Below are 56,331 nucleotides of genomic sequence, written 5' to 3' on the forward strand. Positions count from 1 at the left end.
GTAGGTCGTCACCGTCTCCTCACCGCCGCCCAGCTTCTTCTCCGTCTCCGACTTGGATTCCTCCTTCCACTGGTACATCTCGGCGGTGCGCGACAGGCGCAGCCCTTGCGCCGCAATGCCGAAATCCGGATCGGAAAGGCCGTCGCTCGCCGTCACCGGGCCGCTGACGTGGACAAGCTTGCCGTCATTGGCGGCATCGACTCTATCGGCGCCAACCGAGACGACCGCACCCGATCCTTCGGCCAGCGAGCGCGCGGTCTGCACCGCGCGGCCCTCGTTCCAGAACAGCCCGATCACCATCAGCACGACCAGCAGCAGGCCGAAGACGACCCCGCCAACCGCGCGCTTGATCCGCCCGAACCACGAGACCGATGTTACTTCCCGAAATGAATCGCTCATTGTTTCCCCCCGAAACCGCTATTGTCGAAACTTGCGCGCGAGCGGACTGCCGCGCGCTTCAAACCATTAATCAGCGTGAATGCGGGCGCCGCAATCCTTGCCGTTCTCGCAGGAATGCACCGCCCGTGTCGTCCCGCCATCGCCGATTCGCCATGGCGAGGCGGTCAGCGGTGCCTGTTGATTGCCGCTGAGCAGATCGAGGGCGCGCATGGCGGTTTGCTCGTCTCCCCGCTGCACGATCTCGACGTCCTTGAGGCCGATCGCTGCAAGCTGCGGCATCACCACATCCGGGTCGCCCGCCACGACGATCAGCGAAGGATCGAGCGATGACAATGCCAGCGCCTGTTTCTGCACGGCGTCGAGCGTAAGCTTGGTGCGCGCTGTCATGCGGCCCTGCTGGTCTTCCAGCGTCGAGCCGCTGCCGACGGCGCCGATCAGTGAACTGAACAGTCCGGCCGAAGTTTCCGCCGATCCGGCCAGTGCCCTGCGGTAGACAGTGACCGTGCGGTCGACCTCATCCTGCGCCACCGGCAAGGTCTTCAGCCCGGCAAATCCTTTCAGGATTTCGGTGATCGCCGGACCGGTGTTGGCCCGCTCGACGGTGGTCGCCACCACCAGTCCGGATCCGGCCTTCATCGGGCTGAGCAGATAGCTGGATACGCCGTAGGAATAGCCCTTCTCCTCGCGGATCACAGAATTCAGCCGGCTCGAAAAATCGTCCCCGAGCAGATTGGCGACCGCGGTCGATTCGGCACGCTCGCTTTCGTCGCTGCCGGGTGCAGGCCGAGCCACGAACAGTGCCGACTGGCTGGCGCCGGGTTCCGGCACCAGCAGCACTTTTTGGCCGCCATTGAAATGCGCCGCCGGCGAGGCCTCGGGCGCATAGCCGGCAGCATCGCTTGACCATGCGCCGAACGCCTTTTCAAGGCTGACGGCAACGGTCTCCACCGGCACCGGGCCGACGCTGTAGAAGGTCACGGATTTGGGCGTGAACACGGCCTTGCAGGCAGCCTTGGCGTCGTCCAGCGAGATCGACGCCAGCGCCTTTGCCGACCAGTCGATCGCCGCCTTGCCTGGCACCTGCGGAATGAGTGCCGCCTTCGCCGCGCGGCCTGCCACACCCGGCAGGTCCGCCTCCCGGCCATTGAGCCAGTCGGCAGTCTGCGCCGTCAGGATGGTCCAGTCGGCCTTGTCGAAACGCGGCTTCAGCACCGCGTCGGCAAGCAGCCCGATGCCTTGATCCAGCTTCTCGGGCTGCACCCCGAGCGTCATGGCGGTGGTCAGGGTGCCGGCCTGGGAACCGATGCTGGCACCGATATCGCTGGTGGCCTTGGCAAAGTCGGCGGAACCGCGCTCGCCGGCGCCGCGCATCGCCATGCTGGCGGCAAGTTCGAGCAGCCCTTCCTTGCCTTCCGGCACGCTGGTCCAGCCGCCTTCGGCGCTCGCAGCGAGATAGACCATCGGCGCTTCCGGCATGGTGTAGTGGACAAGCTTGATGCCGTTCGAGAGCGTCGCCGTCTCTTTTCCCGGCAGCACCGCCGAAGGTGCGGTGCCGGCGGGGTGCTTGGGAATGTCGATCGCCAGGCGCTCCGGCGCCGTGAACGGCTGCGGCGTGCCGGACGATCCGATCAACGCGTCCGGATAGCCCCCGCGCGGACCGGGCTTCAGCACCAGAACGCTTGCGTCTTCCGGCTTCAACAGCCGTTTGATCGTCGCTTCGATATCGGCGGCACTGGTATTCTTGATCCTTGGATCGTCCTCCAGCGCGCTCTGCGCATCGCCGAGAATATCGGCGTTGTAGGAGACCGCGCCGGCGCGATCCTTCAGCGACTCGGTGCCGAGGCGGGCACCGAGCAACAAATTGCTGCGCGCGCGTTCCACATCCGCCGCATCGAGCGGCGTCTTCACAAAGTCGGCGAAGGCCGCCTTCATTTCGGCTTCGAGCGCCTCGGGAGCGACACCTTGCGCAGCACCCGCCTCAAGGGTGAAGCGGCCACCGAGCAGCCCGCCCGTCCAGCCCGCGCTGGCATAGGTGGCGATGCCCTTCTGCGCCACCAGCCGGTTGCGCAGGAAGCCGTAATCGCCATTGCCGAGCAGCTCCGCGGCGATGCTGAGCGCGCCATTGTCTGGCGACTGCGCTGCCGGACCGCTGAAGCCGACCACCACGACCGGGCTCGGCACGCGATCCTCGAGCACCAGTTTGAGCCTGGCTTGCGTCGGTTCGGGCACTGCCGGCCGCGCCACGTCGGCGCCACGCGGTACCCGGCCGAACGTGTCTTCGATCAGCGCCTTGGTCTCATCGAGTTTGAGATCGCCGACCAGAACCAGCACGGCATTGTTGGGCAGATAATAGCTGTTGAAGAAGCCTCTGACATCGTCGAGCGTCGCGGCATCGAGGTCGGCCACCGAACCGATGACCATGCGGCTGTAGGGATGCGGCTTCGGAAACAGCCCCGACCAGAAGGCTTCCCAGCCGGAGGCGCCAGCCTTGTCGAGCACGTTCTGGCGCATCTCGTTCTTGACGACGGAGCGCTGCAGGTCGAGCTTGGCCTGCGTCACCGACCGGCCGAGATTGGCCATGCGGTCGGCTTCCAGCGACAGGATCATCGGCAGCGACGACGACAGGCCGTCCACATAGAAGACGGTGCCGTCCTCGGTGGTCCAGGCGTTGATCTCGTTGCCGAGTGCTGCATGGGCGCCAAACACGTTCGGCCATGCCGGCGTGCCGGAAAACATCAAATGCTCGAACAGATGCGCAAAGCCCGAGCGTCCCGCCGGTTCGTTCATCGAACCGACGCGGTAGCGCAGGTTCATCACCACTTTCGGCGCGCGATGATCCGGCACCAGCACCACCTGCAGCCCGTTGCCAAGCGCATAGGTGACGACAGGCTCGGCCTTCGCTGGCTCTGCCGCCCAGGCGCCGCTCCACAGCGCAAGCGCCACCGTGAATGCGAGAAAAATCCGCACCATGATCAAACCCCATCTCGACGGCCGCGAAACACGCGCCGCCAACATCGCCCAGAATCGATCGAAAAGGACGCCCATCCGTTCCGGTCGCCGCAACCTATCGGAATCGATCGGTCGCCGATACGGCACGCTTGCAACAAGGTCTGGCTTTTTCGTGTCGGGACCTGTGGTCGAAGCTCCCGAAAGCCGGCATCTGAGTCGCGCCTGAGTCCATAGGATTCGATTTTGTCAAATCGCGTTTGATGTCGGATTCGAGTGCGGGTAGATTAGACCCGAATCAGCCGGTCCTGGGGGGCGCGGCGACCACCCAAAGTCTCACGTTCCGGAGTTTCTCCGGCGCCAGACGCGGACGGCTTCGCGTTCCCTGAAAGGATTCGGTTTGATCCGCGCGACCCCGCGCCATGCGTGTGCTTCGTAAACGTAATGCGTATCCAAGTTCGGCTGCTGGTCACTCCAGCCTCCGGGCTCAAGAATAGATTCCGGCCATGACATACAACCAAAGCAGCAAATGAGCAGTCCCGCCGCGCTTCTGCAATCCGACACAGTAGGCTCACGCCTCGCGTCTCGCGGCGATCTCACCTCCTTTTTCATGCAGCTTGCCGCCGAGATCGGCGCCGACAGCTACATGCTCGTCGCCATCGTCCACGACCAGGACCGCAACGACGCGCGCATCGTTTCTTCCAACTGGATCTTCGACGCCATCGAACTGATCGGCAAGCGGCTGATCGCCGGCCTTGCCCAAGGGGCATTGACGGCCGCGCCCGGCATCCGCCCGAAACCATTGGTGGCCGCCCAGGCGCCGGACGACGGCGGATTGCTCACCGGCGAGGAGGCCCGCCTTCTCGACGTGCTCGGCCATGCCGAAATCTATTCGCTGCGGCTGAATGTCGGTCGCCAGCGCCTGTTCGCGCTGTTTTCTGCGGCGGCCGCCGGCAAGATCGACCAGCCGGCGCTGATGAAGGCGCAGCTGAAGTGCTGCTATGCACTCTCCAGCATCCCGCAATTGATCGCCGCCGCCGCCATGCAGGATCCGCTGTCCGACCGCGAGCGCGAATGCCTGTTCTGGGTGTCCGAAGGCAAGACCACCGACGAGGTCGCGGTCATCCTTGGCGTCTCCTCGAACACCGTCAACAGCTACATCACCCACGCCATACAGAAATTCGCGGCCTCGAACCGCGCGATGGCCATCGCCACGGCGATCAGGAGCGGCATCATTTGAAACACGCGCACATCAAGGAGGCAGCGGAGGCCCTTTTCAGCGAGCAGCGCAATCCGTTCGGAGCCTTCTCGCTCGGTTCCGAAACGCATCACGCCGTCACCATTCCGGATGCCGTGCGCCGCTGCCGCTGGATCGCCGTCGACGTCAATGCCTCGGCCTTCGGCCTGTTCTTCGTCAGTCCGTCACCGGAACGCGCCCGTCTCGTGGCCAGCTTCGATTCCGACTATCCCGGCACCGCCGTCGCGACGAAATTCATCTCCGGCGCCAATGGCGAGGAGATCGTGCGCCACACCCGCACCTCGACGGCGCCGCGCTGGTGGGCGGATGACGGCATGGCCGGTTCGGAAGACACATTCCAGAACCTCGCCTGGTCGGAGCGCATGGCGCCGCTGGCGCCGGGCACCAACGGCATCGCCTTTCCCGTTCATGCTGATCGCGGCCATTGCGGGTTGGTGGTTTTCCTGGGCTCGCAAATGGCCTTGCCGGAAGACGCGCTTTACGAGATCCACGCCCGCTGTTTCTCGCTGTTTGCAGCGGTCGCCCGTATCCGTCCGAGCGATGCCGGCAGGATGCGCTCGATCTCCAAGCGCGAACTCGAATGCCTGAAGCTGACCGCCAACGGCAACACCAGCGAGGAGATCGCACGGCTGCTGAAACTGTCGGTCCACACCGCCAACCAGTATCTGACCCAGTCGACCCAGAAGCTCAACGCGGTCAACCGCAACCAGGCGGTCGCCAAGGCGCTGCGGCTCGGGTTGATAGAATAGGGCAATCAGCCAAAGGCGAGCGGTTCGGTCTTGCGGATCCGCGCCTGCTCGATCACCGCCTCGAGCAGGGCCGTGTTGTGCTCGGGGTCCTCGCCAGGCTTCTCGAACGACACGTAGTTGACCACCACCGATGCCTTGTGCTCGCTCAGGGTCAGTTGGAAATAGACGGTGACGCCGGGTGGCCTGAGTTCCAGATCGAGCACGATGCGCGGACTGCCGCTCCAGTCGACATGGGCCTCGCCGCCATGGCCGAGCCGCAACGTCCCCGGCAAGAAGAACAGCTCCACAGCCGAATCCACCAGATCCGACAGGCAGGCGAAATGCTCCAGCCGGATGAAGGCGATGTAGTCGGCGACATCGATCAGCCGCAACTCGTCCACCACCTGCTCGATGGCGTTGGCGACGATGATCTCGCGGGATTTTGCGTGCGGTTGGCGGTTCATGAAATCTGTCTGCGCTCAGCCTTTTTCGAGTAGACGATCCGCACCAGTTCGGCGACGGCCTGGTAGAATTGCGACGGGATCACGCTATCAACCGAAACTTGCTTGTACATGGAGCGGGCGAGCGCCACGTCCTCGAAGATCGGGATGTTGTGCTCCCTGGCGATCTCGCGGATCTTGAGCGCCACCAGATCCTGGCCCTTGGCCAGCACAACGGGGGCCGCATCCTCGTCGCGGACATATTTCAGGGCGATCGAAAAGTGCGTCGGATTGGCGATGATCAGCGTCGCGCGCGGTACCGCCGTCATCATCCGCCGCCGTGCCCGATCGCGCGCCAGCGACCGCAGCCGCGACTTGATGATCGGATCGCCTTCGGCCTGCTTCATCTCGTCCTTGACCTCCTGCTTGCTCATGCGCAGATCCTGCCGCCAGTGGAAGCGGGACCAGACGAGGTCGACGGCAGCAATCAACGCCATGACGAAGACGATCGCCACCAGGATATCGACGGCGATCCCCCTGATGACGAGACTGAAAGCGACCGGGTTGGTGATCATGCCGGTCAACAGCTTGCGGTGGTCTTCCGACAGCGTGAAGACAAGCACGGCGATGGCAAAGCCAAGCTTGCCCAGCGATTTCAGGAACTCGACCCAGCCCTGAACGCCGAACATCCTGTTCCAGCCCTTGGCTATCGAAATTCGCGACAATTGCGGCCTGATCCGCTCGCCGACGAATTGCGGCATGTTCTGGAACACGGAGGCGCCGACACCGGCCACGACCAGCAGCACCAGCAGGCTGACCACGGCTCGACCGACCTCCATGATGACGGTCTTGTAGAGCGCAATGACGTCGGTCTCGGTCTCCATCGGCCACGCCTCCGGCTTCTCCAGGAACATCGACAGGAACGTGCCGAGATCGACGATGGCATCCTTGGCGTAGAAGACGGTGAACACCAGGATGGCGACGAAGGAGGCAAGGATCGCGGTTTCCCGGGAATGGGGCAGCTTGCCCTGTTCGACGGTGTCGCGGATCTTCTTTTCAGTCGCGTCTTCGGTTTTCGAGTCTTTGTCGACTGCGTCAGCCATTTGGTGTCAGCCGCTTTGAGCAATTCCAGGAAAAGTGTGAGCGGTTTTCCGTCCGGAATTGCGAAAAAAGAGATGGAATGTCAGGCCGCTTCGCTCTGCTGCGATGAGGGAAGCTCGAAGGCCCCCTCGCGCGAAAGCCGGATCGTCGTCACCGAGACTGTCTTGCGGGCCGCCATGATGTCGGCAAGCGCGATCCCTTCCGAGCCCTGTCCGAGTTCGGCTTCGATCATGCGCCGCGACCGCGCGCCGATCGCCGAAAGCACCGCTTCGGTCAATCCGGGCGGCGCGCCGCGCAAGGCCAGCGTGACCAGTTCGGTCGACAGCCCGTCGAACAGCAGCACGCGCGCCTTCTGGGTGAGCAGCGGCAGGTCGTCGAAGGAAAACAGCCGCGACCTGACGCCGCCGAGATCGGGCGTGCCGGCTTCTTCCAGATCCTGCATGACCTCTTCGAGTTGTGGCTTGTCCATCTCGTTGAGCAGGCTGGCGACACGCGCCTGTCCGGCCGATGTATCCTTGGTCGAGGTTTGCGCCAGTACGCTGTTGCGCAGCTGATTTTCGACGATCTTGGTGGCCGCGTCCGGAACGCTGGCCAATGTCACCATGCGCTTGATGATCTCGCTGCGCATCGGCTTGGTCATGGTCAAAAGCACATTCGCCGCCGCTTGCGGCGAAAGCTTCGCCAGCACCATGGCCGCGGTCTGCGCATGTTCGCCGGCAAGGAAGGTACCGAGGCGCTCCGGTTCGAGCTTTTCCAGCTCGGGCCAGATCGGCGGCGGACCTTCCGGCGCGACCTCGAACCGTTTGTCGCCCATGATGGCGCTCATTTCTTCCGGCGACAGCGATTCATTGAGGATGGTGTCCATCCTGTCGGCGGAATCGAGCAGCCCCGCGCCTTCGGTAAATTCGGCTTCGAATTCGGCGACGATGCGTTCGAGATCGCTTTGCGGAATGGTGCGCAGCAGACGCGCACCCTCGATCAGCGCCTTCAATTCTTCCTGCTTGAAGAATTTCAGCAGCCGACTGGCCGAGGGCTTGCCCATCGCCACCAGGATGGCGGCGGCCTTTTGCGGGCGCGTCAGCGTCATCAGCGTCGTCATGCCATCCGCTCCCACCGCCGGTGACCCCACGCGTCGTTCATGCCTTAAGAGCCCTTTGCCGCTGCGATGATTTCGGTCAGCCTGATGCCGAAGCGCGATGGATCGCTTTCCAGCACGGTGATCTCGCCGCGCGCTATCTTGCGGCCATTGACCACCACGTCGACGGGTTCGCCAATGCGGCGGTTCAGCGCCACCGTCGAGCCCTTCTGCAGCGCCATCAGCTCCGACACCGGCATCTCTGTGCTGCCAAGGATGATCTGCACGTCGACGGGTATCGTCATGATGACGTTCGAATTGGTGCCGGAAGCTGCCCGGAAGGCGGCGTCGGGCCGCTTTTCCTCTTCCTGGAGAACGCCGCGCAATTCCTCGATGGCCCGGTCGAGCTGTTCGTCCGGTTGATCGGGTTCGGCTTCCACCTTGGTCTTGGCCATGCGTCGTCTCCAAAAAGCTCAAGCTCGCCCGGCGTCAGCCTGGCATAAGCCCATCGATGAAGTCCTGTCCGGCGTCGTAAGGGTGCCGGATGCGGACGGTGTAGTTTTGTCCCAGCTTGCCGAATTCGCACACGAACAACGTCTTGTCGCGCGCGCTCAGCTGCGCTTGCGACTGCGCGGTCTCCTCGAATTCGATGACCTGGCCGGCCTCGAAATCGGCGATATCGCCAAGTGTCAGCCGGGCCAGCGGCATGGTCGCTTCGAGCGTCACCGTCGAGCGCATGACCTCTTCCGAAAACCGTGCCCGCCAGTCGGAATTCACGCTGTCGGCCTCATTGCCGTTGGCCGCAATGCCGCGGGTCGCCAGCAGAATGCGCTGCGGGATCATCACCGTGACCGTTCCGGTATCGGTCGGCGTCGAGATACCGAAGACGATGCGAACCGCGGCACCGTCGCGCAGCACGCGGCGCTTGGCCTCCATGCCGGACATCGCCCGCGGCACCGGCAGCCGCAATTCCAGCGACCGGCGGCCCGATCCGTTGAGCGCCTGCGCAACCTCCTGGAACACCATCGTCGCCACATCCGTCTCGATCTGCGACAGATCGCGCTCGATGGGTGATACGGCCAGATCCGGATCGCCTCCGAACAGCGCGCAGACCATGACCGCGATCGCCGGTGAATCGATGACCAGCGTCATCGCATCGGAGGATGTCGGCGAGGCAATGATGGTCAGGGCAAACGTCTCGCCGGCATGCGCGCGCGCATCGGGGACGCGGCTGACTTCGACCGCCCGCAGGTCGACGGTGACCGGAGCGCCAAGCTCGTTGGCCAGGCTTTTTTGCAGCAACGGCAGCGCGCGTTCGCCCATCGACCGGCCGGTTCCGATGACGTGGGCGGCCTCGCCGCTGTCGCCGACCAGACGCTCGATGATCAGGGAACGGGTTTGCGACGGGCTGCCCGGGCTGGTCATGACGGCGCGCGGCCCCGTCTTTTGTCACCCATGTGTCTGTTGTCGCGCATGGCTCAGGCCGCTTTCTTCTCGGCGGACGCGGTGTTCATCGTGCTCTGCTCAACGGCGTCGATCGTCGGCCGTTCATAGGAAGAGATGGTCTTGCGGCCGAACTCGATCGCCACCTGCGGCAGCGCGCCGTTCATGTAGGCCAGCAGCGTCTGCTTGACGATGATGTAGAGCCGGTTCTTCTTCTCGCGCACAGTCTTGATCTTGGTGGCGACCGGCCCGACCACCGCATAGGACAGGAAGATGCCAAGGAAGGTGCCGACAAGGGCGGCGCCAATCAGGCCGCCGAGGATTTCCGGCGACTGGTCGAGCGCGCCCATCGCCTTGACCACGCCGAGCACGGCGGCGACGATGCCAAGCGCCGGCAGGCCGTCGCCCACCGCCACCAGCGCATGATAGGCCTTCATCTTGTCGGATTTGATGGTCTGGATTTCCTCGTCCATCAGCGCCTCGATCTCATGCGAGCGCGCGTTGCCGATGATGATGATGCGGCAGTAGTCGCAGATGAAATGCGTCAGATCGTGGTTCTTGAGCACGGTCGGAAAGGCCTGGAAGATCGCCGATTCCTCCGGATTGTCGATATGCGCCTCGACCTCGCTGCGCGACTTGGAGCGCAGTTCGCGCATCAGGCTGTGCAGCACGCCAAGCGTTTCGAGATAGTCCCGCTCCTTCGGCACCGCCTGCTTGAAGGCTTCCAGAATGCCTTTGCCGGTATCCTTGACGGTCTTCATCGGATTGGCGACGAGGAAGGTGCCAAGTGCCGCACCGCAGATGACCACCGCTTCCCATGGCTGCATCAGCACGTGAAGATGGCCGCCCATGGCCATGAAGCCGCCGAGAACGCAGCCGAGCGTCACCACAAGTCCGATCAGAATGCCCACGAACGGTCCTTCCGCATTTCAACGAGATCAACGGATAGTCCTCGTGCCTTGTGTGAGGCTTGAATCGTGCATCGCGAACCGATTCAGCCTCGCGCAAGCAAGTCGGCATACTCTGCTTCTAAAGCTGCGACCGGAGGCATGTCGTGTTGAGCACTTTTACCAGCTACCAGCTCATCGCCAGGGACATCCCCAAGGCGATCGACGGCGTCGAAGCGCAGCCGATCACCAAGCGCGACACGGACTACTATCTGGCCAACATCGGCAGCGTGAAAACGATCGACGATTTCGTCAAGAACACCCGCCTGTTCACCTATGCCATGAAGGCCTTCGGCCTCGGCGACATGGCTTACGCCAAGGCCTTCATGGTCAAGGCCCTGAAGGAAGGCGTGTCCGACTCCGACAGCTTCGCTAACAAACTGTCCGACAAGCGCTATGCCGAGTTCGTGAAGGCGTTCAATTTCGCGGCCTTGGGGGAGAATGCCACGAGCTACAATCCGGCGCAGCAGGGTGTGACCAACAATTATAGCGTTCAGGTCTCGGCCGGCGTCTCGCAGAGCGGCTTCAGCTACTACAAGGGCGAGACCTCGTACTATCTGAGCAATATCTCCAACGTAAAATCGATCGACGACCTGCTGGGCAATGACCGCTTGCTCACCTATGCGATGGCCGCATTCGGGCTCGACGCCGACAGCGAACCGGCTGCGACCGTGCGTGCGATGCTGGAAGGTGGCGTCACCGATCCGAACAGCCCGGCAAACACGTCGACCAACAAGGGCTATGCAGCCTTCGTCGCTGCCTTCGACTTCGCCCAATATGGCGACCAGGCAACGGCGCGCGACGCCGTCCAGCTGGCGGTTCCAAAGGCTGTCATAGGCGGGACCGGATTGGTGCTGGTCAAGCCAACCGCGCAATACATCAAGGGCGAGGCTGACTATTACGCGGCAAACATCTCCAAGGTGAAGTCCATCGACGATCTCCTGAAGGACAAGCGCCTGCTTACCTTCGCCATGGCTTCATATGGTCTGGATGCGTCGACCGAAACGGCCAAGCAAATCCGCACCATGGTCAATGGCGGCGTCACCGATCCGTTCAGCCCTGCAAACCTGTTGTCCGACAAGAGCTACGCCAACTTCGTCACCGCCTTCGACTTTGCCCAATATGGCGATCAGACGACCACGCGCGACGCGGTGCTGAAGATCACGCCGAAGCTTTATACGACCGAGTCCAGTCTAGGCCTCATCAAGCCGAATGCGGACGCTGTCCAGGCCGAGACCAGCTACTACCTCGCCAACATCACCAAGGTGAAATCCATCGACGATCTGATGGCCGACAGCCGCCTGTACAATTATGCGCTGTCCGCCAGCGGGCTCGATCCGGCAACCACCAACACGGATCTCGTCCGCGACGTTCTGGAGGGCGGCGTCAGCGATCCCGACAGCGTCGCCAACAAGCTCAGCAACAAGGCTTACGCCAGGCTCGCCACCTCGCTGAATTTCGAGGCTTACGGCGAAGCGGCAACGACCCGCAGCTCGTCACAACAGCCGGTCGTCGACAAATACATGCGCCAGACGCTGGAAGAAGATGCCGGCAAGACCAACGAGGGCGTGCGGCTGGCGCTCTATTTCGAGCGCAAGGCGTCGACCATCACCAGCTGGTACGACGTTCTGGCCGACACGGCACTGTCCAGCGTGGTGCGCACCGCGCTCGGCCTGCCCGATTCCTTCGCCTCCGCCGACATCGACAAGCAGGCGCAGGCCTTCGAGCAGAAGCTCGACCTCACCGATTTCACCGACCCGGCCAAGCTCGAGAAATTCCTGACCCGCTTCACCAGCCTGTGGGAAATCAGTCATCCAACCTCGACGGCATCGACATCGGTCGGCGTGCTGTTTGCCCAACCGACCTCTGCCGGCATCTCGACCGATCTGATGATGGCCATGCAGAAAATGAAATTCTGAGAGCACCATGCAGGACAGCCTCTACGTCGCCCTTTCATCGCAGATCGCGCTCGAGCGCCGCCTCGACACCATCGCCGACAATGTCGCCAACGCCTCGACCATCGGCTTTCGCGCCACCGGCGTGAAGTTCGAGGATGTCGTCTCCGGCACCGGGCCGAAGTCGGTGTCCTTCGCATCGACAGGCAACACCTATCTTTCCAGCGCGCATGGCGCGATGACCGAGACCGGCAACCCGTTCGACTTCGCCATCCAGGGCGACGCCTGGTTCGCCATCGACACGCCCGCCGGCACCGTGATGACCCGCGACGGGCGTTTTTCGATGAACGAGAACGGCGAACTGATGTCGATCGAGGGTCACCCGGTGCTTGATTCCGGCGGCGCGCCGATCCAGCTCGATCCGCGCGATGGTCCGCCCAAGGCGGGCGCCGACGGCTCACTGCGGCAAGGCGACAAGCTTGTCGGCGCCATCGGCCTCTATGATTTCGACCCGGGGCAGAATTTCGTCCGTTACGGCAATTCGGGCATCGTTCCCGCCCGCGCGCCCGAGCCGGTCACCGACCGCTCCGATATCGGCGTTGCGCAAGGCTTCCTCGAGGAATCCAACGTCAATCCGGTGCTGGAAATGACGCGTCTGATCATGGTTCAGCGCGCCTTCGAGAACACGGCGGCGCTGATGCGCCAGACCGATGCGTCCACTGACGACGCCATCAAGACGCTCGGCTCCAAGTAGCGGCATGTCGACCGGCCCATCGATACGCGCGCTCGAAAAACTGCCCGAAGCGGTGCCGGAAGACCGGCTTGCCGCGCTGGAGCGGATCTGGCGCCGTTTCGACGACACCGAGACATTGCTGCGGCGCGGCGGCCGCGTCGCCGAGGTTTCTTCCACGCACTACAAGGTACGTGGCCTTTCCGAAGTCGCCAGGTTGGGCGATCTCGTCGAGCAGCGCGGCCATGCCGGCACGCGCCGCGGCGAGATCGTCAAGATCGGCCGCGACGAGGTCGTCATCGCACCGTTCGAACGCAGCGCCGATGCCGGCATCGGCGACGCCGTGTTTCGCCGCGGTCCGCTGACGGTGACGCCGCATGCGTCATGGCGGGGGCGCGCCATCGACGCGCTCACCCGCGTCATCGACGGCGGTCCGGCCTTGATCAGGAATGACGGCACTTCAAGCGGCGATGGCACGACACCAGGCGCCATGTCGCGGCAGCGCGTCGGCACCTCGTTCATGACCGGTGTGCGGGTCATCGACATCTTCACCCCGCTTTGCTTTGGCCAGCGCCTCGGTGTCTTTGCCGGCTCGGGCGTCGGCAAGTCGACGCTGCTCGCCATGTTGGCCGGGGCCGATGCCTTCGACACCGTTGTCGTGGCGCTGATCGGCGAGCGTGGCCGCGAGGTGCGCGAGTTCCTCGAGGATACGATCGGCGCCGAAAGCATGGCCAAGACCGTCGCTGTCGTTGCCACCAGCGACGAAAGCGCCATGATGCGGCGGCGCGCGCCTGACACCGCCATGCGCGTCGCCGAGCATTTTCGCGACCAGGGCCACCGCGTGCTTCTGGTGCTGGATTCGATCACCCGTTTTGCCCATGCGCTGCGCGAAGTGGCGACGGGAACCGGCGAGCCGCCGGTGGCGCGCGGCTATCCCGCCTCCGTCTTCACCGACCTGCCCAAACTGCTGGAACGCGCCGGACCAGGCGTCGAAGGCCCAGGGATCAAAGGCCAGGGGTCGATCACAGCCATCATTTCGGTGCTGGTCGACGGCGACGACCACAACGACCCGGTTGCCGATTCGGTGCGCGGCATCCTCGACGGCCATGTCGTGCTCGACCGGGCCATAGCCGAGCAGGGCCGCTATCCGCCGGTCAATCCGCTGTCGTCGATTTCCCGCCTTGCCGACAAGGCATGGAGTGCCGAGCAGCGCATGCTGGTAACCAGGCTGAAGTCGATGATTTCCCGCTTCGAGGACACGCGCGACATCCGCCTGCTTGGCGCCTATCAGGGTGGCGCCGACGCCGAACTCGACATCGCGGTGCGCCAGGTGCCGCTGATCTACGAAGCGTTGACGCAGTCGCCCAGGGATCGCGCCTCGACCGATCCATTCTCCGACCTCGCCCGTCATCTGAAAGGCAAGCAAAGTGTCGATGCAGGAGACTGAGCTTCAGTACACCGAGCGCCTTTTGCGCGAGATGATTGCCGAGGCCGCGGCTGCGGAAGAAGCGCGGGCGAACGAAGCGAAATTTGCCAAGGCAAAGGCTGATCGCGCCAAGGCGGCCAAGACCGAGGCGGTTCTGGCCAGGGCAGCCAAGCCATTCTTACCGAGAGTGGTCAAGCCTGCATTGCCCGAGCCTGCTTTGCCCGGGTCCGCCTTGCCCAGCCTGCCCGAGCCTGCCCTGCCGGGCATAGCCAACCTTGCCTTGCCGGGCCGGGCCGGGCCATCCATGCCCGTCGTAGTCAAGCTTGCCTTGCTCAGCGCGCCCAAGGCTGCTTTGCGCAGTGTGACCAAACTCGCATCGCGCAGCGTAGCCAGGCTAGCCAAGCCCGCCTCGCGCAGCGTGGCCAAGCCTGCCTTGACAGGAGAGGCCAAGCTGGCTTCTCGCGGAACAGTCGAACCTGCCTTGCTCGACGTCGCCAAGCCTCCATTGCCCAGTGCAGCGAGGCCCTCCCCTCCCAGCCCGCCGAGGCCTCCATCGCCTAGGGCTCCTCATGCCGAGCTTGTCGACGCGATCGCCGCCAGCCGTGACTCCCTTCTCGACGGGCTCTTTCCAGTCACCGAATGGCCGCAGCCGCCAAAGACGCAGTTTCCCAGGCTGAAAAAGAAGGATGATCGGCGCAGCGATTTCGTCTTCGCCGCGCTTGGCATCACGCTCGGCCTGATTTGCGCGCTGTTCCCCTGGTATATCTTCTTCAACCAGGACCAGTTCGGCGTCCAGGCCATCAAGTTCGGCGGCAGCGGTACCAATGCCGGACGCACCGCCGGTGGCTCGCAACTGGAAAATGCCGGCGCGCCGCTGACGGCCAAGGATCTTCCTCCTGATGTCGATCTGCTGGCCACCGGCACGCTGCAGGACACCACTGTGAATCCTCCCGGTGTCGACGAACAGCCCTTTCCGGCCGACGTCGGGAAATTTCGCGTGGTCCATGTCGCCAACGGACGCGCCATGATCGAGGACGACGCTGGCCTGTGGATCGTCCAGCGTGGCTCGAAACTGCCGGATTCCAGCATCGTCTCGTCGATCGAGCAACGCGGCGGCAAATGGGTTCTGGTCACCAGCACCGACCAGGTGATCGAACTCTCCAAGTAGCAGCCCCTTCATGCTGCGCGGTGTCCGGCTCCGCGCAAGGCCCGCGCAAGACTGGCGGCCTAGTCTCTGGAAACCTGCCCGGAGATTCCCATGGAGCCCGTCAACCTTTTCGATCTCGCTGCCAAGCAGTCGCAGTGGCTGGCTGTGCGCCAGTCCGCCATTGCCAGCAACATCGCCAACGTCAACACGCCAGGCTACACCGCCGGCGATGTCGAACCCTTCGACAAGGTCCTCGACCGTACGGCCGTGTCGCTCAACGCCACCCAGGCCGGCCATCTCGGCAGCGCGGCGACCAATGCCGGCTTTGCCGTCAAGCCTGAGGAAACCACCGGTTCGATCATGCCGTCGAAGAACACGGTGGTGCTGGAAAACGAGTTGATGAAGGCTGGCGAAGTTCGCCGCTCCTTCGAGCTCAACACCGCGATCGTCAAAGCATTCCATTCCATGATGATGATGGCTGTGAAGAGCTGACCATGGACGCATTGACCGCAGCCCTCAAAGTCGCAGCATCCGGTCTCGGCGCCCAGTCCGAGCGCTTGCGTGTTGTCTCGGAAAACCTCGCCAATGCCCAGTCGACCGGTGACACGCCCGGCGCCGATCCCTATCGCCGCAAGACCATCAGCTTTGTCTCGCAACTCGACCGGTCTTCCGGCGGCTCGTTGGTCGAGGTCAGTTCGATCGACCGCGATCCGGCGGCCTTCCCCGTCGAATTCCAGCCCGGCAACGAAGCCGCCGACGACAAGGGCTACGTCAAGATGCCCAACGTCAATGTGCTGATCGAGATGGCCGACATGAGCGAGGCCAACCGCTCCTACGAGGCCAATCTGCAGGTCATCAAGCAGGCACGCGATCTGATTTCCATGACCATCGACCTGATGAGGAACCAGTAATGATCGGCGGCATTGGCAGCATCGGTGCACTTCAACTCAAACCTGAAATCGGCGGCACCGACGCGGCGACGAGCCTGTTTCAGGGCGGTGCCGCTCCGCTGGCCGGCACCGACATCGGCACCACCTTTGCCGAAGCGCTCAGCCAGGCCGCGTCGAAGACGGTCGGCACCTTGCAGAACGCCGAGCAAGTATCGCTCCAGGCGCTCAAGGGCGACGCCGACACCCGTCAGGTCGTCGATGCCGTCATGAGCGCCCAGCAAGCGCTCCAGACCGCCGTCGCCATCCGCGACAAGGTCGTTTCCGCATATCTCGAAGTCAGCCGCATGGGCATCTGAGGAACCTCGCTATGAAAGCACTCGCCATCGCCGCCACCGGCATGAATGCCCAGCAGACCAATCTGGAAGTCATCGCCAACAACATCGCCAACATCAACACCACCGGCTACAAGCGCGCCCGCGCCGAATTTTCCGACCTGCTCTATCAGGTCGATCGCACGCAAGGCGTGCCCAACCGCTCCAATTCATCGCTGGTGCCGGAAGGCGTCTCGATCGGCCTCGGCGTCAAGACCACGGCCGTGCGCAACGTGCACACCCAGGGCGAACTGACCAGCACCGGCAACAGCTTCGACATGGCGCTCACCGGCCGGGGCTGGTTCCAGATCGAGGGCGCCGACGGCGGCACCCTCTACAGCCGCGCCGGTGCCTTCAACACCAATGCCACCGGCCAGCTGGTGACCGTCGACGGTGCCAATGTCATTCCGGCCATCACCGTGCCGACCGATGCGATCGAAGTCATCGTCAACAAGACCGGCCAGGTGTTCGCCCGTATCGATGGCCAGACCGACCTCCAGCTGCTCGGCCAGCTGCAGCTCGCCAACTTCGCCAATGAAGCCGGTCTCGCGCCGCTCGGCGACAATCTCTTCCAGGAGACGGCGGCTTCAGGCCCGGCCAATGTCGGCGTGCCCGGCGACCCCGGCGTCGCCACCGTCCAGCAAGGTTATCTCGAGGCGTCCAACGTCGATCCGGTCAAGGAAATCACCGAGCTGATCTCGGCGCAGCGCGCCTATGAGATGAACTCCAAGGTCATCCAGGCCGCCGACGACATGGCCTCGGTCGTTTCCAAGAACATCAGGTAACAGACGATGTTCAAGCCGGTCTCTCGCCCTGCATTCCGCCGCGCCGCGCTGCTCATCGCGCTGGTGGCTGGCGGCATGCCGGCCGTTGCCCAGGAGACCACAGACCAGACCGCAAACCAGTCGGCCAACCAGATCGCCAGCAACCAGGCCGCCGGCGATGTCGTGCTGATCCCCAACCGGGTCATCTATCCCGGCGAGACCATCGAACCGGGCGCCCTCAAGCAGGTGACGCTCATCCCAGGCAAGCACAGGCCGGATGCCGTGGCGACCAATGCCGACGAGCTCGACGGCAAGGTCGCCAAGCGCACGCTGCTGCCCGGCCGCTACATCCCGGTCGCCGCCATCCGCGAGGCCTGGCTGGTGGAACAGGGTGCGGCCGTGCAGGTCTATTTCATTGCCGGCGGCCTCACCATTTCGGCCACCGCCGTGACGCTGCAGCCAGGTGCTGCCGGCGATCTCGTCAAGGTCCGCAACATCGACAGCGGCAAGATCTTCTCGGGCACGGTAATGGCCGACGGCTCGATCAGGGTCAGCGCTTCATGAGGCGCGGACTTGTCCTTGTGCTTGCAGCGGTGCTTGGCCTGCAGCCGGCGCTGGCCGACGGGCTGACGCCCAAGCAAAAGCGCGAGCTCGCGGCCAAGAATGGCGGCGCCTTCAATGACCCGGAATACGACCCGGCAACCACCACCCGCATGTTCAAGGTGTCGAACGGACCAAGCACACTGCCGCCCGGCCAGGTCGCGTCGCGCATCAAGGACATTGCCCAGCTGCAGAGTTCCCGCGACAACCAGCTTGTCGGCTACGGTCTGGTCATTGGTCTTGCCGGATCGGGCGACAGCCTGCGCAACTCGCCCTTCACCGAACAGTCGATCCGCGCCATGCTCGAAAATCTCGGCATCGCCACCGAGGGCGGCAGTGCGCGAGCCAAGAACGTCGCCGCCGTCATCGTCACCGCCAACATGCCGCCCTACGTCCAGTCGGGAGCCCGCATCGACATCGATGTCTCCTCGATGGGCGATGCCACATCGCTCGCCGGCGGCACACTGGTGATGACGCCGCTGAAGGCGGCCGACGGCGAGATCTATGCCGTAGGACAGGGATCGGTCATCGTTTCCGGTTTCACCGCCCAGGGCCAGGCCGAGCAGCTGACGCAAGGCGTGCCGACGGCCGGACGGGTGCCGAACGGCGCCATCGTCGAACGTGCCGTCCAGGCCGAATTCGAAGATCAGGCTTCACTGACCCTGCAGCTGCGCAATCCCGATTTCTCGACCGCCGTTCGCATCGCCGACGCGGTCAACGACTACACCTCCCAGCGCTTCGGCATGCGCGTGGCGGCAGAGCGCGATGCCCGCACGGTACAGATCAGAAGGCCGAAGAATGTTTCGGCGGCCCGCTTCTTTGCCGAGATCGAGAACCTGGTCGTAGAATCCGACACGCCGGCCCGCGTCGTCATCGACGAGCGCACCGGCACCATCGTCATCGGCAATGAGGTCAAGATCTCGCGCGTCGCCATCAGCCACGGCACGCTCACCGTGCGCATCACCGAGCAGCCGAAAGTCGTCCAGCCGGAACCCTTCTCCAAGGGCGTGACCGCGGTCGAGCCTTTCACCACCATCGAGGCCACCCAGCCCGACGCTCGCGTCGCCGTGCTGGACGGACCCGACCTTCAAACGCTTGTGTCCGGCCTCAACCGTCTCGGCGTCAAACCGGATGGCATCATTGCCATCCTGCAAGGCATCAAGTCGGCCGGCGCCCTGCAGGCCGATCTGGTTCTCCAATAGGCCCATGCCGATGATCGATCTTCTTCGCCGAAACCACCATCGCAACGCCTGGGCAGTCCTGGCGGCCTGCGCCTTCGCACTTCTCGCCAGCGGCCCCGCCCGCACCGAGGAAGCGGTTCGACAGGTGTTGCCGGGCGCGCCGCCGCCGGCAGCTCCGCAGCAGCTGGCGCGGGAGAAGGCGCCGGATCAAAGCGAGATCGAGCGCTTCTGCTCCAACATTGCCGACGCCGCCCGCGACCGCCGCTACATGCTGCAGGCAGAGGAACTGAAGCAGCTACAGGCCGGCATCGACCAGCGCATGAAGGCATTGGACGACAAGCGGGCCGAATACGAGCAATGGCTGAAGCGGCGCGAAGTCTTTCTGGCGCGCGCCGAGGACGCTGTCGTCAAGATCTATGCCGGCATGAAGCCGGATGCGGCTGCCGAGCGCCTGGCGATGGTCAATATCGACCTCGCCGCCGCCATCCTGATGAAGCTCGATTCGCGCAAGGCCAGCATCATTCTCAACGAAATGGACCAGAAGGCGGCGGCCGCGCTCACCGGCATCATGGCCAGCGCCGCCCGAAGGGTAGATCCGTCATGATCCGCAGAACGCTCATCCTGCTCGGCGTCGCCGCACTGTCCGGCTGCGGCTCCGACCTCAGGGAGGTCGGCAGGGAGCCGGCGCTGTCGCCGGTCGGCTCCGGCATCACCGGCAGCACCAACGCTCCCTACAGCTATCCTGAGGCGCCGCCGGCGCCGGTGAAGAAATTTTCGCTGTGGGACGACCGCCAGAGCCGGCTGTTCACCGATCCGCGCGCGCTGCGCGATGGCGACATCCTGACCGTCAGGATCAAACTCAACGACAAGGCCAACTTCAAGAACCAGAACGACAGGAGCCGTACCGCCGGCCGCAAGCTCGGTTATGACGTCAACGTCGGTTGGGAAGGTGCCAGCACGAGCGGCAAGGGCGACGCCGGCTTGAGTTCCAGCACCGAAACCAACGCGGACGGCGAGATCAAACGCTCGGAAAACCTGGAGCTCAATGTCGCCGCCGTCGTCACCGAGGTGTTGCCCAATGGCAATCTGCTGATCAAGGGATCGCAGGAGGTCCGCGTCAACGCCGAACTGCGGGTGCTCACCATTGCCGGCATGGTGCGGCCGTCCGATATCGGCGCCGAGAACACCATCTCCTATGAACGCATCGCCGAAGCGCGCATTTCCTATGGTGGCCGCGGCCGCGTCAGCGAGATCCAGCAGCCGGCATATGGCCAGCAGATCCTCGATCAAGTCCTTCCTTTCTAGGATCGGGAGAATCGCACCGTGGCCAGCGTCGAGCAAATCGAACCCAAAAAGGGACCTTCCCTCGTCATCCAGCTGGCGATGCTGCTCGCGGTGACGGCCGCCGCCATCGGCATGGGCTGGATGTCCGGTGGCTATCTGAAGGGTGTCGGAGGACCAGTGCCGGTGCCGGCGGCGCCGGAGAACCAGGCCAACGCCGAGCAGCCCGCCGCCGCGCATGAGCAGCCGGGCGCAGGACCGACGCTTGTGGCACTGGCGCCAATCACCACCAATTTGGCGGCGCCCGCCGACGTCTGGATAAGGCTGGAGGCGTCGGTGCTGTATGACGCACCGCAACCGACGACGGTTTCCGACGACATCCATCAGGATCTGCTGGCCCTGGTCCGCACCTTGAAGATGCACCAGATCGAGGGCGCCAGCGGCTACCAGCATTTGAAAGCCGACCTCGAGGAGCGCGCCGCGATCCGCAGCGGCGGCCATGCCAAACAGGTCCTCATCAAGACATTGCTGCTCGAATGAAGAAATTCCTCATCGCCTCGGCGATCGTCATTGCCGCCACATCTGTCGCCGCCGCCCAACAACTGGACCTTGGTGGCATCGGCAAGACCGACGGCACGACCGTCGGCTACATCATTCAGATGTTCGGCCTGCTCACCGTGCTGTCGGTGGCGCCGGGTCTGCTGATCATGGTGACGAGTTTTACCCGCTTCGTCATCGCCTTCTCGATCCTGCGCGCCGGCATCGGCCTGCAATCGACGCCGGCCAATCTGATCCTCATCTCGCTGTCGCTGTTCATGACTTTCTATGTCATGGCGCCGACCTTCGACCAGGCCTGGAACACCGGCGTCAAGCCGCTGATGGACAACCAGATCAGCCAGACCGAAGCGTTCGGGAAGATCTCCGATCCGTTCCGCACCTTCATGCTGCACAATGTGCGCGACAAGGATTTCGATCTTTTCGCCGATCTCGCCCGCGAGCGCGGCCAGGTGGTTGCCAAGGAGACCGTCGACCTGCGCATCCTGGTCCCGGCCTTTATGATCTCGGAAATCCGGCGCGGCTTCGAGATCGGCTTCCTGATCGTGCTGCCGTTCCTGGTCATCGACCTGATCGTCGCCACCATCACCATGGCCATGGGCATGATGATGCTGCCGCCGACCGTCGTCTCTTTGCCTTTCAAGATCCTGTTCTTCGTCCTGATCGACGGCTGGAATCTTTTGGTCGGCAGCCTGGTGCGATCCTTCAACTGATCGTTTCCGGCCCGCGCCGCATTCGCTCAAGTTTTACGCAATATATTTTCGATTAACCGTCCCGTTTAGCCGTTTGGTAGGGACTTGCCCGCATATTCGCCTGCAGATGGCGGGTGATCGGGTCTCACGATCATTGGCATGATGCCGCTCCGTCATACCGGACATACCGGTATGTCAAAAAAACACCTGTAAAAAACAAGGTACGAGTAGCCATGTCCAGTATCATGACCAATGCCTCGGCGCTGACCGCGCTGCAGAGCCTGAACAACACCAACAAGCAGCTCGAAACCACCCAGTCGCGCATCTCGACCGGCTACCGCGTCGCCACCGCCAGCGACAACGCCGCCTACTGGTCGATCGCGACCTCGATGAAGTCCGACAACAAGGCGCTTTCGTCCGTCCAGGACTCGCTCGGCCTCGGCGCCGGCAAGGTCGACACCGCTTACACCGCCATCAATGACATCAAGGACCAGGTCGATCTGATCAAGACCAAGCTCGTCACCGCTCGCGGCGCCAGCCAGGAAGATCAGCAGAAGATCTCGACCGAAATCAAGGCCATCCAGGCACAGATCAAGTCGTCGGTCACCAACGCCAACTTCGCCGGTTCGAACCTGCTGCAGAACAACGCCGCAGCCGCGTCCGACCTGAAGATCGTTGCCTCCTACAACCGCACCGGCGCGACCGTCACCATCGACACGATCGATGTCACGGCTGCCGATACGCAGGTTCTCGACGTCGCCGGCACGGGCGGCATCGTCGGCGGCCTGCTCGCCGCGGCGTTCTTCGACCCGAGCAGCGCCCAGGTCTCGGCCGCCACCATCGACACGGCACTGGGCAGCGTTGAAACCGCACTTGCCAAACTGTCGACGGGCGCTGCTTCGCTCGGCGCCGCCAAGTCGCGTATCGACACTCAGAAGAGCTTCCTCTCCAACCTGAGCGACTCGATCGACAAGGGCGTCGGCTCGCTGGTCGATGCCGACATGAACAAGGAATCGACCCGTCTGCAGGCCCTTCAGGTCCAGCAGCAGCTCGGCGTCCAGGCGCTGTCGATCGCCAACGGCAACTCGCAGTCGATCCTGTCGCTGTTCCGCGGCTAATCGCTTCCGCTTCACGACGAAGCAAGGCAATAAATCGGGCCGCGCCATCAGCGCGGCCCGTTTCTTTTGTGCACAACCCATCGCCCTGAAACTTGCCGCTTCTTGCTTGCCTGCATCACTTTTAAGAAGGCATTAACCATATCGCGCTACTCATGGTTAACCATTCACTACAGACCGGTCGGCATGACGCCTTCCTGTCGAACAGGGTTGACCAGGCATGTGCGAGCAAGCCTGTTTTTAAAAGGGGTGTATCTTGGCAAGCATCATGACGAACGCCGCGGCGTTGACTGCACTTCAGAGCCTTAACGCCACCAACAAGTCGCTCGAAACGACGCAGGCGCGTATTTCGACCGGCTACCGCGTCGCCACCGCCAGCGACAACGCCGCCTACTGGTCGATCGCCACGACCATGCGCTCCGACAACAAGGCGCTTTCGGCCGTCCAGGACGCGCTTGGCCTCGGCGCCGGCAAGGTTGACACCGCCTACACCGCCATCACCGACATCAAGGACCAGGTCGACTCGATCAAGGCCAAGCTGGTCACCGCCCGCAGCGCCAGCCAGGACGACCAGCAGAAGATCGCGACCGAAATCAAGGCCATCCAGGCGCAGATCAAGTCGTCGGTCACCAACGCCAGCTATGCCGGCTCGAACCTGCTGCAGAACGACGGCTTGGCCGCGTCCGACCTGAAGATCGTTGCGTCCTACAACCGCACCGGCACGACCGTCGCCATCGACACGATCGATGTCAAGGCTGCCGATACGCAGATCCTCGACCTACCTGGCACCGGTGGCATCGTCGGCGGCCTGCTCGCCACGGGGTTCTTCGATCCGAGCGCCGCTCAGGTCACTCCTGCCGCCATCGACACGGCACTGAACAGCGTTGAAACCGCGCTTGCCAAGCTGTCTACCGGCGCTGCCTATCTCGGCGCCGCCAAGTCGCGCATCGACACCCAGAAGAGCTTCCTCTCCAATCTGAGCGACTCGATCGACAAGGGCGTCGGCGCGCTGGTCGATGCCGACATGAACAAGGAATCGACCCGGCTCCAGGCGCTTCAGGTCCAGCAGCAGCTCGGTATCCAGTCGCTCTCGATCGCCAACGGCAACTCGCAGTCCATACTGGCGCTGTTCAAGAGCTAAGGTCCCGGCTGATCTCTCAATTTCGTCGAAAGGCCGCGCCCCGAGCGCGGCCTTTTCGTTTGCGCCTATCATCTTCGCACAAGCTTCGCGGTCTACTGTTCCTGCGGACAGTCATGCTGGGAGCGATTGAATCGTGCCGGAACAGATCCAGAGGATCATCTCCAATCTCCAGGGGTTTGGCGTCAAGCGCCTCGCCATGCTGGCTGGCATCGCCGCGCTGGTGATGACCGTCATCGGCGTTGCTTCGGTGTATCTCAACCGCCCGGCCTACGACACGCTCTATGTCGGGCTCGAACGCTCCGATGTGAACCAGATCGGTCTCGTTCTCGGCGAGGCGGGCATCGGCTTCGACGTCGGTCCTGATGGAACCACCGTGCTGGTGCCGGCCGGCACCACCGCCCAGGCACGCATGCTGCTCGCCGAGAAGGGCCTGCCGACCAGCGCCAATGCCGGCTACGAGCTGTTCGACAATGTCGGCTCGCTCGGCCTGACATCCTTCATGCAGCAGATCACCCGGGTACGGGCGCTGGAAGGCGAGATCGCCCGCACCATCCAGTCGATCTCGGGCATCAAGGCCGCGCGCGTCCACATCGTCATGTCCGAACGTGCCAATTTCCGCCGTGACGAACAGCAGCCCTCTGCCTCGGTCGTCATCCGCTATTCCGGCATCGACGCCGAAAAGAGCGCCATGTCGATCCGCCATCTCGTTGCCGCCGCCGTTCCCGGCCTGTCGGCCGACAAGGTCACCGTGCTCGATTCCAACGGCAACCTGCTGGCGGCCGGCGATGATCCCTCCAACACCAGCGCCGCCCGCACGCTCGGCGTCGAGCAGACCGTCGAAGCGCAGATCGGCGACAACATCCGCCGCGCCTTGACCGCCTATCTCGGCCCCGACAATTTCCGCGCCAGCGTCAAGGCCGACGTCAACACCGACACCCGCCAGACCGAAGAGACGATCTTCGATCCGGAGTCGCGCGTCGAACGCTCGGTGCAGTCGGTGCGCGCCAACGAGAACAACAGCCAGAAGCAGGCGTCGACGCCGGCCAGCGTCGAGCAGAACCTGCCCGAGACCCAGGCGACCAGCACCGACGGGCCGCAATCGTCCTCCGAGAACGACCGCAAGGAGGAGATCACCAATTACGAGATCAACTCCAAGAAGATCGCCACCGTCTCCAACGGCTATTCCGTCACCAAGATGTCGATCGCCGTCGTCGTCAACCAGCAGCGCCTGATGACCATCCTCGGCAAGGACGCCACGCCGGAGCAGATCGCCAAGCGCGTCGCCGACATCCAGAAGATGGTGCAGTCGGCAACCGGCTTCGATGACAAGCGCGGCGATATCATCGATGTCTCGGCGGTCGAGTTCATCGACGGGCTGGATGGCGAGCCGATCGAGCAACCCGGCATGCTCGCGTCGATCGGAACCTATGCCGGCACGCTGATCAACGCCGGTGCATTCATCGTCGTCGTGTTCCTGGTCGCCTTCTTCGGCCTCAAGCCGATGGCCGCTGCGCTGACGGCGAAGGCCACCCCTGCTCTGACCGGCCCGAGCTTCGACGATGTCCAGCGCTCGCTGCCGACGCCCGAAGCCAGCGCCGCTTCCGAAGCGTCTTCCGCTCCCGTCGCCGCCCTGCCCGGCGCTCGGTCTTCCTCGACCCCGCTTGACGATTTGCGCCAGAAGATCAGGCCGGCACCGCAGGATCGTCTTGCTCGCATGGTCGACATCAATGAGGAGCGCACCGCGCAGATTCTGCGCAAATGGGCGGCCCAGGAAGTCGCGGGGTAGACCATGCCCACAGCAGCGCTCTTTGACCTTCTGCCGGATTTCGGCACGCGCACCCCGCGCAACGGCCAACCCCAGGCCCCAACCGAACCGCAGCGCAAGCCGGATGCACCCGCGCCGCAGGCCGATATCGGCGCTCTGATCGCCGAAGCGGTTGCCGACGCCGAGGCCGCGCTTGAGGCGCGCCTTGCCATTGCCCATGAAGCAGCACTCGAAGCGGAGCGCCAGGCCAACGCCGATGAGGCAAGGATCTTTCTCGAGAGCTTCGGCGGCGATCTCGGCAACGCGGTCGCCACGCGCGTCGATGCCATGGAGGCCGAGGTAACCCGCCTCGTCAGCGCCACCGTTGCCCGTGTCATCGGCGGCCTCGTCAGCGACGATTTGCAGAAACGTTCGCTGGAAGCTCTCGCCCGCACGATCCGCGAAGCCGTCGCTGACAACGAGGCCGTGCGCATAGGTGTTCGCGGTCCGCTATCCCTGTTCGAAACCTTGAAGACCGCGCTCGGCCCGCGCGCCGCCAATCTCGACTTCATCGAGATGCCCGGCTTCGACCTTACCGTCGCCATCGACGAGGCCGTCTTCGAAACGCGCATCGCCGAGTGGTCGGCCGCCCTGTCGGAGGCCTTGTCATGAGCGCTGTCGACGCCGCGGAAGTCAGGCACGAGATCATCATCGTCAAGCGCAATCATCACGATCACGACGAAGGTCACCATGGCGGTGTCTGGAAAATCGCCTTCGCCGATTTCATGACCGCCATGATGTGCTTCTTCCTCGTCATGTGGCTGATCAACGCCGCCAACGAGCAGACCAAGGCCGCCGTCGCCAGCTACTTCAATCCGGTCAAGCTGATCGACCGCAATGCCAGCCGCAAGGGCCTGGAGGACCTCGGCGACGGCCCGAGCAAGGTCGCGCCGGCGGCCGAGGACCAGCACGACAAGACGACCGCCAAGTCCGGGCAGGATAGCGCCGGCACCGCCGGTTCCGCGGACAAGCAGCAGCCGAAGCAATCGGCGCCGAAAACAGACCTGTCCGACCAGCATCTCTTTGCCGATCCCTATGCGGTGCTTTCCGAAATCGCCACCGACACCGGCGTCATGCAGAACGTCAGCGAAAAAGGCGACGGCGGCGTGCAGAATGCCGGCCCGGCGACTGGCGCGTCCGGCGGCGAGTCCTACCGCGATCCCTTCGCCCCGGATTTCTGGTCGCAGCAGGTTGCAGCACCCGCCGCCGAGGCCAGTGCCGAACGCGCAAAGATCGAAGGCGACCCGGTCAAGCCCGGCGACAAGGTCGCGCAAACGCAGGTGCCCAAGGTGAAGGCCGTCCCGCCAGCGCCGCCTGTGACCGAGGCGGCATCCGAGCCGCCAGCCACATCCGCGCCGGACAAGGCGGCTCCGAAGACGGCGGCGGCGAAAAAGGCCGAAGCCGCGAAGCTCGAAATCGCGAAGGCCGAAGCCGTTGAGGCCGAAGCTGCCAAGCTCGAGGCCGCAAAGGCGGAAGCAGTGGCCAAACCCGACGCCACGGAAAAGGCACCGAGTGCGGCCGCGGTCAAGGCCGCGGCGCAGGTCAGGCAGCAACTGGCCGATGCCTTCAAACCCGGCGACAAACTGCATGATGGCGTCTCGGTCGAGGCCACCGACAAGGGCGTCGTCATCTCGATCACCGATCAGCTCGATTTCGGCATGTTCGAGATCGGCTCGGCCTTGCCGAGCCGCGAACTGGTGCTGGCGATGGAAAAGATCGGCCGCATCGTCAACAGCCAGAAAGGCACCATCAGCATCAACGGCCATACCGACGCACGGCCGTTTCGCAGCGACACCTATGACAATTGGCGGCTGTCCACGGCGCGTGCCCATTCCGCCTACTACATGCTTGTCCGCGGCGGCGTCGACGAGCGTCGCATCACCGAGGTCGCTGGCTTCGCAGACCGTCAGCCAAAGGACCCCGCCAACCCGATGGCTGCCGCCAACCGCCGCATCGAAATCCTGATGTCGGCCGGCGGATGAGACCCGGCGCCATCATCGGCCGCGCCATCGGCCTGTTGCTGCTGACCGCCGCACACGCACCGGCGGCCTTCGCCCAGGATGCGCTGCAGCCCTATCAACTTGTGCGCTCGCTGCAGCTTGTCCAGGACCGCATCGCCTCCGGCGACCATGCAGCACTGCCGATGCAGGCCAAGCTGCTCGAAATGGCCGACGCACGGCTTCGTGCGGCAGATGCGGACGATTTCAAGGATCCGAAGAATTTTCGCGCCTTGCTGGTCTATGGCATGAGCGGCGGCAACCCCGTCACCGTCGAGGTGGCTGCGTCGCGTGCTCAGACCGACCCGCAAAGCCTTGCCATCGCCAAGGGCATCATCAGCTACCTCAATGGCCGGCCGGCCGAGGCGATCGAAGCGCTGAAACCGATCGATCCGATGACCCTGCCAAGCGACATCGGGGCGTTCCTGGCTCTGGTCAAGGGCTCGCTGCTCGCCACCGAGGAACCGGCCGAGGCGCTCAAGCTGCTCGACGATGCCCGCCTGCTCGGCCCCGGCACGCTGGTCGAGGAGGCGGCATTGCGCCGCTCGGTCGGCATTGCCGCCGCCAAGGGGGATGCCGCGCGCTTCGCGCTCGCCTCCACCCAGTACGTCGAAGATTATCTCTATTCGCCCTATGCCAGCCAGTTCGCGGACTCTTTCGTCTCCGGCGTCATTGCCCTGCACATGGCCGTCAACGTCGACAAGCTCGCCGACATCACCTCGATGATGGATCCCGAGCGCGAGAAGGTGATTTATCTGCGCATCGCCCGCCGTGCCGCGATCGACGGGCTAAACGACCTTTCCGCCTTTGCCTCGGCCAAGGCCGAGCAGGGCCGCGACGGCATCCACAGCACCGACGATCCGCGCGCTGCGCTCTATGCCGGCCTTTCCACGGTAACGTCCGGCACCATCGACGAGGTGCGCGCCGCGCTGGGCAAGATCGACCGCAGCAAGCTTTCGGAGGGCGACCGCGCCTTGCTCGATGCCGCGCAGGCGATCGCCAGCGAAGTGATTGCGCCGCCGGCGGCCCTCCCCGTCGAACAGCCTGCGCCAGCCGCCATCGAGCAGAAGCCGGCGACCGCGGCCGCTGTCGCTGCAAAGCCCGATGAAACCGGCCTGCCGCCGGTCGAAGGTGCGATGCCCGAGCAACCGGCCGTCGCGTCATCCGACAAACCCGCTGGGCCGGTGCCGGACGCGCCAGCTGTTGCCGCTGCTTCCGGCGATGCGGCTTCCGTCCTGCCCGTGTCGGCGCCCGCCCCTGCTGCCGGCCTTGACCCAGCCGACCCCACCGACGCCGCCATGATCAAGGCGCGGCGTCAGCTCGACATGATCGACCAGATGCTTGGAGCCGCCCCGAAATGACCACCAGTGTTGGCCAGGCCCTTGCGGGATTCGCAGCTGCGCGCGCGCCGTCGGCGAAGTCCGCGACGGACGAAAAGAGCGACGACACAAGCTTCGGCAAAATGGTGCGCGGCGACGAAAAACCAACCGCGCCGGAAACCCCGCCGGCATCCGAAGCCAGCGTCCACGGCCCGCAATGGGCCAAGCGCACCCTGGCTGGTCTTGGCAAGGCAGAGTCTGCCCAAATCGAGCCGGGCAAGACTGCTTCGCCGAAACTGCCCGCCGGAAAGACGGCAAAGGACGACCCGGATACCAGTGCGGACAAGGTCTCGACCGATACCGAAGAGAGCGGGCAAAGCGCAAGCGCAGCACCACTGCAAGATCACTTGCCGTTGCTGATCGCACTCCACGACATGCGCCATTTCTCGACATCGGCCAAGACGGATGCAAGCAGCACCACGGCAGACGAACAGGCACCTGATCCGGCGCTCGACGGCCAGCCTCGTTCTGCAGAGCAGCTGCCCGTGTCGACGAAAAAATTCCGCGCGGCATCCGGCGGCGATACCGACGCCTTTGCAGCCCTGTCGCGTTCCGGCGGCGCCCTGGTTGCGGCAAACCTTTCCGGACAAAAGGAGAGCCAACAAGCGGACTGGATCGCGCCTGCTTCCGACGAACCTTCGCACCAGGATGATTTGGCGGCTCATCTGCTGAAAGATCAGCCGGCGGTCGATATTTCTGCGCCGGAAGCCAGGCGCTCGGCGCCGGTGGTGAAGGGCCTTGAGGCGGTCCAATCCGCCATGCGCTCCGATGCCGGGAAACAAGCCGCGCCCGGCGGACGCATTGAAATCGTTGCCGAGCAGAGCTTCCCGGCGCCACCCCAGAACCCGATGAGCCAGACGGCGTCAGCTCTGGTTGATGCAATCGCTTCGGATGGCTTGCGGCAGGCCCTTTCGACACCTTCGACCACCTCTCAAATGGCCAGTTCTGTTGCCGTTCCGACACATATATTGAAGATCGAGTTGCATCCGGCTGAGCTCGGCGTCGTCACGGCCAGCATGCGGCTTGCCGGGGAGCAGCTGTCGATCGAACTGAAGCCCGAAACGCATGAAGCCTACCGCCGTCTGACCACCGACAGCGAGGCCATCGTCAAGTCGCTGCGCGGTCTCGGTTTCGACGTCGACAAGGTCACCATCCTGCAACCCTCGATAGCAGTTCCCGCCGCGACCCGTACCGATGCAAGCAGTTCCTTGCCGATATCGTCAGGCCGCGATCAGCCCTCCTTTCAACCCGGCAACTCAAGCGGCAACAATGCCGGCTCCGGCGGCCAGCAACCGGGAAGGAACCCTCGGAATGACGCACACGAATTTGGCCGTGCGGCTTCGCCTGCTCGCGAGCGTGCTGGCGACGATATGTTTATCTAGCCTCGCCGCCGGCGTCGCGAACGCCGCCGCCAACCCATGTGAACCGGAAATCCTGCGCGCCGCCGATCGCTATGGCGTGCCCGCCGGCATCCTCTATGCCGTCGGCCTGACCGAGACCGGCAACAAGGGCAGCTTGCAACCCAACGCCTTGAATATAGAAGGAAAAGCAGTCTTTCCCCGAAGCCGCAGCGAGGCGCTGGCGACGTTCGAAAATGCCCGACGCGAGGGCAAGACACTGATCGATCTCGGCTGCATGCAGATCAACCACCACTATCATGCCTCGCATTTCCGCAGCGTCGACGACATGCTCGACCCGCGCCAGAATGTCGACTATGCGGCGCGGTTCCTGGCCGCTCTGCATGCCCGTCACGTGACCTGGTCGATGGCCGTCGCCCGCTACCATGCAGGTCCCGACAACGATCCCGCACAGAAGATCTACGTCTGCCGTGTCATCGCCAACATGGTTGCCACCGGCTTCGGCAAATGGACTGCCAACGCTCGGAATTTTTGCAACCCATAGCTGTCTTCAATGGTCGCAGCTGTAGGCCTTTGCCCGGCCTTGCCGATGCTCCAATCGTCGTCGGCGCATGCAGCCACCGAAGCAGCCACGCGGCCGCCGTTATTTCGAACCTCAAAAAAACTCCCAAGAAAATAGCTACAAGAAATGACGGTTGTTCACGAATCCCGCCACCGGATACGGCTTTTCACACGGGGCAGATGAGCTGATTCGGAGGGCGGGCCGATGATTGTGATCGTTGACGAGCGTGAGCTCGTAACTGAGGGATACAATTCACTTTTCGATCGTGAGGGCGTCGCCTGTGCAGGCTTCGCACCCGGCGAGTTCGGCGAGTGGGTGACCTCGGCGGCAGACACCGATCTGAGGTCGGTCAGAGCCTTCCTTATTGGTGACTGCCGCGAGGGCGCAATCTCACCACGCCAGATCCGCGATCGCACCGGCGCACCGGTCATCGCACTCAGCGAACAGCACTCGCTGGAGAACACGCTTCGGCTGTTCGAGAGCGGCGTCGACGACGTCATCCGCAAGCCGGTTCACATCCGCGAAATACTGGCCCGCATCACCGCCATCCGCCGTCGCGCTCACGAAGACGTGGCCTACACCGAGATCGGCGCCATGCGCATCTTCATGGACGGCCGCGATCCCGAGATCGACGGCCAGCCGCTACCCTTGCCGCGCCGCGAGCGCCGTATCCTCGAATATCTGGCGAGCAATCGCGGCCGCCGCGTCACCAAGACCCAGGTTTTCAACGCCATCTACGGCATCTTCGACGAAGAGGTCGAGGAGAACGTGGTGGAGAGCCACATCAGCAAACTGCGCAAGAAGCTGCGTGAGAAACTCGGCCACGATCCGATTGATTCCAAGCGCTTCCTCGGCTACCGGCTCGTCTATTGATGCCGACCTCCGCCAGCCTCGCGCAAGACAGAAAGCGTACCCTCACGGCCAGTAATATGGACATTGAGGAGACGTTTCGATGAGCCTCTACGGAATGATGCGGACCGGCGTTTCCGGCATGAATGCACAGGCAAACCGCCTGTCCACGGTGGCCGACAACATCGCCAATTCCGACACCACGGGCTACAAGCGGTCCTCCGCCGAATTTTCAACGCTGGTCATGCCGACTGTCGGCGGCGCCTACAATTCCGGCGGCGTCAACACCACGATCCGCTCCGCGATCAGTTCGCAAGGGGTGCTCCAGTACACCACCTCGGTTTCCGACCTGGCGGTCAATGGCGAAGGCTTCTTTGTCGTCCAGAATCCGAGCGGAACGCCTTTCCTCACCCGCGCCGGTGCCTTTGTCCCGGACGCCGAGGGCAAGCTGGTCAATGCCGCCGGCTACCAGCTGATGGCCTACAGCTATGCCAATGGCCCGCCGGCCGCCACCGCCAACGGCTTCGACGGGCTTGTGCCTGTCCAGATCTCCGACCAGGAGATGACGGCGACGCCGAGCACCGAGGGCACTTTCAACGGCAATCTTCCCGCCGGCGCGACCCCGGTCGCTGCGGGCAGCCTGCCCACGACCAACACGGCCACGGCTCAATACACCTCGAAATCCTCGCTGGTCGCCTATGACAATCTCGGCAACAAGGTGCTGCTCGACGTCTATTTCACCAACACCGGCGCCGGTACCTGGCAGGTCTCGGTCTTCGACCAATCCAAGGCCACGGCCGGAACTTCGTTCCCCTATACGGGTGGCGCGCTGGGCTCCGCCAACCTGACCTTCGACACCACGACCGGCAAACTCACCGGCGCCGTCACCGGTGTGTCCGTGACAGTGCCGAACGGCGCCGCCTTCAACCTCGATCTGTCCAAGCTCACCCAGCTCGGCACCGGCTTCACCGTCTCCGACGCGACGGTCAACGGCAACGCACCGAGCACCATCCAGAAGATCCAGATCGGTCAGGACGGCATCATCTACGCGCAGTATGAGGACGGCTCCACCAAGCCGCTCTACAAGATTCCGCTGGCCGACGTGCAGAGCCCCGATCGCCTCACCGCGCTGCCTGGCAACGTCTACTCGCAAAGCGCCGACTCGGGCGCCGTGCGCATCGGCTTTGCCAATGAGGGCAAGCTCGGCAGCGTCGTCTCCGGCGCCTTGGAGAATTCCAACGTCGATATCGCCGAGGAATTGACCAACATGATCGCGGCGCAGCGCAGCTACACCGCCAATTCGAAAGTCTTCCAGACCGGTTCCGACCTGATGGACGTCCTTGTCAACCTGAAGAGATAAACGACGGGCGCCAGCCCGTGAAAGACCCGCATGTCGCTGACCTCCGCATTGAGCATCGCCCAGTCGGCGCTTCTGACCACGTCGAAGCAGACAAGCATCGTTTCCCGCAACGTTGCCGATGCCTCCAATCCGGACTACGCCCGCCGCACGGCGGTCGTCACCAGCACGGCGCCCGGCGCGCGCTCGGTGGAGATTCAGCGGGCCACCAACGCCTTGCTGTTTCGCCAGAACCTCAGCGCGCAGTCGGCATGGAGCGGCCAGAGCACGCTTTCCAGCGGCATGGACCGGCTGGACCTCGCCGTCAACGGCGTCGACAACGCCTCCTCGGCTTCGACCGCGATCGGCAATCTGCAGCAGGCGCTGCAGCTCTATGCCACCTCACCGTCGAACCCGAACCTCGGCGCCAGCGTCATCGACGCAGCCAAGCAGGTCACGCGCTCGCTGAACGACAGCACCAAGGCGATCCAGGATTTCCGCACCCAGACCGACGGCGAGATCGCCACGGCGGTCGACGATCTCAACTCGCTGCTCAGCCAGTTCCAGGATGCCAACAAGGCCATCATCTCCGGCACCCGGTCGGGCGGTGATGTATCCGATGCGCTCGACCAGCGCGACGCGCTGCTGAAGAAGATTTCGGAATACGTCCCGGTGTCGACCTTCACGCGCGGCGACAACGACATGGTCATCACCACCAAGGATGGCACCACGCTGTTCGAAACGATACCGCGCTCGGTGAGCTTCACGCCATCGCCGGGCTATGCCGCCGGCGTCGCCGGCAACACCGTCTATATCGACAACGTACCGGTCTCCGTGGGCTCAGGCGGCAATGCCAGCGCCGACGGCAAGATCGCCGGCCTGATCACATTGCGCGACGGCGTCGCCGCTACCATGCAGAGCCAGCTCGACGAGACCGCGCGCGGGCTCATCACCGCCTTTGCCGAGACCGCGCCGTCACTGCCCAACGCAGCCGGTCTGTTCACCTGGTCGGGTGCCCCCGCCGTGCCGCCGGCCGGCACGCTGGTTAACGGCCTTGCCGGCTCGATCAGCGTCAACGCGGCGATGGATCCGAGCGTCGGCGGCAATGTGACGCTGCTGCGCGACGGCGGCGCCAACGGCGCTGCCTATGTCGCCAACACCAGCGGCGGCGCTTCCTACGCAGACCTTTTGATCGGCTATGGCGACAAGCTCGATCAGCCGATGGCTTTCGATCCGTCCGCCGGCATCACCACCGCATCCAGCGTCGCCGACTATTCCGCCAATGCCATCGGCTGGTTCGAAAGCGTGCGCCAGCAGGCCTCGACCAATGCCGACACCAAGGAAGCGCTGGCGACGCGCACGGCCGAGGCGCTGTCCAACGACACCGGCGTCAACGTCGACCAGGAAATGTCACTGCTGCTCGACCTCGAACACACCTACCAGGCCTCGGCCCGCATGATGAAGACCGTCGACGACATGCTGTCCGCCCTGCTCGATGCCGTGGGATAAGCCATGAAAGCGACATCCGTCTCCTCAGCCGCCATGTCAAACGCTCAGCGCTATTCGCAGATGCGCATGCAGAGCGACCTCGTCAAAGCCCAGAAAGAGGCAACGACAGGCACGGTCGCCGATGTCGGCCTGGCGCTTGGCGGACGCACCGCCCAGGCCGTGACCTTCTCGCGCGATCTCGACCGGCTGAATGTCATCATCGATTCCAACGCATTGGTCACCGCCCGGCTTACCTCGACCCAGAATTCGCTCGGCCAGCTCTCCGACGTCGCGCAGGATTTGCTGACCGCCCTGACCGCCACCGGCGATTCCTCGAGCACCATCACGCATGACGCCGGCAAGGCCGCGGTGCAGCAACTGACGTCGATCCTCAACACCAGCGTCAACGGCGAATATCTGTTCGCCGGCACAAACACCGACGTCAAGCCGGTCGACGACTTCACCGCCGCCGGCTCGCCCGCCAAGGCGGCGTTCGACGCCTCCTTCGTCGCTTATTTCGGTTTCACCCAGAACGACCCGGCCGCGGCCAGCATCACCGCCACCCAGATGGACAACTTCATCACCACCAGTGTCGAGCCGCAATTCCTCGGCTCCGGCTGGCAGACCAACTGGTCGAATGCCACCGACCAGCAGATCACCAGCCGCATCGCGCTCAACGACACCACCCAGACCTCGGTCAGCGCCAACAGCGACAGCATTCGCAAGCTCGCCATGGCGTCGGCCATGATCACCGGCCTGCTGTCCAGCAACATTAGCCAGGCCGCGCGCAATTCGGTCGTCACCCGTTCCATGTCGCTGGTCGGCGAAACACTGGGCGGGCTCGGCCAGCTGCAGTCGCAGACCGGCCTTGTCCAGAAACGCGTGTCCGACGCCAGCGACCGCATGAAGACGCAGGTCGATCTTTTCGAGCGGCACATCCTCGATCTCGAAGGTGTCGATCCCGCCGAAGCCGCCACAAGGGTCGCCGATCTTACGCAGCATATCGAGACGTCTTTCGCACTGACGGCGCGCCTGCAGCAACTCAGCCTGTTGAATTACCTGACCTGACAACTCCGCAACGGAACGGTAGAGCCCAACGATGTACCAATTCTCCTACGCCGACATCCAGACCGACTCCGTAGCCGATGCGAAGGACCGCGAGCGGCAGTTGCTGACCCGCTCGATTGACATGCTGTCGGCGGCCGCCGCTGTCGGCCACGGTTCGATGGAGGCGGTCGAGGCGCTGCACTTCACCAACCGCATCTGGACCACTTTCGTCGACGATCTCGGCTCCAGCGACAATGCGCTGCCCAAGGAGCTGCGCGCCAATTTGATCTCCATCGGCCTGTGGCTGCTGCGCGAGACCGAGGACATCCGCCAGGGTCGCACCGACAATTTCGAAGGACTGATCGAAGTCTCCCAGATCATCAGGGACGGCATTCAATGACCAACACGCTGAAGATCTCGCTGAAACCCAACGAGAAGATTTACATCAACGGCGCCGTCATCCGCGTCGACCGCAAGGTCACCGTCGAACTGATGAACGACGTGCAGTTCCTGCTCGAGAGCCATGTGATTCAGCCCGAGGACGCCTCGACGCCGCTCAAGCAGCTCTATTTCATCCTCCAGGTCATGCTGATGAACCCTTCGGGCGCCGTCGAGGCGCGCGATATGTTCCGCCGCTCGCTGCCGCTGCTTCTGGCAAGCTTCGAGGACGAGCAGATCTGCGGCGGGCTGAAGCAGATCGACCGCATGGTCGGCGAGGATCATGTCTACGAAGCGCTGAAGGCGATCCGCGCGCTTTATCCGCTCGAACGCCGCGCGCTTGGCGGCAATGACGATGTTGCAGGCGCGCAGCGCCCGCTGGCTGTGGGAGCACGATACTGATGAATGTGGATATGACGACCACCATACCGACCGGCGCCAACCAGGCCACCCAGTCGACCTCCAAGACCGCGGTCGACTACCAGTCGTTCCTGAAGCTGCTGATCGCCGAGATGAAAAACCAGGATCCGACGAAGCCGATGGATTCGACGCAGTATGTTGCCCAGCTCGCCACCTTTTCGCAGGTCGAGCAATCGGTGCAGACCAACACCAAGCTTGACCAGATCATGCAGTCCTCGGCATTGTCGCAGGCGGATGCCTTGATCGGCCGTTCGATCACCTCCGCCGACGGCAAGACCACAGGCACGGTGGCGTCGGTGCGGCTCGCCAGCAGCGGCCTCATCGCAGTGCTGCAGAACGGGACGGAAATCGCGGTTGGCCCGGGCGTCTCGGTGAAGGCCGCCAGCTAGGCCGATCTCAGCTAGGTGTTAACTCATGAACGAGGCTGACGCTCTCGATATCGTCCAGTATGCGGTGTGGACGGTGCTGACCGCTTCCGCCCCGGTGGTGCTGGTCGCCATGGTGGTCGGCATCGGCATTGCCTTGATCCAGGCCTTGACCCAGATCCAGGAAATCACGCTGACCTTCGTGCCCAAGATCGTCGCCATCATGCTGGTCGTGGCGCTGACCGGCCCGTTTATCGGCAGCCAGATATCGGCCTTCACCAACGTCATTTTCCAGCGCATCGAAAAAGGCTTCTAGCCTCGGCCCAGGGCCACGCTTGCAGCCGGCCGGGTTCCGGATAGATTGCTATCTCGCGGCAAGCATCTGCTTTGCCCGCGGCGCCCCTTTGTCCCGATAATCTCTTGGAATGCCATGAACCAGGCAAGACCGACCGGCAGGCCATGTGCGGAATAGCCGGCGTCTGGCGCAAGCATAGTCCGATCGGCGCGCGCGACCTGTCGGATGTCGCCCGCATGATGCAGGCGCTGGTGCATCGCGGCCCGGACGATCAGGGCAATTGGAACAGTGGCCGGCTCGCTTTAGGTCACCGGCGGCTTACGATCATCGATCCGTCGCCTGCCGCGCGCGAGCCGATGCTGACCGCATCGGGACAGGGCGTGCTGGTCTACAATGGTGAAGTCTACAATTACCGAGCGCTGCGCGCAGCCCTCGAGGCCGAAGGCAATGTCTTCCGAACCGTATCGGATACCGAGGTGGTCCTGCAGGCCCTGCATCACTGGGGCCCGGACAAGGCAGTGCCGCTGTTCGACGGCATGTTCTCCTTCGCCTATTTCGATCTGCGCAACGAGGCTCTGTGGCTTTGCCGCGATCGGCTCGGTATCAAGCCGATGTCGGTGGCGGTGACCGACGACCGCATAATCTTCGCGTCCGAGGACAAGGCGATCCTTGCGTGCGAAGGGTTCGCGCGCGACATCGACACGCGTGAAATCACCTTGCGGCTCGCCTGGCAGAGCCGCGATTCGAGCTTCAGCCTGTTCGACGAGATCGAGCGCCTGCCGCCCGCCGGCCTGTGGAAGATCACCGATGGTGGCGTCGAGAAACGCAGTTTCTGGCATGTTCTCGACGTCCTCGAAACGGCGCGCATCAACGATGACAGGGTATCGGACCCTGAGCGCATATCAGCGCTGGAAAAGCTGATCGAGGACAGCATCGAGATGCACTGCATCGCCGACACCAGCGTCGCCACGGCCTGCAGCAGCGGCGTCGACTCCGGCCTGATCACCGCGCTGGCCAAGCGTTTCCGGCCCGAGATCCACGGCTATGTCGTCGATCCCCTGATCGGCCGCAGCGAAGCCGAAAACGCCGAGCGAACCGGCCACCATGTCGGTGTGCCCTTGCGCAGGGTGCCACTCGACAAGGACCGCTTTTTCGAGCTGTGGCCGAGAATGGTCTGGCATCTGGAAAGCGACGGATGGCACCCCAGCCGGCCCGCACTGCTGGCGCTTGCCGAACAGTGCCGGGCCGATGGCATCAAGGTCCTGCTCACCGGCGAAGGCGCCGACGAGCTTTTTGGCGGTTACGATTGGCAGGCGGCGAGCATGAAGCTGTGGCGTCCATGGTCATGGCCGCAGCGGCTGTTTCAGTCGAAGCGCTCGCTCGATCGGAAATTCAAGCGTCTGCGCCGTGCGCCATACGCGATCTCGATGGGTGGCGGCAAAGGATCGGATCGCAATGCCGTGTTGCGAGCCCTGTCGCCGGAACTGAACTTTCTGCAAACCAAGCTCTTCGACCGGCTGGAGCCGGTGACACCACTGAGCGACCGCGCCTTTCTGGGAAGCTGCCTTCAGGACCTGTACGGGCATCTTCAGGATCTGCTGCACAGGCATGACCGGCTCAGTATGGCGGCGTCCGTGGAACTCAGGGTGCCTTTCCTCGAGAACAGGCTGATCGATTTTGCCATCCATCTGCCCAGGCGACACAAATATCGCGACAAGACCGGGAAGTGGCTTTTGAAAAAGGTCGCGGAAAAACACATCCCACGCCAGAACGTCTACGCAAAAAAGGTCGGTTTTGACATGTCTCCCGACTTTAGCGCCGGCGCTCAGGGTTTGTTGCGCAAGGGGTTCTTGCGGGATGCCATGAAATGGCCGGCGTCTTCCCTGGAGGATCTGGTGGAGCTTGCGGCGCGCGATGAATCATCCCGCATGCGGCTCGTCGGCATGGAGCTTTTCCTGCGCCTCTACGCCGGCGGCGAGACGGCGGGCAACCTCACCGAAGCGTTGCACGCCGCCAGCAGGGACGCCCGCTGACGTGGACCAATGAGAACCTTGCGCTGGGCAAAAGACTGTCACATCAGGACGTATTTTCGCCTTCGCTATCCTGTTGTTGGATCATGATCTTTTTGAAAGAGGCGTTCGCCCTTTGGGCGCCATGCTCTACTTGGTTCAGGGACGAAACCAGCAGGTGAAGGCAGGCAGCTTTTATGATCGATGACGAGCCGGCCGGCGAACGCGTCTCGGCGCTGGCGCCGTTCCGGCACGGTATTTTCCGTGCCGTCTGGTCCGCCAGCCTGGTGTCGAATTTCGGCGGCCTGATCCAGGGCGTCGGCGCCGCCTGGATGATGACCACCATCGCCACCTCGTCCTACCAGGTCGCGCTGGTCCAGGCCTCGACCACGCTGCCGATCATGCTGTTTGCGCTGGTCGCAGGGGCCATCGCCGACAGCTTCAACCGGCGCAAGGTGATGCTGGTCGCCCAGACCTTCATGCTGGTGGTCTCGGTGCTGCTGACCCTGTTCACCTGGTTCGGCCTGATAACGCCGTGGACGCTGCTCGCCTTCACCTTCCTGATCGACAGCGGCACGGCGCTCAACAGTCCATCCTGGCAGGCTTCTGTCGGCGATATGGTGCCGCGTCCGAAGCTACCGGCGGCGGTCGCGCTCAACTCACTCGGCTTCAACCTGACGCGCAGCGTCGGCCCGGCAATCGGCGGCATCATCGTCGCCGCTGCAGGCGCCGCGGCAGCCTTTGCCGCCAACGCAGTGAGCTATGTCGGCCTGATCATCGTGCTGGCCCGCTGGAAGCCGGAACTGCCGGTGTCAACGCTGCCGCGCGAGACGTTGGGCGCGGCAATGAGCGCCGGCCTGCGCTACGTCGCCATGTCACCCAACATCGGCAAGGTGCTGGTCAGGGGTTCGGCCTTCGGCTTCAGCGCCGGCGCGGTGCTGGCGCTGCTGCCGCTGGTGGCGCGCGATGTCGTCAAGGGCGATGCCTTGACCTACGGCATCATGCTCGGCGCCTTCGGCATCGGCGCGGTCGGCGGCGCGCTGGTCAGCGTCCGGCTGCGGCAGCTGCTGTCCAGCGAGACCATGGTGCGCATGGCCTTCGCCGGCTTCGCGCTCTGCGCCTTCAACGCCGCCATCAGCCACAACGCCTGGCAGACCTCGCTCGGACTGCTCCTCGGCGGCGCCTGCTGGGTGAACGCGCTGTCGCATTTCAACGTCACCGTGCAGATGTCGACGCCGCGCTGGGTGGTTGGCCGGGTGCTCTCGGTCTACCAGACGGCGACCTTCGGCGGCATCGCGCTCGGCAGCTGGGTCTGGGGCGTCGTTGCCGATGCGCACGGCGCCGAAACCGCGCTGATCGCTGCCAGCGTCGCCATGCTGGCGGGCGGCGCCATCGGCCTGCTGCTTCCCCTTCCCCAGCAGGCGATGCTCAATCTCGATCCGCTCAACCGCTTCAAGGAACCGCATCTCGGGCTCGACCTCAAGCCGCGCAGCGGTCCGATCGCCATCATGATCGAGTACATCATCCGCGACGAGGACGTGCCGGAATTCCTCGGCGTCATGGCCGAGCGCGGCCGCATCCGCCGCCGCGACGGCGCCCGCAACTGGACGCTCGCGCGCGACCTTGAAAACCCGGCGATATGGATCGAGCACTATCACACGCCGACCTGGCTCGAGTACATCCGCCACAACAAGCGCACCACCCATGCCGACGCCGTCATCGGCGAGCGCATAAGGGCGCTGCACAGCGGCGACGAACCGCCGCGCGTGCGCCGCATGATCGAGCGCCCGACAACCGCCGGCACGGCGTTGGTCATGCCGAAGGGCCCGATCGAGCATTAGGCCTTTCCTGCTGGATCGAGTCGCTCCCCAGCATCTGCGTCAATTTTAGCGAAACTTGATATAAAGATTCTCGGCGTATTCGTGACCTTGACGGCAAGCACCCTGCAAGGAGCAACGAGAACCTTATGCCAGCATTGCGCAAGTCGCCCGCACCGATGGATTTCCAATCGAACGAACCGGCAAAGGTCAGTTCGACAGAGCAGTCCCTGCGGGAAAGAGTTCGGCTTCTGGAGGCAGTCGTCGACAACTTCCCCGGCGGCATATCCCTGTTTGATGACGACCTGCGGATGGTCCTCTGCAACGACCAGCAAAAGTCCATGCTGGACTATCCTCCGGAACTTTTCCGCAATGGCTATCCAAACATGGAGGATCTGTTCCGGTTCAATGCCGAGCGAGGTGAGTATGGCCCCGGGTCGACCGAAGACCATGTCGGCAGGCGTCTTGAGCTGGTCAGACAGCGAACGCCCCACAGTTACCACCGCACCCGCCCCAATGGCACCGTGCTTGAAGTACGGGGCGTTCCACTCAGCGGCGGAGGATTTGTGACCACCTATCTGGATGTGACGGAGCAACGCCGCAACCAGGAACTCGTTGCCCATATGGCGCACCACGATCACCTGACCGATCTTCCCAACCGCGCGCTGTTCAATGACCGTTTGCAGCAGGCAATCGCGAAGACGAAGCGCAACGGGACCATAGCCGTCCTGTGCCTGGATCTTGATCGGTTCAAACCGGTCAACGACCAGCTTGGTCATCAGGCGGGAGATGAGCTTCTGAAGCAGGTTGCCGGACGACTAAATGCCTCGGTTCGCGATCACGACACGGTCGCACGCCTTGGAGGCGACGAGTTCGCCATCGTGCAGACAGATATCCATCGGCGATCCGATGCCGGCGTCCTTGCACGCCGTCTGGTTGCCTCGATGCATGAACCGTTCGCTGTTTGCGGGCATTCGATCTCCATCGGCACCAGCATCGGTATCTCCGTTGCACCCGACGACGGGTTGTCATTGGACGACCTGTTGCGGAAAGCCGACCTTGCACTCTACCGGAGCAAGCGTGGCGGTCGGGGCACATTCAGTTTCTACGAGGACGACAGTTCGCCACTAAGCCACATTTAACGCTGTCACCCCTCGCCCGACAGGTCGCGGCGCGCCTTGTCGAGCTCTTCGGCATAGCGCCGCATCAGATGGCCTTCCGTCAAAAGCCCAACGACGACCTGGTCGTCGAAATCCTCGACCACCGCCAGTTCTTCGGCGCCGGCGCGTTGAAAAGTCCCGGCGGCTGACTGCACGTTCATGCTCGGCACCAGCACCGCATCCCTGAATTTCACCAGCGACAGCACCGGCGTCTCGCCATCGGACTGGTCACTGTGCAGTTCGGCGACGATCAGCACGCCCATATAATGCTGCCCGGCATCCACCGCGATGACGCGCTGCGCGGCGCCGAGCGGCACTTCCTTGCGAAAGGCGGCAAGCGTGGTCGAGGCGTCGATGGTGCGGACATCCTTTCGCATCATCGAGCCGACCGTCAGGCTGCGCATCCAGCCGACATCATGGGCGCTGCGGATCGTCTCGCCGCGCAAATGGAAGCGCCATGTCGAGAAGGAATAGCCGAAGGTTTCGCGCACCAGGATCGCCGCCATCAGCGAAGCCGCCAGCACCACGCCAGTGAGCGTTAGGTCGCGGGTCGATTCCAGCGCCAGGAACGTCATCGTCAGCGGACCGCCGACGACGCCGACGGCCAGCGACGTCATGCCGACGACGGCGGCGACCGACGGGTCGATGCCGGTTGCCGGCGAGACAAATGCCATCACGCCGGCGAACATCTTGCCGAGCAAGGCGCCGAGGAACAGCGAGGCGAAGAACAGGCCGCCGCGAAAGCCCGAGCCGAGCGAGATCGCCGACGCCGCCAGTTTCAGCACGAAGACGCTGGCCACGACTGCGAGCCCGTAGTTCATCGCGAACTCGCGATGCAGCGCGCCATGGCCGCTGGACAGAACCTGCGGCGTGATCAGCCCCAGCAACCCGACGATGACGCCGCCAATGAAGGGACGCAGCGAGGCGTCGATCGACAGCCTGGCGAAACCGCGTTCGATCAGGCTAACCAGATGCATGATGGCGATGGAGGCGCCGCCGCCCAGCAGCCCGAGCAGCAGGAACGGCAGATACTGGCTGGCGGTGAGTTCCGGCAGGCCGGAGAGCTCGAGGGGAAACGGCACCACGCCGAAGATTTCGGCGGTCAGCGAAGCGCAGATCGCGGCGGTCATTACCGGCGCGACATTTGCGACCGAATAGATGCCGATGACCAGTTCGAAGCCGTAGAAGGCGCCGGTCAGCGGCGCGTCGAAGGCGGCGGCGATCGCGCCGGCAGCGCCGCAACCGACCAGGATGCGGACATCGTTGCGGCGCAGGTTGAAGGCGCGCGCCAGCCACGACGCCAGTCCGGAACCGACCTGCGTATAGCCGGCCTCCAATCCGACCGAGGCGCCAAAACCGCTGGAGATCATCGTCTGCCCGGCGATGATGAAAGTGTCGGTGAGCGACATGCGCCCGCCATAGAGCGCGTTGGCCTCGATCGGATCGACCGGGGTGCGGAATTTTCGTCTGCGCAGCCAGATCACCGTCAATCCAAGCAGGATGCCACCGATCGCCGGCACCAGCGCCTGCACCGGGTTGGCCAGCGAAAACATCGCCGAAAGCCGGCCGCCCGGCTGAACGCCGAACAGCAACCCATGCAGGTCCAGCACCATCTGGCTCATCGCGGTGACCAGCACCGCCGCCATCACCCCGACGACACCGGCCAGGATGACGATGACGATGCCGCGTGCCTCGAGCAGCGGGATCGATCTGATGAGCACCGCGCGAAGCCGGCGGGCATAAACTTGCGGTTCGTTTCTGGAAGGCACCGGAGCGGCTCGCCGATATCCGAATGGTGTGAAGGCCTGCCGTGCTGATACGCCCGGCGATACCGCATGGCAACCGCGATACCGGCTGCCAATCAAGTCGGCTTGGGCTCCCCCGCCTCATAGAGCACGAGATTGCGATCGCCGATGCCGAGTGCCGGCCAGCTGGCACGCCAGCTTGTCAGATGGGGCGCGGCAAAATGGGCATCGAGCGCCGTCCTGCTGCTCCAGACTTCGGTGATCCGGATGAGCCCCGGATCGAAGACATCCTGCGCATAGGAATATTCGAGGCAGCCGGGCTCGGCACGGCTGGCCGAAACCATGCGCTCCATCGCCGGCTTTGCCTGCTCGAGCTTTTCCGGCGGCAGGCGGATGGTGCCGATGATCAGGAGCATGGGGGTTCCTTTCGAAGGCTCGGACCACGGTGCAGTAGCCAGTCTCCCACCCTCGCGCAAGCTTGGTCGCTTAGGCTCACCAGGCTGTCGCATGCTCGGCAGGCTTGTGATCTGGGGACGACATGGCGATCAGCGAAAGCATCCAGCCCGGCGCGGTGGCGAAGAACGGCCGCGACGTCTTCTTCGCCATCGGCATCGTCATCATCCTGGCCGTGCTGTTCCTGCCGATCCCGGCTTTCCTCATCGACATCGGCCTTGCCTTCTCGATCGCGCTGTCGGTGCTGATCCTGATGGTAGCGCTGTGGATCCAGCGGCCGCTCGATTTCTCCTCGTTCCCGACCGTGCTGCTCATCGCCACCATGCTGCGGCTGTCGCTCAACATCGCCACCACGCGCATGATCCTGGCGCATGGCAATGAGGGCACGCACGCGGCCGGCTATGTCATCGCCGGCTTCTCCAGGCTGGTGATGGCCAGCGATTTCGTCATCGGCCTCATCGTCTTCATGATCCTGATCGTGGTCAATTTCATCGTCATCACCAAGGGCGCCACGCGTATCGCCGAAGTCGGGGCGCGCTTCACCCTCGACGCCATCCCCGGCAAGCAGATGTCGATCGACGCCGATCTTTCCGCCGGCATGATCGACGACAAGACGGCGCAGCTGCGCCGCCGCGAACTGGAGGAGGAATCCTCCTTCTTCGGCTCGATGGACGGCGCCTCGAAATTCGTCCGCGGCGACGCCATCGCCGGTCTCATCATCACCGCCATCAACATCGTCGGCGGCATCGCCATCGGCTATATCAGGCACGGCATGGGCATGGGCGAAGCCGCCGATGTCTTCATCAAGCTGTCGGTCGGCGACGGCCTCGTCACCCAGATCCCGGCGCTGATCGTTTCGCTCGCCGCCGGCCTGCTCGTCTCCAAGGGCGGCACCCGCGGCTCGACCAACCAGGCGGTGTTCGGCCAGCTCGGCGCCCATCCGCGCGCCCTCTATGTCGCGGCATCGCTGCTCGTCCTGCTCGGCCTGATGCCCGGTCTGCCGCTGTTCCCGTTCTTTGCGCTCGCCGGCGGCATGGCCGGCCTCGGCTACATCATCCCGATGCGCGCCAACCGTGTGCTTGCCGAGGCCGAAGCGCTGAAGAACCAGGAGAAGGCGACCAAGGTCGAGGAGGAAAAGAACTCGGTCAAGGCCTCGCTGGCCACCGCCGAGATCGAGCTTCTGATCGGCAAGCAGCTGTCGACGCGGCTTTTGGTCTCGCATCAGGAACTGTCCTTCCGCATGGCCAAGATGCGCAAGAAGTTTGCCACGCAGTATGGCTTCGTCGTGCCGGAGGTGCGCGTCGCCGACGATTTCGGCATTCCGCCGAAGAGCTATCAGATCAAGGTGCACGGCACCGTCGTGGCCGAATACCAGATGCGCGTCGGCGAGATCATGGTGCTGCTCGGCACCCGTGATGTGCCCGACATGCCCGGCGAGGAAATCCGCGAGCCGGCCTTCGGCATGCGCGCCTTCTCGGTGCTCGAAACCTTCGCCGAGGATCTGAAGCGCGAGAACTACACCTTTGCCGACAACATGTCGGTGCTGCTCACCCATCTCTCCGAGGTCATCCGCAACAACCTGCCGCAGCTTCTGTCCTACAAGGACATGAAGGCGCTGCTCGAACGCCAGGACCCGGAATACCGCAAGCTCGCCGACGAGATCTGCACCTCGCACATCTCCTACCCCGGCCTGCAGGCGGTGCTGAAGCTGCTGCTCGCCGAGCGCGTCTCGATCCGCAATTTGCACCTGATCATCGAGGCCATCGCCGAGATCGCGCCGCATGTGCGCCGCACCGAGCAGATCGTCGAGCATGTCCGCATCCGCATGGCCCAGCAGATCTGCGGCGACCTTTCCGAAGGCGGCGTGCTCAAGGTGCTGCGCCTCGGCAACCGCTGGGACCTCGCCTTCCACCAGAGCCTCAAGCGCGACGCCAAGGGCGAGGTGCGCGAATTCGACATCGACCCGCGCCAGCTCGAGGAGTTCGGCCAGGACGCGACCAAGGCGATCCGCAAGCATCTGGAAGCCGGCGAGCGCTTCGTCCTCGTCACCGCCCCGGACGCCCGCCCCTATGTGCGCATGATCATCGAGCGGCTGTTCACCACGCTGCCGGTGCTCAGCCATGTCGAAATCGCCAAGGGCGTCGAGATCAAGGTGCTCGGGACCATATCGTGACCGCGCTGTCGCAAGGCGTCGTCATCGCCGCCTTCCTCGCCTTCTGCCGCATCGGCAGCTGCTTCATGTTGATGCCCGGCCTGTCCAGCGCCCGCGTGCCGGTTCAGGTCAGGCTGTTCGTGGCCATCGCCGCCACCGGCGGCCTCCTCACCTTCCTGTGGGACCGCATCTATCCTTTCGTCGATCCGCGCCCGCAGATACTGGCGCCGATGATCGTCTCGGAACTGCTGATCGGCGGGCTGATCGGCGCCATGACCAGGCTCTACATGGAGGCGCTGCGCTTCATGGGCGCCGGCATCGCCACGATGATAGGCTATGGCGGCTCCGGCGGACCCGCCATCGAAGAGGCCGAGCCGCAGGCGGCCCTTGCCGCCATCATCTCGTTTTCGGCGCTGATGCTGCTTTTCGTCTTCGATTTCGACCACGAGATCGTGCGCGCGCTGGTCTCCTCCTACACGGTCGCGCCGGTCAACATCTTCTTCAACCCGCAGGCGGCGCTGGTCGATGTCACCGACACGGTGTCGGACGCCTTCTTCCTGGTCATCCGCCTCGGCAGCCCTTTTGTCGCCTATGCCATCCTCGTCAACCTGACCATCGGCTTCGTCAACAAATTGACCCCGCAAATCCCGGTCTATTTCATCTCGCTGCCCTTCGTCATCGCCGGCGGGCTGATCATCTTCTACTTCGCCATCGGCACTCTGCTGTCGCTGTTCGTCAACGGCTTTGTCGACCTCACACTCGCCCGGTAAACAGAATGAGCACGCGCAAGGATCGCCTGAAAAAACTGGTCAAGGTGCAGGAACAGCTGAAGGCGCTGCACGAAACCCGCCATGCGACGTTCCTGTCGGCGGCCGCGGAGGCGCAGACGGAAGCAAAAGAGCTGGTCGAGCATTTCGACGCGGCCGATTCGCTGGCCGGCCTGTTTCCCGATCTCTACCATCGCCGCATCGCCAACGCCGTAGGCCGCCAGGAGGCGAACCTCGAAAGCGCCAGGCAAGAGGCCGGCCTGATCGCCACCGCAACCGCGCGCACCAACATGGTCGAGCGCGCCTACAAGGACGTGCGCCGCCGCGACGACCGCGAACGCTCCGACCGCGACCGGCTCGACCTCATTGCCCAGAAGCGCGGGCAGGAGTAGCGGCGGGAATTCTGCTTTCCATAACCGAAGTTTCCCCGAAAGCCACCTCAAAGCCAGTTGCCGCCATTTACGGGCGTACGCCAATTCGGTTTTTAGGACTCGATTTTTCGGCGTCTGGCCCAATCGCCGCAACCGAGGAAGCGGATGGCCATTATGAGGAGACAGTTTATAACGGTCGCTGAAATTCCGATATCCAAGGGGAGACGATGCGTTACATACGTCCGCTTTCAATCGAAGATGCCGTTGGTGAGCTCGCCAAGGCAATAGGCCCGGCCGCCATCCTCGCGGGGGGCAGCGACCTCCTGGTGAGGATGAAGGGCGGCTTCATCGAACCCGACCTGATCGTCGACATCAAGGCGATCGACGGCTTCAACGAAATCCGCGAAACGGCCGACGGCTTCAGCATCGGTGCCGCGGTGCCCTGCGCCGTGCTGGGCGAGAGCGCCGCCCTGAAGAAGGCATGGCCCGGCGTCGTCGAAGCGGCCAAGCTGATCGGCTCGAAGCAGGTGCAGGGGCGCTGCACCATCACCGGTAATCTCTGCAACGCCTCACCGGCGGCCGACAGCGTGCCGGCACTGGTCGCGGCCGGTGCCCGGGCATCGATCGTCGGACCGGGGGGCAGGCGCATCATTCCCGTGGGCAGCGTGCCGATCGGGCCGGGCAAGACGTCTCTCGCCAAGGGCGAGATCATCGAGGCGATCCTGCTCGACAGCCAAGCACCGCGCTCGGGCGATGCCTATCTGCGTTTCATTCCCCGCACCGAGATGGATATCGCGGTGGTCAGCGCCGGCGTCAACCTGACGCTCGACGAGCACGGCGTCGTCAAAGCGGCCCGCGTGGCATTGGGCGCCGTGGCGGTGACGGTGCTTCTGGTGGAAGAGGCAGCCGAGGCGCTCATTGGCAGGAAGCTGGATGAAGCAGCCCTTGAGCGGCTCGCCAAGGTCTGCGCCGGGGCCTGCCGCCCCATCGACGACAAGCGCGGTACGATCGAATTCAGAAGGAAAGTTGCGGGTGTGCTGGCCAAGCGGGCCGCGACGACCGCCTATGCACGTGCAGGAGGCAAATGATGGCTGGTGTAGCAGTTTCAACCACAATCAACGGCGACCATGTCGAGTACCTTTGCCAGCCGGACGAGACGCTGCTCGACGTGCTGCGCGATCGGCTGGGGCTGACGGGCGCCAAGGAAGGCTGCGGCACCGGCGACTGCGGCGCCTGCAGCATCATCCTCGACGACCGGCTGGTTTGCTCGTGCCTGGTGCTCGGCGCAGAGGCTGAAGGCCGGCGCGTCGAGACCATCGAGGGCATGGCGCATGGCGACAAACTGCATCCGCTGCAGCAGAAGTTCCTCGAGCACGCGGCCCTGCAATGCGGCATCTGCACGCCCGGCTTCCTGATCGCGGCCAAGGATCTCCTGGCCAAGAACCCCGACCCGACCGAGGAGGAAATCCGCTTCGGCCTCGCCGGAAACCTCTGCCGCTGCACGGGCTACGACAAGATCGTGCGCGCCGTCCAGGACGCGGCCACCGTGATGAAGGGAGCCTGAGATGAATTTCGATCCACGTTTTTCCGGGCGTAAATTCACATCCGTCGGCACACGCCCGATCCGTCCCGACGGCGTCGACAAGGTGACGGGTCGCGCCCGCTACGGCGCCGACTTCAACATGGCCGGACAGTTGGTCGGGCGGATCTTAAGAAGCCCGCACGCCCATGCGAAGATCAGGAAGATCGACACCTCGAAGGCGGAAAAGCTTCCCGGCGTGAAGGCGGTGATCACCGCCGCCGACCTGCCCGACCTCACCGATGGCGATGCCGCCATGTACGACGTCCTCGACAATTGCATGGCGCGCACCAAGGCGCTTTATGACGGCCATGCGGTGGCCGCGGTCGCAGCGGTCGACGCCCGCACGGCCAGGCAGGCGCTGAAGCTGATCGTGGTCGACTACGAGATCCTGCCGCATGTCACCGATGTCGACGAGGCGATGAAGCATTCCGCACCTCTCATCAACGACGCCATCTTCACCGAAGGCCTCGAGGAAAAGCCGGTAAAACCCTCCAATGTCACCAAGCGCAGCCAGTTTGGCCATGGCGATGTCCATCAGGGTTTCGGACACGCCGATTTCATCGTCGAGCGCTCCTTCAAGACCGAGCAGACGCACCAGGGCTATATCGAGCCGCATGCCTGCGTGGCGAGCGTCTCGTCCGACGGCACCGCCGACCTCTGGGTCTGCACGCAGGGGCATTTCGTCTATCGCCAGCACTGCGCGCAACTGCTTGGCATGGAAGCCTCGAAGCTGCGCGTCACCTCGTCGGAGATCGGCGGTGGCTTCGGCGGCAAGACCCATGTCTGGGCCGAACCGGTGGCGCTGGCGCTGTCGCGCAAAGCGGGCCGGCCGGTCAAGCTGGTGATGACCCGCGACGAGGTGTTCCGCGCCTCGGGGCCGACCAGCGCCACCTCGATCGACGTCAAGATCGGCGCCCGCAAGGACGGCACCATCACCGCCGCCGAAGCGACGCTGCGCTACAGCTGCGGCCCGTATGCCGGCTCCTGGGCCGAGATCGGCGCCATGACGGCGTTTGCCTGCTACAAGCTCGATAACGTCAAGACCGTCGGCTATGAAGTGCTGGTCAACCGGCCGAAGACGGCGGCCTATCGCGCGCCCTCCGCACCCATGGCGGCGTTCGCGGTGGAAAGCGCCGTCGACGAGCTGGCCAAGGAGATCGGCATGGACCCGGTCGACTTCCGCATCAAAAACGCCGCCCAGGAAGGCACCAAATCGTCCTACGGCCCGGTCTATGGCCCGATTGGCATCGGCCCGACGCTGGAAGCGGTGAAGAGCCATCCGCACATGAAGGCCAAGCTCGGCAAGAACCAGGGCCGCGGCATGGCCTGCGGCTTCTGGTTCAACTTCGGCGGACAGACCTGCACCGACCTCAACATCGGCATGGACGGCTCGGTCTCTCTGGCCGTCGGCACGGTCGATGTCGGCGGTTCCCGCGCCTCGCTGTCGCTGGTGGCAGCGGAGGAGCTCGGCATCGACTATTCGCAGGTCAAGGCGATCGTCGCCGACACGTCCAGCCTCGGCTACAACGACATGACGGACGGCAGCCGCGGCACCTTCTCGTCTTCCATGGCGACCATCTCGGCTGCCCGCAACGCGATCAGGATCCTCAGGGAACGCGCCGCGCAGATGTGGGACATTGCTGTTGACGACGTGGTTTGGGAAAAGGGCCATGCCGTCGCCAAGGGCGAGAAGCACGGCAATCTCGGAAAACTGTCGCTGAAGGAGATCGCGGTAGAGTCCGGCAAGACCGGCGGGCCGATCGCCGGCCACAGCGAGCTCGTCGCCGACGGCGCCGGCGTCTCCTTCGCCACCCATATCTGCGACATCGAGGTCGATCCCGAGACCGGCTTCACCAGGGTCATCCGCTACACGGTGGTGCAGGATGCCGGCAAGGCGGTGCACCCGACCTATGTCGAGGGCCAGTACCAGGGCGGTGCCGCGCAAGGCATCGGCTGGGCGCTCAACGAGGAGTATATTTACGGCAAGGACGGACGGCTGCAGAACCCCGGCTTCCTCGACTACCGCATTCCGGTCTGCTCCGACCTGCCGATGATCGACACGCAGATCCTCGAGATCCCCAACCCCAACCACCCCTATGGCGTGCGCGGCGTCGGCGAGACCTCGATCGTGCCGCCGCTGGCGGCGATCGCCAATGCGGTGTCGAACGCCGCGGGCGTGCGCATGACCCATATCCCGATGTCGCCGCCCCGCATCCTGGCGGCGATCGAGGCGGAACGGGCAGGCTGAGCGAGGTCGAGCGAATGGTCGAAGTCACGCTCTGGGGCGCGCTCGGCCAACTCGCCGGAGGCAAGAGCAAGGTCGAGGTCGAGGCCAAAGACATAAGGGAGCTGTTCAGGAAGCTGGCTGAACAGTATCCCGGCCTCGAGCCCTTGATCGAGAAGGGCATTGCCGTGGCGATAGACGGGACGATCTATCGGGATACGTGGTCGAAGAAATTGCCGCCGGGGGCGGAGATTTTTCTGCTGCCGCGGTTGGCTGGGGGGTGAGTGGGGCCTCAGCCATCGCCTAACGTCAAGGCCTCGAACGTCAAGGATTGGGCCGGTAGTTGACCGGCAGCTTCGAGGATCGGATCTTAAGAAGCGGACCTTCAGGAACCCGTGGCGCTCGAGACGGTTCGCGAAACGGGCGATCCGCAGATGCTTTTTCATGTGGTTACAACACGCGTAGTCTCGACCTCGGCAATCTGGCAGGGGCCGGAAAGCTATATGTTGGCCGGCGCAGGAAAGTTTTGCGCCCGTCCGGCATCGAACTGTGTTCTCGATCTTGCTATGTCCGAGCAAAGTCTGAATCGCTCGTAGATTGCCGGTCGCCTTGTATATGAGCGACGCTTTCGTCCTGCGCAGCGAGTACTCCTAAGGTGTCAGCCCAATCGCGGTCCCCCACTCGTCGACCAGCCGCGCGTACTGACGCGTGCTCAGGTGACAGGCGCCACCCCCGCACAGTGGCGCGAGCAGAACACCGAGAGATTGGCGGCCATCGCAAGTTTTCTGTCGCAACCTGCAAGTGAATGCGACAGGAGGCGTGCCTATATCTGCCGATGAATGGCGGGGACGGCCTGACCCTCACCCCGGCCGAAAGCATCGAAAGGAACGAAGCATGCCCACCGCCAAGCGCCGCGCATTGATCCTCATCTCCTCCGGCCGCCAGCTGCCGCTGGCCGAACCGGCCGACGTCAAGTCGATCTCGACCGGGTTCTTCCTTGTCGAGATGGCCCAGGTGCTCAAGGAGTTCGAGAACGACTACGAGTTCACCTTCGCCACCCCCGACGGCAATGCCCCGCAACTCGACATCAACGGCATGGCCCTGTCCGTGCAATCCATCGAGAAGACCGGCGCCATCACCATCCCCCTCCGTATGCAGCAGCGCCGCCGCTCGTTCGACGTCAACAGCTTCCGGCAGCGCCACCCCGCGTTGGTCGCTCGCCGCGAGCAGGAAGTCCGACTGCTGGAACGGCACATCGGCCGGGTCCCGGTCTCCGAACTGTTGCCCAACAGCGAACCGGAGCTCGCCGCGTACCGCCCCGAACTGATCCGCCGCCTCGACAAGCTGCCCGAGGGCACCTTCCACTCGCTACAGGAACTCGTCCAGCGTCACCGCGACCCGGCCGACCCGTTCAGTTTCGCCGACTTTGACTTCATCCACACCCCCGGCGGTCACGCCCCCATGGTCGACTTCCGTGACAACCCGTGGCTCGGCGAAACCCTCCACGCAGCCCGGGAGAACGGCGTCATCATCTCGCTGATCTGCCACGCGCCCGTGGCGGTGACCTCCACCCGTCAACGAGTCGATGCTCAGGGCCACCCCTACCTCGTCAGCGACAACCCGTTCCTCGCCGCCACCATCTCGACCGTCCCCACGATTGGCGAGCTGTTCGCGCTGCGGTTCCTCTACCCACGCGTCCCAGGGAAGAAGACACGACTCTCCTACTTCGTCGACAAGGCCATCAAGGAAGCCGGTTTCAAACTCGCGACCTCCCTCAACATCGCCGCCCCGCTACTGGCCTACGAGCCGTCCGTGCGGCTGCTCACCGGCAACGGCCCGCAGGCCATCGACCAGCAGGCCGCCAAGCTGCGCAGGGTCCTCACCAGCACTCACGCCGCCCGACGCGCTAGCGGCACGCAGTTGAGCATGCAACCGTTACGGTCCACCCTGCCGGTCACATAGCGGACGACCCGGTAGGGCAGATGGATGACTGGATCGGTGGCGGATTCGGGTACGCTGTGATCGAACTGGGGCCGGGCCAGGCGACGATAGGACAGCGGCGCGCATATGCCGCCATTACGGGCGAGTGAAAGACTGCCATGACACGGCTACCAATCGACAGATGCAAAGTCCCACAGGCCTTTTGGCGCGCTGTAGAGCGGGCTGGCATCTCACCAGCGGCATTGCTGAGGCAAGCTCGGTTGCCTGCGACCCTCCACATTTCCGAAGACGCTTGGGTCAATACCGCCCAATACTTCGAACTCTGGCAAGCACTGGAGGAGCTGTCGGGCGACCCTGCGATCGGGCTGCATATCACAGTCGCGGCAGATACATCGGTCCATCCCCCCGCGACCATGTCGGCCTTCTTCGCCAAGGATTTCCGCGACGGCCTCAATCGTCTTGCCAGGTTCAAGCGGCTTTGCACCCCGGAAGAGCTGCGCGTGATAGAACGTGATGGCGAGGCTTTTGTCAGCTTCGCCTGGATCCACGCCGTTGGCCCGGAGCCCGACGTAGCGGCCGATGTGACGTTTGCAGCAATCCTTGAACTGGGACGACGCGGAACAGGTCGTCACATCGTCCCGCTGCGCGTGGACATGACCCGAAAAGGCCCGACGACCCAGGCGCACCAAGAGTACTTCGAAGCGCCAATAACGTTCGGGGCGCCCAAGAACCAGCTGGTGCTGCGTGCTGATGATCTGGATCGACCGTTCGCTGGGCACAATCCCGAACTGCTCGCCATCCTTACGCCGCCACTATTGGCCTCGCTCGACGAGATCGATGCGCAAAGCTCGTTGCCGGAACAGGTGAAGATTGTCCTGAAGCGGCGGTTGGCCAGCGGCAAGCCCGAACTATCGGACGTGGCCAACGCCCTGGGGATGGGCGAGCGCACGCTGCAGCGCCGTATTTCGGAATCTGGGACAAGCTTCAGGCTGCTCCTGGAGGCTTCCCGCCAGGAACTCGGTCGCGAAATGCTGGCCAGTGGCGCGAATGCGGCCGACGAGATTGCCTATCTCCTGGGGTATCAGGATACCAGTTCGTTCTATCGCGCCTTCCGCGAGTGGGAAGGTGTCACCCCTGCACAGTGGCGCGAGCAGAACATCGAGGCCCCTCGCCTGAACTAGAGATTGGCGGCCATCGCCAGTTTTCTGGCGCAACCTGCAAATGAATGTGACAGGGCGCGCGCCTACCTCAAGAGAAGTGCCCAATGGCACGCAACCATGAGGTAGATCGATGTCGAAAGTCTGGTTCATTACAGGCGCCAACCGTGGCTTTGGCCGCGTTTGGGCGGAAGCCGCAGTCAAGCGTGGCGACAGGGTTGCCGCGACGAGCCGGCAGCCTGAGGCCTTGCAGGATCTCGTTACTCAGTTCGGCGATGCGGTCCTGCCCCTGCGGCTGGATGTGACCGATCGCGCCGCCGCAACTGCCGCTGTCGAACAGGCTGCCAAAACATTTGGTGGTCTCGACGTTGTCGTCAACAATGCCGGCTACGGCCTGTTCGGTGCGGTCGAAGAAGTCACGGAGCAGCAGGTGCGCCATCAGCTCGAAGTGAATTTCTTCGGTGTGCTGAACGTCACCCAAGCCGTCTTGCCCATCCTGCGCAAGCAGGGGCATGGCCACATCATCCAGGTGTCCAGCATCGGTGGCCTGATCGCCTACCCCAATCTGGGGGCCTATCACGCCTCCAAGTGGGCAGTCGAAGGCCTCACCGAGTCGCTGGCGCAGGAGGTTGCCCCGTTCGGCATCAAAGTCACCTTGGTGGAACCGGGCGGCTATGCCACCGACTGGGGCCGGGGCTCGGCTGTCCACGCCAACCCGGCGCCGCAGTATGACCCCCTGCGCCGTGCCCAGGCAGACATCTGGGCCAACGTGCCTGCGGAGTTCATTGGCAAACCGATGGCGACGGGTCCAGCGATCCTGCAGGTCGTTGATGCCGCCGAGCCTCCCACCCGGATCTTTTTCGGGCTCACCCCAACCAAGACCATCGTGGATATCTACGCCAAGCGCCTCCAGACCTGGAAGGACTGGGAGTCGGTTTCGATCGCGGCCAACGGCCACTGAGGCAGCAGCCTGCGGGGCCGCCGATTGGCGGCCCCGCGCAGGTCAAGCGACCGCCACTCCGCTTCTAATCGGGTATTGAGGTAGCTCCAACGTTCGCCTCCGCTTCGTTTCGTCCTGCGCGGGTCACGCTTTTTTCGTGGTCGGAGAGCGGCGCCCGCCGAATCGGCTCGGGGTGCCTTGCTTTTGGACGCGCTATGTGCGCAGCAGACAGTTGCGGCGTTGCCCCCGGCGAAAGAACGGCGGCTATTGGGAAATCGCCGAGGCGGCCTGGACGGCCGAAATGCTGAAGGGTTTCGGGTGCCGTCAGGCGTACGAAAGTCTCTCATGCAGGAACCCGCGGGCCGCGGACGATTGCCTATGGGGATTTGTGCCTCGGGGTGTGCCAGCGCCTGTCGCGAACTTCCGCATAGGACGCGGTGGGCATGTCGTGGAAGCGGCTTCCGGGCCAGGTCGCAGAGCCTGTAGCGTTGATTCCGACGGGACTGGTGTGCGTGACGACCGGCGCCACGGCAACGTGCACATAACATCC

At 63.9% G+C, this 56,331-nt stretch carries 55 protein-coding genes and 1 pseudogene (1 of these 56 running past the window's edge); 45 read left to right on the forward strand and 11 right to left on the reverse strand.

Going from position 1 to position 56,331, the window contains the following annotated elements:
* Nucleotides 1-399, reverse strand: partial view of a TMEM43 family protein gene (locus tag AC1D0N_RS16915; RefSeq protein WP_477245787.1) — the start only. It extends 795 nt beyond the left edge of the window; 399 of the gene's 1,194 nt are visible here — the first part of the coding sequence; it begins with the start codon at nucleotides 397-399; its stop codon lies beyond the left edge, outside the window.
* Nucleotides 400-465: 66 nt separating this feature from the next.
* On the reverse strand, nucleotides 466-3,369 hold the full coding sequence (locus AC1D0N_RS16920; protein WP_477245789.1) for a M16 family metallopeptidase: 2,904 nt from the start codon (nucleotides 3,367-3,369) through the stop codon (nucleotides 466-468).
* A gap of 505 nt (nucleotides 3,370-3,874) precedes the next feature.
* Between AC1D0N_RS16920 and AC1D0N_RS16925 the strand changes: the two genes are divergently transcribed.
* Complete coding sequence (locus tag AC1D0N_RS16925; RefSeq protein WP_477245791.1) at nucleotides 3,875-4,585, forward strand: helix-turn-helix transcriptional regulator; 711 nt, start codon at nucleotides 3,875-3,877, stop codon at nucleotides 4,583-4,585.
* Nucleotides 4,582-5,352: a helix-turn-helix transcriptional regulator gene (locus AC1D0N_RS16930; RefSeq protein WP_477245793.1), complete on the forward strand. Its 771-nt coding sequence runs from the start codon at nucleotides 4,582-4,584 to the stop codon at nucleotides 5,350-5,352. The genes AC1D0N_RS16925 and AC1D0N_RS16930 overlap by 4 nt, the downstream gene beginning before the upstream one ends.
* Before the next feature lie 5 nt (nucleotides 5,353-5,357).
* Here the strand turns inward: AC1D0N_RS16930 and AC1D0N_RS16935 are convergent, their stop codons facing one another.
* From AC1D0N_RS16935 to motA, 6 genes are all read right to left on the reverse strand, one after another.
* Entirely contained in the window at nucleotides 5,358-5,795 is a 438-nt protein-coding gene (locus AC1D0N_RS16935; RefSeq protein WP_477245795.1) for a hypothetical protein, read from the reverse strand.
* Nucleotides 5,792-6,874 carry a flagellar biosynthesis protein FlhB gene (gene flhB, locus AC1D0N_RS16940; protein WP_477245797.1) on the reverse strand — a complete coding sequence of 361 codons (1,083 nt, stop codon included), beginning with the start codon at nucleotides 6,872-6,874 and terminating at the stop codon, nucleotides 5,792-5,794. The genes AC1D0N_RS16935 and flhB overlap by 4 nt, the downstream gene beginning before the upstream one ends.
* Nucleotides 6,875-6,954: 80 nt before the next feature.
* The gene (locus AC1D0N_RS16945) at nucleotides 6,955-7,971 is read right to left on the reverse strand and encodes a flagellar motor switch protein FliG (RefSeq protein WP_477245799.1); all 1,017 of its coding nucleotides are present in this window, start codon (nucleotides 7,969-7,971) and stop codon (nucleotides 6,955-6,957) included.
* Between the two features lie 44 nt (nucleotides 7,972-8,015).
* Nucleotides 8,016-8,402 (reverse strand): flagellar motor switch protein FliN, encoded by a 387-nt coding sequence (gene fliN, locus AC1D0N_RS16950; protein WP_477245801.1) that lies wholly within the window; start codon nucleotides 8,400-8,402, stop codon nucleotides 8,016-8,018.
* A gap of 34 nt (nucleotides 8,403-8,436) precedes the next feature.
* Entirely contained in the window at nucleotides 8,437-9,372 is a 936-nt protein-coding gene (locus tag AC1D0N_RS16955) for a FliM/FliN family flagellar motor switch protein (RefSeq protein WP_477245803.1), read from the reverse strand.
* Nucleotides 9,373-9,425: 53 nt separating this feature from the next.
* Entirely contained in the window at nucleotides 9,426-10,301 is an 876-nt protein-coding gene (gene motA, locus AC1D0N_RS16960) for a flagellar motor stator protein MotA (RefSeq protein ID WP_112559342.1), read from the reverse strand.
* Nucleotides 10,302-10,444: 143 nt separating this feature from the next.
* On the opposite strand from motA, the gene AC1D0N_RS16965 reads away from it, so the two are divergent.
* From AC1D0N_RS16965 to AC1D0N_RS17125, 33 genes are all read left to right on the forward strand, one after another.
* Nucleotides 10,445-12,256 carry a DUF1217 domain-containing protein gene (locus tag AC1D0N_RS16965; protein WP_477245805.1) on the forward strand — a complete coding sequence of 604 codons (1,812 nt, stop codon included), beginning with the start codon at nucleotides 10,445-10,447 and terminating at the stop codon, nucleotides 12,254-12,256.
* A gap of 7 nt (nucleotides 12,257-12,263) precedes the next feature.
* Nucleotides 12,264-12,986 (forward strand): flagellar basal-body rod protein FlgF, encoded by a 723-nt coding sequence (flgF, locus tag AC1D0N_RS16970; protein ID WP_477245807.1) that lies wholly within the window; start codon nucleotides 12,264-12,266, stop codon nucleotides 12,984-12,986.
* A 4-nt stretch (nucleotides 12,987-12,990) separates the two neighbouring features.
* Complete coding sequence (fliI, locus tag AC1D0N_RS16975; protein ID WP_477245809.1) at nucleotides 12,991-14,409, forward strand: flagellar protein export ATPase FliI; 1,419 nt, start codon at nucleotides 12,991-12,993, stop codon at nucleotides 14,407-14,409.
* Nucleotides 14,396-15,556 (forward strand): hypothetical protein, encoded by a 1,161-nt coding sequence (locus AC1D0N_RS16980; RefSeq protein ID WP_477245811.1) that lies wholly within the window; start codon nucleotides 14,396-14,398, stop codon nucleotides 15,554-15,556. Before fliI ends, AC1D0N_RS16980 begins: the two co-directional genes overlap by 14 nt.
* 90 nt (nucleotides 15,557-15,646) lie before the next feature.
* A complete protein-coding gene (gene flgB / locus AC1D0N_RS16985) occupies nucleotides 15,647-16,027 on the forward strand; it encodes a flagellar basal body rod protein FlgB (RefSeq protein WP_477245812.1) in 381 nt (126 codons plus the stop codon).
* Between the two features lie 2 nt (nucleotides 16,028-16,029).
* Entirely contained in the window at nucleotides 16,030-16,446 is a 417-nt protein-coding gene (gene flgC / locus AC1D0N_RS16990; protein WP_477245814.1) for a flagellar basal body rod protein FlgC, read from the forward strand.
* The gene (fliE, locus tag AC1D0N_RS16995; protein WP_477245816.1) at nucleotides 16,446-16,781 is read left to right on the forward strand and encodes a flagellar hook-basal body complex protein FliE; all 336 of its coding nucleotides are present in this window, start codon (nucleotides 16,446-16,448) and stop codon (nucleotides 16,779-16,781) included. Before flgC ends, fliE begins: the two co-directional genes overlap by 1 nt.
* An 11-nt stretch (nucleotides 16,782-16,792) precedes the next feature.
* Nucleotides 16,793-17,581 (forward strand): flagellar basal-body rod protein FlgG, encoded by a 789-nt coding sequence (gene flgG, locus AC1D0N_RS17000; RefSeq protein ID WP_477245818.1) that lies wholly within the window; start codon nucleotides 16,793-16,795, stop codon nucleotides 17,579-17,581.
* A 6-nt stretch (nucleotides 17,582-17,587) separates the two neighbouring features.
* A complete protein-coding gene (gene flgA / locus AC1D0N_RS17005) occupies nucleotides 17,588-18,124 on the forward strand; it encodes a flagellar basal body P-ring formation chaperone FlgA (RefSeq protein ID WP_477245820.1) in 537 nt (178 codons plus the stop codon).
* Nucleotides 18,121-19,362 carry a flagellar basal body P-ring protein FlgI gene (locus AC1D0N_RS17010; protein ID WP_477245822.1) on the forward strand — a complete coding sequence of 414 codons (1,242 nt, stop codon included), beginning with the start codon at nucleotides 18,121-18,123 and terminating at the stop codon, nucleotides 19,360-19,362. The genes flgA and AC1D0N_RS17010 overlap by 4 nt, the downstream gene beginning before the upstream one ends.
* A 4-nt stretch (nucleotides 19,363-19,366) precedes the next feature.
* Nucleotides 19,367-19,945: a MotE family protein gene (locus tag AC1D0N_RS17015; protein WP_477245824.1), complete on the forward strand. Its 579-nt coding sequence runs from the start codon at nucleotides 19,367-19,369 to the stop codon at nucleotides 19,943-19,945.
* Nucleotides 19,942-20,646, forward strand: a complete 705-nt coding sequence (gene flgH / locus AC1D0N_RS17020) for a flagellar basal body L-ring protein FlgH (RefSeq protein ID WP_477245826.1) — start codon at nucleotides 19,942-19,944, stop codon at nucleotides 20,644-20,646. The genes AC1D0N_RS17015 and flgH overlap by 4 nt, the downstream gene beginning before the upstream one ends.
* Nucleotides 20,647-20,664: 18 nt before the next feature.
* Complete coding sequence (locus AC1D0N_RS17025) at nucleotides 20,665-21,162, forward strand: flagellar basal body-associated FliL family protein (protein WP_477245828.1); 498 nt, start codon at nucleotides 20,665-20,667, stop codon at nucleotides 21,160-21,162.
* Nucleotides 21,159-21,890, forward strand: a complete 732-nt coding sequence (gene fliP, locus AC1D0N_RS17030; RefSeq protein ID WP_477245829.1) for a flagellar type III secretion system pore protein FliP — start codon at nucleotides 21,159-21,161, stop codon at nucleotides 21,888-21,890. Before AC1D0N_RS17025 ends, fliP begins: the two co-directional genes overlap by 4 nt.
* A gap of 212 nt (nucleotides 21,891-22,102) precedes the next feature.
* Nucleotides 22,103-22,987: a flagellin N-terminal helical domain-containing protein gene (locus AC1D0N_RS17035; protein ID WP_477245831.1), complete on the forward strand. Its 885-nt coding sequence runs from the start codon at nucleotides 22,103-22,105 to the stop codon at nucleotides 22,985-22,987.
* 253 nt (nucleotides 22,988-23,240) lie between these two features.
* A complete protein-coding gene (locus AC1D0N_RS17040; RefSeq protein ID WP_477245833.1) occupies nucleotides 23,241-24,125 on the forward strand; it encodes a flagellin N-terminal helical domain-containing protein in 885 nt (294 codons plus the stop codon).
* A 133-nt stretch (nucleotides 24,126-24,258) separates the two neighbouring features.
* On the forward strand, nucleotides 24,259-25,911 hold the full coding sequence (gene fliF / locus AC1D0N_RS17045; protein WP_477245835.1) for a flagellar basal-body MS-ring/collar protein FliF: 1,653 nt from the start codon (nucleotides 24,259-24,261) through the stop codon (nucleotides 25,909-25,911).
* A 3-nt stretch (nucleotides 25,912-25,914) separates the two neighbouring features.
* Nucleotides 25,915-26,541 carry a hypothetical protein gene (locus AC1D0N_RS17050; RefSeq protein ID WP_477245837.1) on the forward strand — a complete coding sequence of 209 codons (627 nt, stop codon included), beginning with the start codon at nucleotides 25,915-25,917 and terminating at the stop codon, nucleotides 26,539-26,541.
* Nucleotides 26,538-27,911: a MotB family protein gene (locus tag AC1D0N_RS17055; protein WP_477245839.1), complete on the forward strand. Its 1,374-nt coding sequence runs from the start codon at nucleotides 26,538-26,540 to the stop codon at nucleotides 27,909-27,911. Before AC1D0N_RS17050 ends, AC1D0N_RS17055 begins: the two co-directional genes overlap by 4 nt.
* The gene (locus tag AC1D0N_RS17060) at nucleotides 27,908-29,287 is read left to right on the forward strand and encodes a chemotaxis protein MotC (protein ID WP_477245840.1); all 1,380 of its coding nucleotides are present in this window, start codon (nucleotides 27,908-27,910) and stop codon (nucleotides 29,285-29,287) included. The genes AC1D0N_RS17055 and AC1D0N_RS17060 overlap by 4 nt, the downstream gene beginning before the upstream one ends.
* Complete coding sequence (gene fliK, locus AC1D0N_RS17065) at nucleotides 29,284-30,687, forward strand: flagellar hook-length control protein FliK (protein ID WP_477245842.1); 1,404 nt, start codon at nucleotides 29,284-29,286, stop codon at nucleotides 30,685-30,687. The genes AC1D0N_RS17060 and fliK overlap by 4 nt, the downstream gene beginning before the upstream one ends.
* Nucleotides 30,617-31,207 (forward strand): transglycosylase SLT domain-containing protein, encoded by a 591-nt coding sequence (locus tag AC1D0N_RS17070; protein ID WP_477245844.1) that lies wholly within the window; start codon nucleotides 30,617-30,619, stop codon nucleotides 31,205-31,207. The genes fliK and AC1D0N_RS17070 overlap by 71 nt, the downstream gene beginning before the upstream one ends.
* Nucleotides 31,208-31,429: 222 nt before the next feature.
* Entirely contained in the window at nucleotides 31,430-32,098 is a 669-nt protein-coding gene (locus AC1D0N_RS17075; protein WP_477245845.1) for a response regulator transcription factor, read from the forward strand.
* A 79-nt stretch (nucleotides 32,099-32,177) separates the two neighbouring features.
* Nucleotides 32,178-33,434: a flagellar hook protein FlgE gene (locus AC1D0N_RS17080; protein WP_477245847.1), complete on the forward strand. Its 1,257-nt coding sequence runs from the start codon at nucleotides 32,178-32,180 to the stop codon at nucleotides 33,432-33,434.
* 30 nt (nucleotides 33,435-33,464) lie between these two features.
* Nucleotides 33,465-34,919 (forward strand): flagellar hook-associated protein FlgK, encoded by a 1,455-nt coding sequence (gene flgK / locus AC1D0N_RS17085; protein ID WP_477245849.1) that lies wholly within the window; start codon nucleotides 33,465-33,467, stop codon nucleotides 34,917-34,919.
* Between the two features lie 3 nt (nucleotides 34,920-34,922).
* Nucleotides 34,923-35,966 carry a flagellar hook-associated family protein gene (locus AC1D0N_RS17090; protein ID WP_477245851.1) on the forward strand — a complete coding sequence of 348 codons (1,044 nt, stop codon included), beginning with the start codon at nucleotides 34,923-34,925 and terminating at the stop codon, nucleotides 35,964-35,966.
* A 31-nt stretch (nucleotides 35,967-35,997) separates the two neighbouring features.
* Nucleotides 35,998-36,345 (forward strand): flagellar biosynthesis regulator FlaF, encoded by a 348-nt coding sequence (gene flaF, locus AC1D0N_RS17095; RefSeq protein WP_477245853.1) that lies wholly within the window; start codon nucleotides 35,998-36,000, stop codon nucleotides 36,343-36,345.
* The gene (gene flbT, locus AC1D0N_RS17100; RefSeq protein WP_477245855.1) at nucleotides 36,342-36,785 is read left to right on the forward strand and encodes a flagellar biosynthesis repressor FlbT; all 444 of its coding nucleotides are present in this window, start codon (nucleotides 36,342-36,344) and stop codon (nucleotides 36,783-36,785) included. Before flaF ends, flbT begins: the two co-directional genes overlap by 4 nt.
* The gene (gene flgD, locus AC1D0N_RS17105; protein ID WP_477245856.1) at nucleotides 36,785-37,192 is read left to right on the forward strand and encodes a flagellar hook assembly protein FlgD; all 408 of its coding nucleotides are present in this window, start codon (nucleotides 36,785-36,787) and stop codon (nucleotides 37,190-37,192) included. Before flbT ends, flgD begins: the two co-directional genes overlap by 1 nt.
* A gap of 25 nt (nucleotides 37,193-37,217) precedes the next feature.
* A complete protein-coding gene (gene fliQ / locus AC1D0N_RS17110; RefSeq protein WP_477245858.1) occupies nucleotides 37,218-37,484 on the forward strand; it encodes a flagellar biosynthesis protein FliQ in 267 nt (88 codons plus the stop codon).
* Between the two features lie 143 nt (nucleotides 37,485-37,627).
* Nucleotides 37,628-39,496, forward strand: coding sequence for an asparagine synthase (glutamine-hydrolyzing) (asnB, locus tag AC1D0N_RS17115; protein ID WP_477245860.1), 1,869 nt, complete (start codon nucleotides 37,628-37,630; stop codon nucleotides 39,494-39,496).
* Between the two features lie 173 nt (nucleotides 39,497-39,669).
* Nucleotides 39,670-41,313 (forward strand): MFS transporter, encoded by a 1,644-nt coding sequence (locus tag AC1D0N_RS17120; RefSeq protein ID WP_477245862.1) that lies wholly within the window; start codon nucleotides 39,670-39,672, stop codon nucleotides 41,311-41,313.
* 125 nt (nucleotides 41,314-41,438) lie between these two features.
* A complete protein-coding gene (locus AC1D0N_RS17125; RefSeq protein ID WP_477245864.1) occupies nucleotides 41,439-42,431 on the forward strand; it encodes a diguanylate cyclase domain-containing protein in 993 nt (330 codons plus the stop codon).
* A 5-nt stretch (nucleotides 42,432-42,436) separates the two neighbouring features.
* On the opposite strand, the gene AC1D0N_RS17130 is transcribed toward AC1D0N_RS17125, so the two are convergent.
* Nucleotides 42,437-44,218, reverse strand: coding sequence for a chloride channel protein (locus AC1D0N_RS17130; RefSeq protein WP_477245866.1), 1,782 nt, complete (start codon nucleotides 44,216-44,218; stop codon nucleotides 42,437-42,439).
* Nucleotides 44,219-44,310: 92 nt separating this feature from the next.
* A complete protein-coding gene (locus AC1D0N_RS17135) occupies nucleotides 44,311-44,610 on the reverse strand; it encodes a putative quinol monooxygenase (RefSeq protein ID WP_477245868.1) in 300 nt (99 codons plus the stop codon).
* 122 nt (nucleotides 44,611-44,732) lie between these two features.
* Here AC1D0N_RS17135 and flhA point away from each other — a divergent pair, with 122 nt between their 5' ends.
* The 7 genes from flhA (at nucleotide 44,733) to AC1D0N_RS17170 (ending at nucleotide 52,027) form a co-directional block, all read left to right on the forward strand.
* Nucleotides 44,733-46,820, forward strand: a complete 2,088-nt coding sequence (flhA, locus tag AC1D0N_RS17140; protein ID WP_477245870.1) for a flagellar biosynthesis protein FlhA — start codon at nucleotides 44,733-44,735, stop codon at nucleotides 46,818-46,820.
* Entirely contained in the window at nucleotides 46,817-47,569 is a 753-nt protein-coding gene (gene fliR / locus AC1D0N_RS17145) for a flagellar biosynthetic protein FliR (RefSeq protein ID WP_477245872.1), read from the forward strand. The genes flhA and fliR overlap by 4 nt, the downstream gene beginning before the upstream one ends.
* A gap of 5 nt (nucleotides 47,570-47,574) precedes the next feature.
* A complete protein-coding gene (locus AC1D0N_RS17150) occupies nucleotides 47,575-47,958 on the forward strand; it encodes a hypothetical protein (RefSeq protein WP_477245874.1) in 384 nt (127 codons plus the stop codon).
* Between the two features lie 206 nt (nucleotides 47,959-48,164).
* The gene (locus AC1D0N_RS17155) at nucleotides 48,165-49,025 is read left to right on the forward strand and encodes an FAD binding domain-containing protein (protein ID WP_477245875.1); all 861 of its coding nucleotides are present in this window, start codon (nucleotides 48,165-48,167) and stop codon (nucleotides 49,023-49,025) included.
* Nucleotides 49,025-49,501, forward strand: coding sequence for a (2Fe-2S)-binding protein (locus tag AC1D0N_RS17160; protein ID WP_477245877.1), 477 nt, complete (start codon nucleotides 49,025-49,027; stop codon nucleotides 49,499-49,501). The genes AC1D0N_RS17155 and AC1D0N_RS17160 overlap by 1 nt, the downstream gene beginning before the upstream one ends.
* Before the next feature lies 1 nt (nucleotide 49,502).
* A complete protein-coding gene (locus AC1D0N_RS17165) occupies nucleotides 49,503-51,767 on the forward strand; it encodes a xanthine dehydrogenase family protein molybdopterin-binding subunit (RefSeq protein WP_477245879.1) in 2,265 nt (754 codons plus the stop codon).
* A gap of 14 nt (nucleotides 51,768-51,781) precedes the next feature.
* Nucleotides 51,782-52,027: a MoaD/ThiS family protein gene (locus AC1D0N_RS17170; RefSeq protein ID WP_477245881.1), complete on the forward strand. Its 246-nt coding sequence runs from the start codon at nucleotides 51,782-51,784 to the stop codon at nucleotides 52,025-52,027.
* A 258-nt stretch (nucleotides 52,028-52,285) separates the two neighbouring features.
* On the opposite strand, the pseudogene AC1D0N_RS17175 reads toward AC1D0N_RS17170, so the two are convergent.
* A pseudogene (locus AC1D0N_RS17175) lies at nucleotides 52,286-52,468 on the reverse strand (tyrosine-type recombinase/integrase); the annotation flags it as partial.
* A gap of 169 nt (nucleotides 52,469-52,637) precedes the next feature.
* On the opposite strand from AC1D0N_RS17175, the gene AC1D0N_RS17180 reads away from it, so the two are divergent.
* From AC1D0N_RS17180 to AC1D0N_RS17190, 3 genes are all read left to right on the forward strand, one after another.
* The gene (locus tag AC1D0N_RS17180) at nucleotides 52,638-53,705 is read left to right on the forward strand and encodes a type 1 glutamine amidotransferase family protein (RefSeq protein WP_477245883.1); all 1,068 of its coding nucleotides are present in this window, start codon (nucleotides 52,638-52,640) and stop codon (nucleotides 53,703-53,705) included.
* Nucleotides 53,706-53,842: 137 nt separating this feature from the next.
* Complete coding sequence (locus AC1D0N_RS17185; protein ID WP_477245884.1) at nucleotides 53,843-54,865, forward strand: AraC family transcriptional regulator; 1,023 nt, start codon at nucleotides 53,843-53,845, stop codon at nucleotides 54,863-54,865.
* Nucleotides 54,866-54,974: 109 nt separating this feature from the next.
* Nucleotides 54,975-55,802 (forward strand): SDR family NAD(P)-dependent oxidoreductase, encoded by an 828-nt coding sequence (locus AC1D0N_RS17190; RefSeq protein WP_477245886.1) that lies wholly within the window; start codon nucleotides 54,975-54,977, stop codon nucleotides 55,800-55,802.
* Nucleotides 55,803-56,331: the final 529 nt, after the last annotated feature.

The organism is Mesorhizobium sp. P2_E10 (genome assembly GCF_056404235.1).

What these genes read in the sequence shown, in the direction of transcription:
- AC1D0N_RS16920 (WP_477245789.1), bottom strand. Translation starts at nt 3,369, where the DNA reads ATGGTGCGGATTTTTCTCGCATTCACGGTGGCGCTTGCGCTGTGGAGC.
- AC1D0N_RS16925 (WP_477245791.1), top strand. Translation starts at nt 3,875, where the DNA reads ATGAGCAGTCCCGCCGCGCTTCTGCAATCCGACACAGTAGGCTCACGC.
- AC1D0N_RS16935 (WP_477245795.1), bottom strand. Translation starts at nt 5,795, where the DNA reads ATGAACCGCCAACCGCACGCAAAATCCCGCGAGATCATCGTCGCCAAC.
- flhB (WP_477245797.1), bottom strand. Translation starts at nt 6,874, where the DNA reads ATGGCTGACGCAGTCGACAAAGACTCGAAAACCGAAGACGCGACTGAA.
- AC1D0N_RS16945 (WP_477245799.1), bottom strand. Translation starts at nt 7,971, where the DNA reads ATGACGACGCTGATGACGCTGACGCGCCCGCAAAAGGCCGCCGCCATC.
- fliN (WP_477245801.1), bottom strand. Translation starts at nt 8,402, where the DNA reads ATGGCCAAGACCAAGGTGGAAGCCGAACCCGATCAACCGGACGAACAG.
- AC1D0N_RS16955 (WP_477245803.1), bottom strand. Translation starts at nt 9,372, where the DNA reads ATGACCAGCCCGGGCAGCCCGTCGCAAACCCGTTCCCTGATCATCGAG.
- flgF (WP_477245807.1), top strand. Translation starts at nt 12,264, where the DNA reads ATGCAGGACAGCCTCTACGTCGCCCTTTCATCGCAGATCGCGCTCGAG.
- fliI (WP_477245809.1), top strand. Translation starts at nt 12,991, where the DNA reads ATGTCGACCGGCCCATCGATACGCGCGCTCGAAAAACTGCCCGAAGCG.
- AC1D0N_RS16980 (WP_477245811.1), top strand. Translation starts at nt 14,396, where the DNA reads ATGCAGGAGACTGAGCTTCAGTACACCGAGCGCCTTTTGCGCGAGATG.
- flgB (WP_477245812.1), top strand. Translation starts at nt 15,647, where the DNA reads ATGGAGCCCGTCAACCTTTTCGATCTCGCTGCCAAGCAGTCGCAGTGG.
- flgC (WP_477245814.1), top strand. Translation starts at nt 16,030, where the DNA reads ATGGACGCATTGACCGCAGCCCTCAAAGTCGCAGCATCCGGTCTCGGC.
- fliE (WP_477245816.1), top strand. Translation starts at nt 16,446, where the DNA reads ATGATCGGCGGCATTGGCAGCATCGGTGCACTTCAACTCAAACCTGAA.
- flgG (WP_477245818.1), top strand. Translation starts at nt 16,793, where the DNA reads ATGAAAGCACTCGCCATCGCCGCCACCGGCATGAATGCCCAGCAGACC.
- flgA (WP_477245820.1), top strand. Translation starts at nt 17,588, where the DNA reads ATGTTCAAGCCGGTCTCTCGCCCTGCATTCCGCCGCGCCGCGCTGCTC.
- AC1D0N_RS17010 (WP_477245822.1), top strand. Translation starts at nt 18,121, where the DNA reads ATGAGGCGCGGACTTGTCCTTGTGCTTGCAGCGGTGCTTGGCCTGCAG.
- AC1D0N_RS17015 (WP_477245824.1), top strand. Translation starts at nt 19,367, where the DNA reads ATGCCGATGATCGATCTTCTTCGCCGAAACCACCATCGCAACGCCTGG.
- flgH (WP_477245826.1), top strand. Translation starts at nt 19,942, where the DNA reads ATGATCCGCAGAACGCTCATCCTGCTCGGCGTCGCCGCACTGTCCGGC.
- fliP (WP_477245829.1), top strand. Translation starts at nt 21,159, where the DNA reads ATGAAGAAATTCCTCATCGCCTCGGCGATCGTCATTGCCGCCACATCT.
- AC1D0N_RS17035 (WP_477245831.1), top strand. Translation starts at nt 22,103, where the DNA reads ATGTCCAGTATCATGACCAATGCCTCGGCGCTGACCGCGCTGCAGAGC.
- AC1D0N_RS17050 (WP_477245837.1), top strand. Translation starts at nt 25,915, where the DNA reads ATGCCCACAGCAGCGCTCTTTGACCTTCTGCCGGATTTCGGCACGCGC.
- AC1D0N_RS17055 (WP_477245839.1), top strand. Translation starts at nt 26,538, where the DNA reads ATGAGCGCTGTCGACGCCGCGGAAGTCAGGCACGAGATCATCATCGTC.
- AC1D0N_RS17060 (WP_477245840.1), top strand. Translation starts at nt 27,908, where the DNA reads ATGAGACCCGGCGCCATCATCGGCCGCGCCATCGGCCTGTTGCTGCTG.
- fliK (WP_477245842.1), top strand. Translation starts at nt 29,284, where the DNA reads ATGACCACCAGTGTTGGCCAGGCCCTTGCGGGATTCGCAGCTGCGCGC.
- AC1D0N_RS17070 (WP_477245844.1), top strand. Translation starts at nt 30,617, where the DNA reads ATGACGCACACGAATTTGGCCGTGCGGCTTCGCCTGCTCGCGAGCGTG.
- AC1D0N_RS17075 (WP_477245845.1), top strand. Translation starts at nt 31,430, where the DNA reads ATGATTGTGATCGTTGACGAGCGTGAGCTCGTAACTGAGGGATACAAT.
- AC1D0N_RS17080 (WP_477245847.1), top strand. Translation starts at nt 32,178, where the DNA reads ATGAGCCTCTACGGAATGATGCGGACCGGCGTTTCCGGCATGAATGCA.
- flgK (WP_477245849.1), top strand. Translation starts at nt 33,465, where the DNA reads ATGTCGCTGACCTCCGCATTGAGCATCGCCCAGTCGGCGCTTCTGACC.
- AC1D0N_RS17090 (WP_477245851.1), top strand. Translation starts at nt 34,923, where the DNA reads ATGAAAGCGACATCCGTCTCCTCAGCCGCCATGTCAAACGCTCAGCGC.
- flaF (WP_477245853.1), top strand. Translation starts at nt 35,998, where the DNA reads ATGTACCAATTCTCCTACGCCGACATCCAGACCGACTCCGTAGCCGAT.
- flbT (WP_477245855.1), top strand. Translation starts at nt 36,342, where the DNA reads ATGACCAACACGCTGAAGATCTCGCTGAAACCCAACGAGAAGATTTAC.
- flgD (WP_477245856.1), top strand. Translation starts at nt 36,785, where the DNA reads ATGAATGTGGATATGACGACCACCATACCGACCGGCGCCAACCAGGCC.
- fliQ (WP_477245858.1), top strand. Translation starts at nt 37,218, where the DNA reads ATGAACGAGGCTGACGCTCTCGATATCGTCCAGTATGCGGTGTGGACG.
- asnB (WP_477245860.1), top strand. Translation starts at nt 37,628, where the DNA reads ATGTGCGGAATAGCCGGCGTCTGGCGCAAGCATAGTCCGATCGGCGCG.
- AC1D0N_RS17120 (WP_477245862.1), top strand. Translation starts at nt 39,670, where the DNA reads ATGATCGATGACGAGCCGGCCGGCGAACGCGTCTCGGCGCTGGCGCCG.
- AC1D0N_RS17125 (WP_477245864.1), top strand. Translation starts at nt 41,439, where the DNA reads ATGCCAGCATTGCGCAAGTCGCCCGCACCGATGGATTTCCAATCGAAC.
- AC1D0N_RS17135 (WP_477245868.1), bottom strand. Translation starts at nt 44,610, where the DNA reads ATGCTCCTGATCATCGGCACCATCCGCCTGCCGCCGGAAAAGCTCGAG.
- flhA (WP_477245870.1), top strand. Translation starts at nt 44,733, where the DNA reads ATGGCGATCAGCGAAAGCATCCAGCCCGGCGCGGTGGCGAAGAACGGC.
- AC1D0N_RS17150 (WP_477245874.1), top strand. Translation starts at nt 47,575, where the DNA reads ATGAGCACGCGCAAGGATCGCCTGAAAAAACTGGTCAAGGTGCAGGAA.
- AC1D0N_RS17155 (WP_477245875.1), top strand. Translation starts at nt 48,165, where the DNA reads ATGCGTTACATACGTCCGCTTTCAATCGAAGATGCCGTTGGTGAGCTC.
- AC1D0N_RS17160 (WP_477245877.1), top strand. Translation starts at nt 49,025, where the DNA reads ATGGCTGGTGTAGCAGTTTCAACCACAATCAACGGCGACCATGTCGAG.
- AC1D0N_RS17165 (WP_477245879.1), top strand. Translation starts at nt 49,503, where the DNA reads ATGAATTTCGATCCACGTTTTTCCGGGCGTAAATTCACATCCGTCGGC.
- AC1D0N_RS17170 (WP_477245881.1), top strand. Translation starts at nt 51,782, where the DNA reads ATGGTCGAAGTCACGCTCTGGGGCGCGCTCGGCCAACTCGCCGGAGGC.
- AC1D0N_RS17180 (WP_477245883.1), top strand. Translation starts at nt 52,638, where the DNA reads ATGCCCACCGCCAAGCGCCGCGCATTGATCCTCATCTCCTCCGGCCGC.
- AC1D0N_RS17185 (WP_477245884.1), top strand. Translation starts at nt 53,843, where the DNA reads ATGACACGGCTACCAATCGACAGATGCAAAGTCCCACAGGCCTTTTGG.
- AC1D0N_RS17190 (WP_477245886.1), top strand. Translation starts at nt 54,975, where the DNA reads ATGTCGAAAGTCTGGTTCATTACAGGCGCCAACCGTGGCTTTGGCCGC.